Origin of the sequence: Marinomonas arctica (genome assembly GCF_003259225.1) — a bacterium.
Lineage (GTDB): Bacteria > Pseudomonadota > Gammaproteobacteria > Pseudomonadales > Marinomonadaceae > Marinomonas > Marinomonas arctica.
In genome coordinates, this window is record NZ_QHJF01000014.1 from 1 (window position 1) to 54,991 (window position 54,991).

The following is a 54,991-nucleotide window of genomic DNA, read 5'->3' on the forward strand; positions in this document are numbered from 1 at the left end:
CTAAAAATAAATGTGGGGATCCTTAAGGCTTTAGCCCGACAACGTCATTATTCCCCCCCTTATGTCTTCCAAGGGGGCGATGGGATTTTCCCAAAGGGTCGAACCCCTTTCCTCTAACCTAGTATCTGAAACAACAAGCTTTCCTGTAAAAGGGTTGTTTTTGTATGATGAGGTTATATTTTAGTGTGGGTGTCCTACTGTGTGCAAGGGCTCATTTGTTAGAGAACCAGGCTAAGGCGGAACACTTCGAGTATCACAATATTCGCATTGCGCGAGCATGTGCCATAGCAGAAGGGCCTCCATCCGATGAACAACTTGTATACGCGTACGAAACGTTGGCCAATGCAGATTCTGTAATTCATAAATCAAGCCAAGCTGGCGAGATTACGGATGCGCTTGAGTTTTTGATGACTGTTGCCGGAACAACAGGACTCATCGCATCAGGGAAAGAACAGGCTAGATGGTACTTAGATGAGCGACGTTACAGGGCTGAAAAACGACGGTCGCGGATGGACTGGTTGCTGACTGCGGTGTTTGGAATAGTGGGGGCGGCCGGGCTGGCCGACCTAGTATTTAAGCCGATGCTGCAAACAATGTATCCTGGCTGGGTTGATTGGTTTACTGGACTGGCTGCATTCACGACTGCCTCATTTATGTATATTAGGGTCAGATGAAAAATAGCAAGCGTTAGCACTTGGTGATATCTGTGTATAAAGCGGATCAGGTCATAAGGCCTGACGGAATTGCTTGCCTCGCGGATCAAACCGCGCTACAAAAGAATAAATAAAGAACCAACATAGCGGCGATCAAAGATGATCTGAAGAGGTTCCGCCCACACGGATGTTGGTATTGAACGAGTTATATAATAGGGAAGTCCTACCATGAAAAAAGCCAATCCCCTATATAGACAACGCAGCCGTTCAACAGTGGGTTATAACCGCAGCTACGCTGCTGTATAACTATTAATTGTTAAGTGGCTCAATTAGCATCGAGTTTATGAGGAAGTAATGCTCAATTATAAGGGTTCATGTAAAAGGATTGATCTAATTTTCCGGGCAAAATACCCGTATTATGTTACAGAGCTATACAAAATTAGTGACTTGGAATATCAAATTTTTTTAAATGAAGAGGTTGATGACTTTCACGCCTTAGAAAAAGAGTATGATACTTCTATAAGGTTCATTACATCACCAGTCCAGTTAGTAAATAAGAGACCTAGCAGTTTTGTTGAAAAGGTTGATCCAATTGATGATTCTATTCTTGGTGCAAATTACGAAGGATTGCCTTTTACCCGATTTCAATTAATAAATCACATTGAATGCCTACATCCAAATGTATTGGTATCAAAAATCGACACAGATCATGAGAAAAGAGTAATACACTATAGCGTTAATGATGAAATGTATAGCGGTTCCATTGATGAGCTAAGAGAAAATCTAATGGAAGCGAGTTATCCATATGATTATAAGTTGTCATTTAGCCAAGAAAAAAAAGAACCTGCTAAACCTATGAACATTTTTGAAGTCGTTGCGTCATCGACTCTCAAGAATTTTGATCCTGGATATCTAGAAAGAGATGAAAGGTTGTGGTTTGACAATGTCAGTAATATATATTCAGGAGGATTTTCAAAAAAAGATCTTTTTTTCTTTGATGAAAAAACAAGTAAGTGTCTGCTAGATTTTAGTGTATTTAGCAATGTCAATTTGAGAAATCACCTGCTGCTATATGATGAAGTTTTTTGCATACTGCCTTTAACAGAAAAAATGAATGATTTTCTGATGAAACAGAAACTGACAAAGGATGATCTTCTATATTTAATTGAGAAAGGACGATTGAAAATTGTAAACACTCAACCTGAATTCAGGTTGGATCATGCTTTTCTAAAAGAATGCTACCAGACTAAAAGTGATAGCGTCATTTCAAGAAGAGCTTTAGCTGCTTTGAGTGCCATAGACATAGTAGAAACTCAAAAGAACTACATTTTCAACGACATTGACTTTATCAGAGGTATTGACTCCATATTGTCTAAATTAAGTGTTGAATGTGGTCAAAAGCCTGATTTCTTGAAAAGAATACTAACATGGCCAACAAGCGCATTGAGAAGTAGCTTTGATGCATTAAATTCAACAGCAACAAAATCGATTCCATCTTTTGGTGTTAATCAAACCATTACAAGTCACATGACAGAGGAAGCAAAGAAAAGATGCGAATTAGAATTTTTGACAAGTTCTGAAGCTATACATATTTCTCATTCTCTTGACGCAACTTATTATCCTTTTTTTGAAGAGAGTAGTGGTTTCTCAGATCAAAAAATTGCCATTCTGATGGCAAATAGCCTCAATTTCTACAAACTATCAAATATACAGTATTTGGTTGAAGAGCAAGGTTTGTTCAACCCTGAACTTACGAGGAATATTACAGTTGAGTTGCTGTCTGTTTTTGATGTAAATGACTACATCCCTATTTCAGAATATCTTGATGAAATTGAAAACCCACTGTCTAGGAAATGCCTCAATAGGCTGTTTACTGAGTTATCAAATTTGCCGGTAGAAGAAAGAGACGGAAGAATAAGAGCATATAATGAGCAAGTAGAAAAAGCATTAAGAGGTAAGGCTGTTGCACGGAGCGTTGTAGATTTAAGTGTGGATGGAGCTGGACTCTTTATTCCTTTTATAAGCACTGGAATAAAGGCTGCTGGATGGCTAGGAGCAAAGGCTCAAAGAAAATATCCTCTTTTTCAAGAAATCACTAACTATATTAGTGATAAAGCACATTCTTCTAATGTGTTACAAAAAGAAGTGTCAGTTCTTACGCAGATTAATCGAGTAGCAAGACTGAAAAGGACAATTGAGTAACCGCCACTTAACAAGTCCATCCATGCGACCGCCTACGGCGGCGCATGATGCGGCGTTAGAAATATTAGGGAGTGCTAGTGCAAGATTTCATTTTAAAATCTTTTGCGGGTCAGTGGTTTGAATGGGAACGCATAAATCAATGCTTCTGGCCAGGAGCAGGAGGGCGCTCAGAGAAGGTAGATCCTGAGCTTGGACCTGTACGGCTTTGCTCTGGAATCTATGTCATTGCTTGGGGCGATTCTTTGGGGGAGCCAACCCCTACTGATGGTAACGTTCAATATATAGGGATGACGGATAACTTCAAAAATCGAATGTCTCAGTTCGCGTCATCTGCCGGAATTCATTACGACGGAAGGTATGATGGGCATTCCGCAGCTTGGCGTTGGCCTGAGGCGAAGATCGAAAAGATGAAGGTTGCGTTCTTTCCTCTGTATCAAGATTTGGCGCCGCATCTAAAATCTGGTTTTTTGTACTGGCAGGAGGCTCTTGCGATAGATGCTTATTTTAAAGAACATGGAAAGGTGCCTCCGTTAAATGCCGGCGGTGGAGAAATCACGCTCGACTAAAAATTGCTAACAATCGGCTGCACTGCGACCGATTTTCCGCCGCTTCTCAGCTCCAAATCAGCCGAAAATGCGGGCGTTAGAAGTCAACCCTGTTTAAAGAAACCGCAACCCTGCAACAAGGGCACCCGCACCATGCGCTCTTGTTCATTCCTCAAAAATCACTTCCAAACCAGTTTCGCGCTTCTTGATCCTTATGCCGAGGTCTTTCCGTTGTGTTTCGTTTAAACGGCTGTGTCGATTTCTCACGCGCCAGTTATCGAGGTGCTATGTTTTTTCTGTCACGGAGCGCAGTTTTAAATATTGAGTGAAAGGAATAAAGTCTTTATCCGCGTACAAGAGTGGGAGTCGATTTTCAATGCAGAAGGTGGCAATGATGACGTCTGCCGTTTTTCTTATTGTAATTCCTTGTTTTCTTAGCTTGCGGTAATTGTCCGCCGCTTTGACAGCTAGGTCAGGAGTAAGCATATTAAACTGATGCAGCGCTGTCAGGTGCTTCTTCGCTATCTTATAATCTTTGTCTGCTCTAAAGCCTTGTAGTATTTCTAGTAGTATAAGGTCACCTATGGCGACTTCTTCATCGCCCAAAGCGCTATCTAGGGCTAGTGTTTCTGGTGTGTCAAGACCTTTGAAGTAGTCTATCCAAACACTAGTATCGACTATAATCATTTAGTGGATCTCATTTCATCTAAATCACCGTCCCAGTTAAGTTTGCCTTTTAGACTGCGAATACTGGTTTGTTTTTGTAGCTTTATGAGCGCTTTTAAACCTTCTTCAACCGCTTCTTTTTTAGTCTGCAGACCTGTGGCTTGTAGTGCGTCAGCCATAAGCTTATCGTCTATAACAATGTTTGTTCTCATGTTGCACCTATGTGTATATATTGTTGGTGTTGTACACATTATGGCCTATCTATTTAAACCTAACAAGGCAGAGCTTACAAACTGTCGCTGTGCTTAACGTTACGTAGCCAAAACCATCAACCACTACGGAGAGGGTAAAAACGAAAAAGGGCACTCCCCAAAGCGCCCTTGCTTATCCTGCACTCAACCAAAGAACTCACTTCCACAGTGCTTTATTCACTTCGTGATCCACGTCCGCAGCGGTGAGGCCGATGTCTTTCAGTTGCGCTTCGTTTAGTTGGCTGAGTCGGTTTCGAGTGCGCCAGTTATGCGCGATTTTTTTGAAGATCGCTTTCCATGGCTTTTCTTTCAGATTATCTAATGTGGCTTTGCAGCATTGGCTTACGTTTAGCTGGCTGTTTTCTAGATTGTTTAATGCTTCTGAGGTACCGTTTTTCATGGTGCTATCCTTTTCTCTATTAATGAGTTTGTTTGTTTTATGTGCAAATAATCGTCTAATCATTGCACTGCGACAAACGAGAAAAAGTGTTTTATAGTTAAGAAATTCTTACTTATAAAAGGTGTGTTTCATGTCTTCTCATCGAGCTTTACCGCCGCTGAAATCTTTGCAGGCGTTTCGTTATGCGGCGCAGACGTTGAGTTTTAAGAAGGCGGCGGAGTCTTTGTTTGTGACGCAGGCGGCGGTGAGTCAGCAGATTAAGACCTTGGAGCAGACGCTGAGTGTTGAGTTGTTTGAGCGACATACTCGCCAAGTGGTGCTGACGTCGGAAGGGCAGTACTTGTTTGACTACGTTGAGAAGGCATTTGGTTTGTTGGAAGAAGGCGTGAAAGGCATTATGGAAGATCCGACGCCGAATACCTTGGTAATCAGTTCGGTGCCGTCGTTTTCGAGCCGTTGGTTGGTGTCGCGTTTGGGGCGCTTTCAGGCGCAGGAGCCGGAGATAAATCTGCGTTTAAGTCCGAGTATTGATTTATCGACCTTTGCGGACAGTGATTTGGATTTGTGCATTCGTTTAGGTCGTGGTCAGTATGCTGGGCTGACATCGCAATTGTTGTTCAAAGAGTATTTGGTGTTGGTGTGTCATCCGTCGATGATTCATGTGGATCAGCCAATCAAAGAGCAGTTGCTCAATATTCCTATTATTACCGATACTGGGCCGGATGTCCGACATGTGTGGCCTGTGTTGCAGCGTTTCTTAGACCTTTATGATATGCCGATGAAGTCGCATTTGCATGTGGCGGATTCGACGTCGTTGGTGGAAGCCTTGCTGTCTTGCCAAGGCTTGGCGATGATGCGTTATGGTTTGGTGTATGAGCTGATTGAGAAAGGGCAGTTGATTTGCCCGTTGCCTATTTACATGAAGTCTCAGTATGACTTTTATCTTGTTGCGCCCGCGCCGCATTTTAAGTACCAAAAAGTCATGACGTTTAAACGCTGGATTGAACAGGAAGTGAAGGCGATTGATTCGTCTTGGGCGACGTATTTAAAAATGCATCCCGAGATGGAGGAAGTTAGAGTGTAGATTTTTAGGCATTTTACTAAGCCACCATTTTATCAAGCCACCTATCTCTAGAACCCCGTCATATCAAGGAATTAACGGAATAGTTTTCGGCCGCCCATTTCGAGTTAGTCTTTTGAGAATGTTATTACCGCGTTGCCATGCCCCAATGCTCGTGGTAAGTCGGTGGCATTTTCTATACGTCCAATGCGAGTGTAGGAATAGGAGGTATCAAAGGTTTTATAGAAGACGACTAGAGTGCGTGAACCCCATAATACAATGTCTCCATTTTCGATGGTTTTCGGTTGATATTTATGTGTTGGCAGGTTTTTGGGTAAATCGGTGTGTTTTTCGTTACGGTTTAGATCTTCCATGTTTAGGGTTAATGGCAGCATTGAAGCGAATTCTTCTGCGGCTGCCGTAGCCGCTAACGTCGCGCTGAAACGACGTTCTCCAATGGTGATCCACATGCGTGATTTCTCCGATTTGATGGCTGTGGTTTGCGTTGTGCTCGATTCTGTTGTCGGTTGCGTTGCATAGGCATGATTCAGTGTCAGTAAAAACACGAATGATAGGGCAAATTGTTTTAGGTTCTGCAAGGGTAGATTGCTCACTATCCACGCGAAGCTGTGTAGATTCCCTTTGTCGATCTTTATTTTTTTATTCATAAGTGTGGTCTCTTAGTTAGTTATGCCGGAGGACTGTTATTGCGTTTGTATGCGATAAGCTTGAAGAGTCAAAACTGCACTGGTTAATAGTACGGCGGCACTGATAATAAAGGTGCTTTGGTAGCCGTTTGTGTCGAAGAATATGCCTCCGATTGTTGAGCCTAATGCAATGGATAATTGAACCACTGCCACCATCAGACCGCCACCGGCTTCGGCGTTATGTGGCATTGCTTTCGCTAACCAAGTCCACCAAGCGACAGGGGCTGCGGTTGCCACTAACCCCCACAATGCTAGTAGTAAAGCGACAGGCAAAACGTAGCTTCCTACTGAAATCAACGCCACAGCAATGATTGCCATGAAAATCGGGATGCCAACCAGTAGGCCATATAAAGTCCGTTTTAGTATGGCACTGATGATTAATGTTCCGATAAAGCCTGACAACCCAATGGCGAGTAATAGAAGAGACAATGTCGATACCGTGGTATGTGTGACGGTTTCAAGAAAAGGGCGCAGATAGGTAAATAGAGCAAATTGGCCCATAAAGAAAGTGCCGCACCCCGCCATTCCATAGGCAACAGAGCGGTTTGTGAGCGCCTTAAGAATATTGCGAGAACCTAAAGTCTTTGCTTTTACTCTCATGGAAGGTAATGCTAGCCATTGCCATATAAAGGTGGCGAGAGCGACGGGAAGGAGCGCAAAAAAAGCACCTCGCCAGCCGATTATATAGCCAAGATAGCTGCCTAAAGGAGCCGCAACGACGGTCGCTAGTGCATTGCCACCATTAAAAATAGCCAGAGCTTTTGGGACCTTGTTGGTGGGAACTAAGCGGATTGCCATCGCGGCTGACATCGACCAAAAACCACCTATTACGACACCGATAAGTGCACGGCCGATCATGTAGGTTGTGTAGTTTTGCGCTATGGCCACAATGACCCCTGACATTCCCATCATGACGGTTAAGGCAAGCATGAGTTTCTTGCGGTCCATGGAGCCAATGAGCATCGGCAGCAATAGGCTGGTGAGTACGGCGAAGGCACCTGAAATGGCAATGCCTTGACCTGCCATGCCTTCCGTCACTTTTAAGTCGTTGGCAATGGGCGTTAGCAGGCTAACGGGCATAAATTCAGACGCGATGAGCGTGAACACACACAGGGACATTGCGAATACGCCACTCCAATGTGCCGTATTATCCGCGTTGTCGGTTGACGCTTTATCGTCGGTATCGTATGTGGTGGTCGTCATGATTTTTTGTTACGCCTCGATTTTGCAAATAAAGCACCACGCGAGCTCAAAGAGCACGCATGGCGTAGATGTGACTTCAATAATGTCAGTACAGATTAAGCTAGGTGCTGCTTAAAGAAGCTTGTAAGCTTGTCAAACGGAATGACATCCATTCGGTCATATAAATCAATATGGCTTGCCCCAGGAATCACCATCATTTCTTTTGGCTCAGCGGCATTTTCATAGGCTGTTTTTCCCATATAAAGCGAGTGTGCATTTTCGCCATGAATGAACAAAACCGGGCGAGGTGAAATCTCAGCGATATAGGTGAGTAACGGCATGTTCATAAAGGATAGTGGTGTTGTCTGCGACCAAGCGTTACCAGAGTTGACAGCGCGTGGGTGATAACCACGAGGTGTCATGTAGTAGTCATGGTAGTCGACCATAAATTGTGGTTCACCACCTTTTAAGACGTTGTAAGGTGGCTGATAAGCTGGCGCTTCTTTACCGGCATCTTGCCAACGTTGCTGGTTGAGCTGTTGTAGGCCTTGTGTACGTTGCTCTAACGTGACGCTATCGTTGTAGCCTTTTGACATGACACGAGTCATATCATACATGGTGCTTGCGACGACCGCTTTGACGCGTTTATCGACAGCAACCGCGTTCAACGCCATACCGCCCCAGCCGCAAATACCAATCATTCCGATACGCTCACGATCTACATTAGATTGCAGGCCAATACAGTCTACTGCCGCACTAAAATCTTCCGTGTTGATATCTGGAGACGCGATGTTACGAGGTGTACCGCCGCTTTCTCCTGTATAAGATGGATCAAACGCCAGCGTCACGAAGCCACGCTCTGCCATGGTTTGTGCATACAGGCCAGAAGATTGCTCTTTCACCGCACCAAAAGGGCCACCAACGACAATGGCGGGTAACTTGCCAGATGTATTTTTAGGCTGATAAAGATCAGCCGCAAGGGTAATGTCATAGCGGTTTTTGAACGTTATTTTTTTGTGGTCAACCTTGTCACTTTTAGCAAATTTTTTGTCCCATTCGTTGCTTAATTTTATAGATGATTGTGCGAAAGCATTGCCACTGGTAAGCGAGGCAACGCCTAGCGCAACCATCCCTGCCCCCGTTAATTTCATTAAATTACGACGACCTTCGTCAGGCACATCTTGTTGGGTAGTGATATTGGTTGTTTTGGTCGGTTTATCCATGGTCGTTCTCCAGAGAAGTTAACATTAGGTAAAAAACAGTTGAGCTATGATTCATAAAGAGGGATTTAACATCGTCTTTCTGAAAGCATTTGTTGGAATCCAGTTTTACAGCTCTGGTGATTTTTGGTTAGCAGGATTCTGCTCGATTCTTGCCTAATACTCCTGAAGGGGAGAATTTCGCGTGACCTATGTTATGGCTCAACCTATGATTGAATGAGTATATATCGGGCGTCTTACGTGACGACTCAATCCTCGGTCACCATGAAAAGTAAGCATATGAATAGAGATATTGGCAGTATTCAAAGAGATTTGGCTAACACTATTGACGAAAAAACAGTTGGGCAGGAGGACTGTGCTACATTAATTGAAAACCTATCACTTTTTCGTCGAGAATCGATCACAGAGCCTTGTTCCTGCACGACAGAAGTAAGTGTTCTTTTTGTTGTTCAAGGCACGAAACAGTTGTTGGTCGCCGAGCAAAACTTCATTTACGATACTCAGCATTTTTTGTTGAACTCGCTTGAGTTGCCAGCCCGATCGCAAGTCCTTGAAGCCAGTTCAGATACACCTTGCTTGGGGTTAATGCTAAAGCTTGATACGCAACTCATGGCAGATATTATTGCTCAAAATGGCATGCCTCCACCTTATGAACATACTATTAGCGGTAGTTCAGCCATAGGTACTGTGACGCCATCTTTATTAGAGCCTTTTACTCGCTTATTGGCGTTACTTGATGAACCAACGGCCATTAAAACGTTATCACCACTCCTTATTAGAGAGATACATTTTCGCCTTTTGACGAGTGATTTAGCTGGTCGGCTTTGGCAAATTGCTTCGACTGGCAGCCAGGCTCATAAAATTTCAAGAGCCATTGGTTGGCTTAGAGCACATTATTCCGAGTCTTTTCATATTGAAGAGCTGGCTTCTTATGTGCAGATGAGTAGCACCACTTTGTATCATCACTTTCGTGAGCATACCGCGATGAGTCCTTTGCAATATCAGAAATGGCTACGCCTAAATGAAGCGCAACGTTTGATGCTTAATGATAACCTTGATGCGTCAAGTGCCGCATATCAAGTTGGTTATGAAAGTCCATCTCATTTCAGCCGTGAATACGCCCGTCTCTTTGGTCAATCCCCCAAGCGACACATTGAGGAGCTTAGAAAAGGAAGAGCCACCTGATCGCCCAACTTCTGTTGGTGAACCTCTATCGCCGCCTCGAAGGGCGTCATGAGCACAGTGTAATGTGCCGCGAAAGCGACGCTTTGTTTTTATATATTGAGTAGAAATAAGGCCTTCATGGAAAAGAGCTTTGACCCCGACCTCAGCACTTGATGTGCGACTCCCTGAACCGTTCCCGATATTGAAAACAGTGCTCTAAGCAACCTGCTAGCGCTAGAAAGAACAGCGGAAATAGCCTTAGTGAAAGGCTTATTTGAAAAAAGCGAAGGCTCTGCTGGTGCTCGAAATCTCTCAAATATGACGGCTAACAGAGAAACGCCATTAAGTCGCTATAGCTGTCAGGCGTGTGATGAAAAAGTTAGGTCTAGTGAGCTGTCAAATACCGAATCGCATCTACAAGCAAGCGGGGAATGACAATCTTGATCTACCGAACTATTTAGATCATCAGTTCAAGGTTGATGTGCCTAACAATGTGTGATGTGGCGATGTGACTTACATATGGGGTAGGGAAACGTTGTGCCTATCTTGCCATGGTGATCTTGTTGCTGTTTTGCTTTATGAAATAAACAAGTCATTACGGCTTTCTCTTTTCATTTTTATCAAATAATCAATTGGTTATATGTTTTGTCATTACTCAATTAAGGTTTTTTAATAGATAGAAAGACTTATAAATCAGCGTCATAGTTCTTATTTTTTACATATTTCGATGTTTTTCCTTTCTGCGGCACAGTCATTGCTATGACGTATTGACCATATTTGTTGGCTCACACAATAAAAATAAAAGGAAACAATTGTATGTCAAATAATAAGTTGATTAATCAATCTATCTCGCGTCGTCATTTTATTAAAGGTGCAAGCACCATTGCTGGGGGGAGTATTGTTTCTCTTGGTTTGATGGGCGTTCAGTCCGTTTTTGCCAATCCAGATAATATTATTCGTATTGGTTATGTTGTGCCTCGGTCCGGTCCGCTTGGTGTGTTTGGGCAGGGAGATGAGTTTTTGCTGACGCAGGTTAATAAGCAGTTTGCCAATGGCTTAAATATTGATGGTAAGCAGTATGCGGTTGAGATTTTGGTTGGGGATACGCAGTCGAGTTCGATCCGCGCCAGTCAGGTGGCGAAAGATCTGATTAACGGCAATAACGTGGATTTGATGTTGACGTCCTCTACGCCCGAGACAGTGAATCCCATAGCCGATGCCTGTGAGGCGGCTGGTGTGCCTTGTTTGTCGACCACGGCACCGTGGGAAAGCTTCTATTTTGGTCGAGGTGCGAAACCGGGTGAGCCTTCTCCATTTAAGTGGACGTATCATTTCTGTTTCGGTGTGGCCGATTTTGCCAAGTTGTATATCGATCAATGGAGCAAGGTCGAAACCAATAAGCGTGTCGGTGTGTTGTTGCCTAATGATGCCGACGGCAATGCCATTCGCGGTTTGCTGTTGCCTAGCTTGGAAAAAGCCGGTTTTACGGTTATTGACGCGGGGCCTTATGAAAATGGCACCAGTGATTTCTCTCAACAAATAAATTTGTTTAAAAAAGAGCAATGCGAGATTTTTAATACCTTTCCTTTCCCTCCTGATTTTCCTGTTTTCTGGCGTCAAGCTGCACAGAAAGGTTATGCACAACAGGTGAAAATTGCTCAGTTAGCCAAAGCGGGTTTGTTTCCTGCAGAGCTCGAATCGTTAGGGCGCTTGGGTTATGGCCTTCATGCTGGCGCTTATTGGCACAAAGATTTTCCATTCTTTTCTAAATCCACAGGGATGTCTTGTCCTGAAATTGCTGCGGGTTTTGAAAGCGCCTCTGGTAAGCAGTGGAATCAGCAAGTGGGCGCGAATGCGGCCTTGTTTGATGCGGCGTTAGAGTCGCTTATCTCATCGAAAACGCCGAAAGACAAAGTAGCATTGGCGATGGCGATTTCCCAATTAAATACGGAAACGGCCGTCGGTATGGTGGACTTTACGTCTGGCCCAGTACCGAACTGTGCGACGACGGGTTTGGTCGGCGTGCAGTGGGTGAAGTCTAAGTCGGGGCCATGGGAATTTGATCTTCCTATTGTGTCGAATGCGGATCATCCGTTTGTACAGCTTACTGGCAAGATGACTCCTTACAAAATTGGGGGTTAATGATGACGATTCTTTCGACGCCGGTGATAACCGGAAGCGGGATTGATAAGCACTACGGTGCTTTTCAAGTCCTGCATGGAGTGGATTTTTCTGCCAACAAAGGCGAAGCCGTCGGTATTGTCGGACCCAATGGCGCGGGTAAAACTACGTTGTTTGGTGTGCTGGCTGGGGCAACGGCACCTTCTGCTGGTTCGGTGATTTATCAAGGTGAAGACATTACAACTACTAATGCCGCTCAGCGTTGCCATGCTGGAATTGCTCGAACGCACCAGGTGCCGAGGCCATTTTTAGGCATGACAGTATTTGAGAACTTGCTGACGGCTGCACAAAATGGTGCCGGCCTGTCTGGTGACGACGCCGAAAAATACGCAGTGCATGCATTGCAGCAAGCGGATATTGCACATTTGGCAAATCGCCCCACGTCTGCGCTGGGATTATTAGATCGTAAACGTTTGGAGTTGGCTCGTGCTTTGGCAACAGCGCCTAAGGTGTTGTTGCTGGATGAAATTGGTGGTGGTTTGACGGAAGGCGAGTTGCATCAATTGATCGCATTGATCAGCGAGTTAAAAGCAGACGGTCTGACGATTATTTGGATCGAACATATTTTGCACGCTCTGCTGAAAGTCATTGACCGTTTGGTGTGCATGAGTGAGGGCCGAGTGATTGCTGAGGGCGCGCCCAGTGACGTGATGAATAATCCAGACGTGATGAAAGCCTACCTTGGTTCGGAATTGGAGAAGGTGTTATGAGTGCTTTGGTTGTCGGTCAGTTAGTGGCGAAACATGGCTTGTTGACAGCGGTGAGAGGTGTGTCTTTTTCTGTTAAGCAAGGCGAGGTCTTATCTGTTGTTGGGGCGAATGGTGCCGGTAAAACCACCTTGTTCCGTACTTTAAGCGGGGTTCATTCTATTGATTCGGGGGGGATTTTTCTCCATGACGAGGATATATCTCAATTACCAGCTCATCAACGAGTACGTAAAGGTTTGGCGATGGTGCCAGAAGGTCGTCGTTTGTTTGTTGATATGACGGTGCGAGAAAACTTACAGATTGCTGGCGAACATGGACGATCTGGTTCATGGGTATTAGACAAAGTTGTTGCCGCTTTGCCTGCTTTGGAGCCGATTCTTAATAAAGTCTCGGGTGGTTTGTCTGGTGGTCAGCGCCAAGCAGTGGCAATTGGTCGAGCGCTCATGTGTAACCCGTCGGTGTTGCTGTTGGATGAAGTGTCGCTTGGTTTATCTCCGATTGCGGTGGAAGGCTTGTATCAGTCGTTGGAGCAGCTGAAAAAAAGCAAGGAAACCACCATGATTATCGTTGAGCAAGATCTGAATAGAGCGATTCGCTTTTCAGATCATTTGCTGTGTTTATTAGAAGGTAAGGTGGCGTTATCTGGGCGGTCGGATGAGCTTTCGCATGTGGACATTACTAAGGCGTATTTTGGCTTGGAAGCGGAGGTGCTGAATGCTTGATTCTCTGATTCAAGGCCTTTTGTTAGGCGGTTATTACGCCATGTTGGCGGCTGGATTGTCGTTGATGTTTGGCGTAGCGAAGTTTATTAATTTGGCTCACGGTGACTTGGCGATTCTTGGCGCCTATTTGGTGTTATTTGGAGTGGATTGGTTAGGGCTTTCTCCTTGGCTGGCGGTACTCTTGTCTTTACCTGTGATGGCGTTAGTTGGTTGGCTCTTGCAGAAGTTTCTTTTTACACGGACACAAGCCGCCGGTTTTTTATTGCCGCTTCTGGTAACTTTTGGTTTAGGTGCGGTATTACAGAATGGTTTGTTCGGTGTGTTTGGTTCCGACACACGCTCTTTGGCAAATTACATTGGCGATTTATCTTGGGATAGTTGGCAAATCACCAATGAGTTAAGCGTTGGAAAGCTACCTGTGATGACCTTTGCTATGGCGATTGTTGTTTTATCTGGTCTGCAGTTAATGCTGAGCTTTACACGACTTGGACGCTCTATTAGAGCAACGGCAAGCGATCCTGAAGCGGCAGAACTGAATGGTATAAACTCCCATGCAGTGCATCGTGCTGTGGCTGTTATTGCGATGGTGTTAACTGGACTTGCTGGCTCGCTATTAGCTATGCGTGCTCAGGTCACGCCATACGATGGCCCGATGCAGTTAATTTTTGCATTTGAGGCGGTGGTTATCGGGGGTATTGGCTCGCTGTGGGGAACCTTGGTTGGCGGTATTGTCTTGGGTATTTCTCAAAGTTTGGGTGCCACGCTGATTTCCTCTCAATGGTTTCAACTGACGGGACATTTGGTGTTTCTTGCCGTTTTGAGTGTGCGTTTCTATGGAACGATTGTTCACCAACGAGGCGGCTGGTGGATCTTGATTAAACAATTAGCAGGGCCGATGACTCGTTGGTCATCACAAGCTTCTATTAAAGCAAAAGCCACCAAAACAAGAATAAAAAATAGGTGATCAAATATGAAACAATTTGTACAAGTGAATTCTGCTGCCTTTACGACTGAACGTTGGTATCAGGTAGGGCGACCTGCTTTGTTAATGGGTGCGCTTTTGTTAGTGGTGTTAGCAACAGTGCCATTTTGGAGCAGTGGTTTGGTGGTCGATAAGCTGACGACCTTGTTTGTTTATATCTTATTAGCTGTGATGTGGAATCTATTGGCGGGGTATGCAGGATTGGTGTCCGTTGGTCAGCAGGCGTTCTTTGGTTTGGGGGCTTATTTTGCGCTGCGTTTGGTGGAGATGGGTATGTCTCCTTATCCGGCTTTTTTTGTCGGTGCATTGGGCTGTGCTGTTATCGCGCTTTTTATCTCGGTGTTTGCGCTGAGATTTAAAGACGGTGAGTTTGCGATTGCCATGTGGGTGACGGCGGAAGTGATTCGTATCTTGGTGATGTTTGATCCCATTGTGCAGGGTGAAACAGGCACGTCTTTGTTGGTAATGAATCAATATGAACCAGAATTTCGCCGCAATAGTAATTTCTGGTTTGGCTTGGTTGCCATGGCTGGCATGTTGGGGCTGGTTTTGTGGTTAATCAATAGTCGTATTGGTGCCGCAGCGCAAGCTATTCGTGATGATGAAGAAGCTGCTAATTCGGTGGGTATTCGTGTGATGCGAGTGAAACAGATCATCTTTGTGGTGGCGGCGTTTGGTTGTGCTTTAGCGGGTGCTATTTGGCTTGCCAGTTCTGTGACCTTTCAACCAAGAACCTATTTTGGTGTGCAATGGACAGTTTTTATGTTGTTTATGGTGCTAGTCGGTGGGTTGAGAACTTTTGAAGGTCCGATTATTGGTGCGATTGCGTTCTTTTTGCTACAAGAGTTTTTAGGCGATTATGGTGTGTGGTACTTGTCTGGATTGGGTGTGGTGGCGATTCTTTTTGCTTTGTATGTGCCAAATGGGATCTGGGGAGAGTTACAACAGCGTCGCGGTTTACATCTTTTGCCAACGGGGGTGAGACTAAAACTAATGAAAAAAGATTGATTCTTTTATTTTTCATTAGTTTATCTGGTGTTTGAGTTGTTAAGGTGCTCTATATTTATTTTCTATCATTCTTTTTTAGGATAACAGCAGTGAATTTGTTACAGTCTGTCGTTAGTTAAAAAAATAAGGTAGCACCTCTGTATTATGCCCATTAGACATTTATTCGGTTCAACGCCTACATTTGCGATTGAACCTGACCAATTCCATGTTCTGCAATCTGCCCTTAGTTTTCGAGAATATTTGTTAGAAGCGATTCGTAACGCCACAACGAGAATTTATCTGGTGGCGCTGTATCTTGAAGATGATGAAGCGGGCAGGGAGGTATTGACAGCGGCTTATGAAGCCAAGCAGCGTAACCCTAAGTTAGACATTGCTATCTGTGTGGATTGGCATCGTGCGCAGCGTGGTTTGATTGGCGCGGAAAAAGCCGCGGGTAACGCGGCTATGTATCAAGAGTTTGCAGAGAAGTACGAATACGATATTCCGGTGTATGGTGTGCCAGTTCGTAATCGTGAAGTGTTTGGCGTATTGCATTTAAAAGGTTTTGTTGTCGATGATACGGTGATTTACAGTGGCGCGAGTTTGAATAATGTGTATCTGCATTATCAAGATCGTTATCGATTTGACCGTTATCATGTGATTCAGCATGCGGCATTGGCAGACTGTATGGTGGGATTTATTCGCAATGAGATGATACGCCATCCCGCGGTGAATAATCTTGCAGAAGCCGGACTGCCTTCGACGAAAGAGCTAAAGTCTGTGATTCGACAGTTTAGAATCTCGTTGGGCCGCTCGTCTTATGGTGGTGAGAAACAGTTAGTTGGCGATCAGCAGGTGGCGGTGACGCCTCTGGTGGGAGTAGGGAAACGCTTTAATGCGCTGAACCAAAAAATTACAACACTGTTGGCGGAGGCGAAACAAGAAATCGTTCTTTGTACACCGTATTTTAATTTACCGAAAGTCGTGTTGAGGGAAGTGAAGCGGGCGATTAAACGTGGTGTGAAGGTGCATGTTGTGGTGGGTGATAAAACCGCCAACGATTTTTATATTGCGCCCGATCAGCCTTTTAAAGCCATTGGTGGTTTGCCGTATTTGTACGAGATGAATTTACGTAAGTTTGCCCGTGCAAATGAAAGCCATATTGCCTCGGGTGAGTTGTCGATCCATTTATGGAAGCATGACAACCATAGTTATCATTTAAAGGGTCTTTGGGTTGATCGTCGGACTATGTTGTTAACTGGTAATAATGTTAACCCAAGAGCTTGGGCATTGGATTTGGAAAATGGTTTGTTGGTGGACGATCCGCAGCAGCATTTGTTGGCTAAGTTTACGGCGGAGTTTGATAATATTCATCAGCATACTCAACGGATTACGTCCTATAGTGAGTTGGAAACCATTCATGATTACCCTGATAAGATTCAAAGGCTGTTGAAGAAAGTCATTCGGACTCGGGCGGATCGATTGCTTAAGCGGATTTTGTAGACAAGATATTTCAGTGTTGTTATGTCATAAAAAAGCGAATCAAACGATTCGCTTTTTGCTTTTCTAGAGGGGCTAGAAAAAGATTTGGGCTATTTGGCTTTTAGATTTTTCTGCACGGTTGATGAATACCAGTCTAAAAAGTTGATCACGCCAAATTCGTAGGTTTCGGAATAAGGTCCTGGTTGATAGCCAATGGAGTTGATGCCGAGCTGGTTGCGTTCGCCGAGGACTTTGTCTTGTTCGTTGGTGGCATCCCACACTTTGCGTAGTGTGTCTGTGTCGTAATCGATACCTTCTACGGCGTCTTTGTGAACGAACCACTTGCTGGTGACTATGCTTTCTTGGGCGGAAATAGGCAGCACACGGAAGACGATGAAATGGTCGGATTGCATGTGGTTCCATGAGTTGGGTAAGTGCAATATGCGCATGGAGCCCAGTTCGCGGTTTTTAATGCGACCCAGCGGTAATGAGCAAGCGGAAGATCCGTCGATGGTCATGACTTTGGTGCCTTTTTTCAGTGGCATGCGTACGATACGGTTACGCTGAACTTCACCAAAGCTTTTATGCTTGTGTGGAATGCCTTCCGCATCCCATTGTGCGGCTTGAGCGTGGTAATGGTCGAGGAAGTCTTGCGGTGCGCGCGGGTCTTCGGTGTCGTCCCATTCTAATAAGGTATTGAGCAGTTCAGGGTGACTGCCTGCACAGTGGTAGCATTCGCGGTTGTTTTCCAATACCAGTTTCCAGTTAGCGCGTTCGTACATGGTCGATTCGACGGCCAATTTGGTATTTTCTACGTCGTAAGGTTCCATGTATTCGTCGAGTGTTGCTAGGAAGTCGTCAAAACCATCATCTGGGGCGGTTTTGCCGAGACAGACAAAGATAAAACCTCCGCCCGTTTTGCAAAACGCTGATTTTAGGCCATGTTGTTTCATGTCGAAGTTCTTATTCATTTCTGTGCCAGCAAACAGCAGATTGCCTTTTAGGTCGTATGTCCACTGGTGGTAGGGGCAAACCAAATTGGCGACTTTACCGCGGTGCTCTGTGCAAATAACCGAACCACGGTGACGACAGGTGTTATGAAAAGCATTCACCTTGCCTTCGGCGTCGCGCACAATCAAGACGGGGTTTTGCCCAATCTCCACCGTAAAGTAATCGCCTTTTTTGGGGATTTCACTGGTCATGCCGACAAAGAGCCATTCTTTTTGAAAGACTTCTTCCATGTCGATTCGAAACATGTGTGGGTCGTTATAAAGTGGCGCGTCTAAGGAGTAATTGCTCGCGCGTTTTTCTAGTAAATGTGTCATGGCAGTTTTTGCTTCTTCTAGGGAAGCATGGCGTACATTCAGCAGGTCGTGTTGTTGATTCATCTTTCTGGGCCTTACATGACAAAAAGAGTGATGGACTGTTTAACAGTGTCGTTTGTTGTAAGGCTATATTGGCGTAATCGAGTACGAAAGAAATGACTATTCACGACACGAGAAGATACCTAAATCGACTGGCAATCTCTTATGCCTTCTGGCATTGACTGCCATGAGCAACTAATTGTCGCAGAGAGTTAACTTGTACGGCTCAACAGGATCCAAAATGGCTCGAAAAGGTGCAGCTCAATTATTTTAGGTACGCTACATTCATTAAGAGATTTCCATATGACTAACTCTACAAAAACGGTGAACGCCGATTATTTGGCACCAGTACATACCCAGACTTGGGTCAATGGACGACATAATGTTCGTTGTGTGAAAGTGATTCATGAAACATGGGATGTGAAAACCTTTTGTTTTATGGCACAGCAGCCCGTTATGTTCTTTTTTAAGCCTGGGCAATTTGTCACGTTAGAGTTGGACATCGAAGGCAAGCAGGTGATGCGTTCTTATACCATTTCGAGCGCGCCATCTGTGCCTTATAGCTTTTCGATTACGGTTAAACGGGTGCCAGGCGGTGAAGTATCGAATTGGCTGCATGACAATATGACGGTGGGCTCTGAGTTGGCCGTTCATGGACCTGTTGGGCAGTTTAACTGTATCGATTTTCCGGCTGAGAAAGTATTACTGCTTTCTGGTGGCGTGGGTATTACGCCGGTTATGTCTATGGCGCGTTGGTGGTTTGATACCAATGCTGATGTCGATATTACCTTTATTCACAGCGCACGTTCACCTCGGGATGTGATTTATTCTCGTGAGTTGGACCACATGGCGGCTCGATTGGATAATTTTGGTTTGTATTTGATTGTTGAGCGCATGGAAAATGGTTTGCCGTGGCAAGGTTACCGAGGCTATTTGGACGCAGCGAAGCTGGATATGATTTCCCCCGATTTTATGGAGCGAGAGATTTATTGTTGTGGGCCTGCGCCTTATATGAAAGCAGTGCGTGCGCTGCTTCAAGAACGTGGTTTTGATATGTCGCATTACCATGAAGAATCTTTCGGTGCGACGCCAGCCGAGGTGGTGGAAGACGCTATCGAGCAGGCCGAAGTCGCGCAGGCAGAAGCCGAAGCGATGAATCAGGCGGATTTATTGCGTGTTGAGTTTTCAGGAAGTGGTAAAAGTATTCAAGTAATCGCGGGGGAAACTTTGCATAACGCTGCGGCAAGGCTGGATCTTATGATACCCAAAGCGTGTGGTATGGGGATTTGTGGAACCTGCAAGGTATTGGTCAAAGAGGGCGAGACCCAAATGGATCACAATGGTGGGATTACTGATGATGATGTGGAGGCCGGTTACGTGTTGTCTTGTTGTACTGTGCCTAAGTCGAATGTAGTCATCGAATACTGATTTTTATTAAATAAGCGTTCAATAAAAGCGCAATGCTGGTCTATATTAGTGCATGGTGCTATGTTTGGTTGGTTGGTCTGAATAGCAAAAGTGAGTGATTGGTTTTTCGTTAGACCGTCACTCTCTGCATAAACCTTGTGATACTTTGATTTTGTATCTCCTTAAAAATAATAAAAGCGCTTCTTGCCGTTATTTAGGAATGCTATCTAGAAAGTGGTCTGGATTTTGCCTAAGAGAGAAAGGAAGCACACATATGAGGACATTGATATGGCAAATAACTCGACCCTGGCTTTTAGCGAAAGGGGCACAACAAGAGTAGGATTTTTACTGCTTGATCATTTTACGATGATTGCGCTTGCTTCTTCGATTGAGCCTTTACGCATGGCCAATCAGTTGTCAGCGGAAGAGTTGTACAGTTGGAGTTTAATTTCTGAAAATGGTCAATCCGTGACGGCCAGTGACGGTCTGAGTTTGACGCCTGATCTGTCCATGGAGGACAGTGCTGAGTTTGATTTGATTATTGTGGCGGGTGGTATTGATATTACTCGCACTTTTACCGCTAAACAGGTGTCTTGGTTGGTAAAGCAATCTCGTAAAGGTGTTCGATTAGGCGGGATTTGTACTGGTGCCTATGTTCTTGCCTATGCCGGCTTGCTCAATGGTTATCAATGTAGCGTGCATTGGGAGTGTTTGACTGCCCTGCAAGAAACGTTTCCTAAAGTGAACTGCAATAATAAGTTGTTCTCCATCGATAAAGATCGTCTGACCTCTTCTGGTGGCAGTGCGCCGATGGACATGTTTTTAAACATGATGACCAAGCAGCATGGCCCTAAATTATCGAATGCCATTTCCGATATGTTTATTTGTGATCGCATTCGCAGTGAATCCGATCAACAGCGCATGCCAATGCGTCAATTTAATAGCGTAGGCATGTGCACACCTAAGTTGGTGGATGTGATTGAGTTGATGGAAAACAACTTAGAAGAACCCATTGAACTAGACGAATTAGCTACTTTTGTGGATGTGTCCCGCCGTCAAATTGAGCGAATGTTTCACCGTCATTTGGATTGCTCGCCCTCCCGTTACTACTTGCGTTTAAGGCTCGAAAGAGCGCGTAAACTGCTGAAGCAATCCAATATGTCGATTGTGGAAATTTCCATGGCCTGTGGTTTTATTTCGACGCCACATTTTAGTCGTTGCTATCGTAAACACATTGGTGTATCCCCTCGCGATGAGCGAAAAATTGCTTGGAAAGGTGAAGTGGCGGAGTCGCTACTTGAAGAAAAAGGGGCGGCTATCATGTACATTGCCCATGCACATGATGCGTTAAATCACTCACACAGTGAGCCCAGTTATGGCTCGGTTGCGGTGTAGGTTAGTGCTTAACTAAGTCCACGTGTCTTTCTCGGCAGGCATATTCCTATTTCTGATACTGATAAAACAGAGTCTTATAAGCTCTCGATTATAGGTATTGTTTGTGGGGATGCCATAACGCTCTGGCAGGTCGGTTTTCTTGTATTGGGCAATAAAATGATAGCTGCTATCAACGTCAGTATGAGCGCTGGGGAAGACCTCTTCATAAAAATTAGGCGATAATTTTTCTTTGGTTTTTAACGAGCTTAGTGGAAAGTTGATTCTGTATTCATGGTGAGCGCAAATCTGAAAGGCTCGGCCGACGTCTTTTGGGTTCAAGTGCTGTTTAAAAGGTCCATTGCGGTTATCACCGGGCAAGTAAAACGCCCCCACTGTGTCAAACAACCCAACAAAACGCACACTGGCAGAGCGTTGGTTGTACATGTGCTAGCTCGTAGAGCGCTCTAATTTTCATAGGGCGAATCTGGGAATGGGGTGGGTGACATCTCACCTTTTCCGTCGAAAAGTACGACAACATTGCGAACCGATCCTGGTGCTTTTTCAACCCAATGATTAGGATCTGAATTTTCCTTTGGTGTGCAGTCATCATAAGAAGGAGAACAGTAAAGCGTGTAAAAAATTCTAACTCTCTCTCTCTCTACCAACACTTGCATTGAGCCTGTTTTCCCTTTAAATACTTGATAGTAGTTCCTGAGTGTCCGAATCTTTTTCTCCGCCAAGTCGCTGTCGATGCCAGCTGAAATTTTATAATACGTTGTTTTATCATTCTCCTCATACTTAGCCCAAAACCCTTCAATGTGCTTGGGCACCCCCATACGACCAATATCGGCACTTTTTCCAGGGTAGCCATTCACTGCACCATAGCCAAAGCCAGCGCCACCACCTAATATATCGGCAACAGACATATCTCGAATGCCGTATTGCCCATCTAAACTGCCCGCATTGCCAATGTTAGCGACATAAAAAGGTTTTTCTTCACAAGCCGTCAATAAAAAAAGCGTTATTAACGTTAATAGCAGTTTATTCATTGTCGTACACTTCCCTATGTGGGGTTTTGAGTGGTGTATTGGGTTGGTAACGTTTAAATTCTTTCAGATTGGCGATGGCATCTACTAGTTCATCTTGTATCGCAGCGCAACCTGGGTTGATGACTTTATCGTGAGAACGGTGAATACATTTTTTAGGTAAATCTGCTTGCCACTGATCAGGCGTAATACTGCCTAATGGTGCTTCTTGTAATTTTTCCCATAACGCCGTCTGTTTGGTATTTTCCTCATAATCTTTCGGTAGTCGATATTCTTTGTCAAACCACTCAACCCCAAACCGCTCCGCCTGCTGTTTCATGCGCTCTTGAGCTAATCCGGCCAAACTGGCATCGATGGGTTGTAGGCGGTAAAAGTACAAAACTGCGTCTTCCTGCTCCACTTTGCCATGTTGTTCGTAGGTTGCTTTGCATTCTGCTTCCCACTCTGTTTGGTGGCGTTGCTGTTCTTGATAAAACAGCTTATCAAAGTCTACGAGCCTGCCTTTGTAGGCGTATTCCTCTTTCTGATCTTGATAAGACAGTGTCTTGATAAGCTCTCGATTATAGGTATTGTTCGTAGGAACTCCATAACGCTCTGGTAAATCGGTTTTCTTATATTGAGCAATAAAAGGGTAACCGCCGCCCACGTCGGTGTGGGCTCCGGGAAAGATTTCTTCATAAAAGTTAGGTGGTAACTTGCCTTTCGTTTTTAACGAAGACAGGGGGAAGTTGGTTCGGTATTCATGATGAGCACAAATTTGAAAGGCTCGGCCAACGTCTTTTGGGTTCAAATGCAGTTTAAAAGGTCTATTGCGGTTATCACCGGGCAAGTAAAACGAGCCCACTGTGTCAAGCAACCCAACAAAACGCACACTGCTAGAGCGTTGCTTATCTCGATAATAGCCATCATTGTTTTCATTATAGGTCGAGTAGTTGATCCCACCTAATAAATTAGGGTGATTGTGTCCTACGGCATTGAGGTGAGACCTTCCAACTGGCGCAGTACGTGGACTGAGGTAATCCGGTATACCTTCCTGAACGAGGATATTAATAAAATGTCGTGCTAAAGCGGCTCCACGACTAAAACCAAACACATCAAAGGCTATGTGAGTAATAGCTTGGTATTTACCACCATCCTCCAAATCAGAAATAATTCGCCTCAATTGAATTAGTAACGTCTGCCATTTCTGAAACGCTCCGTTGTCATCGTAGATGCCCATGGCGCTGGAAAGTTTACTTTCATCTTCACCGCGATCAATCACTTCTGGTGTTTGCCAAGCACCGTCTAAAGTGCCAACGCCGGAGACATAGATCGCATCCGATTCGCCTAGTTTTTGTGGGTAAGCCTCAAACAGTCTGGTGATATTAGAACGAGACTTGTCGCCATTGTCTTCTTTGTAGGCGTCATTTCTATTGTTTTGTCCTGTGCCATCAAAGAAAACGCCGATGCGTAAGATGCGTTCGGGTTTGACGTTGACCAGTGGTAACCCTTTTTTCACTTTGCGTTTTTCCAGTGTCAGAATGGGCGCGCTGTTGGTGACGGTGATGCTGGTTTCATCACTGACATAGTGGCTGTTGTGTGGGTTGTTGTATTGGCTGGGCGCTTCTGGTGGGCATTCAAAGCGATCAAAGATGACGGGCTTTTCCGTTTCACTAAGCTGAATAGTTAATGTATCGCCGATTTTGAGCGCCAGTGGATTATCGTGGTAACTGGGGTTTTGGTTCAGAAGTTCTTTTGCCGATAATCCGTATTGTTTGGCAATGTCTGCCCAGGTTTCCCGTTGTTGTGTGTTTGGGTCTTCTATGACGGTATGGGTCGTGGTGTCGGCTTTAATGTTTGCTTTTTCGTAGTTGTCTCTTTCCAGTAGCGGTGTATCGGTGACTTTTAATAAAGCGTCGATGTCTAAATGGACGCCATGTTGGTCTAGCCATTCTGGTGAGACTTGGTTTAATTCAGTATTGCTCAGAGACTCAGCACGATAGACTAGATATTGGTCTTTCACCACTTTGCCGGCGATTTTCCAATACACCAGCAATGACATACTGGCGTGATGGAAGGTGTAATCGGCCATGTTATCAGGCATGGGGCTAAAGGTTTCGTCCCCTTGCCATTGGTATTTTTGGACGAGGGTATTGCCTTTGAAATGGTAAAGGTAGCCTGTGGTGGCAAAACCTAAACGCTCACCAAATTGCACGGTGGGCATAATGGGGATAAAGGCATCATTCACCTTGCCAGACCCTAATGGCACCATGGTGACATTTTTTAGAGAAAGCCCCATGGTGTTTCGAGTGGCACGGAAGTTCAAGTTGTGCGGCTCATTGGAGTCGGTTTTTAGGGTGTATTTTGTGCCATGGGGGGTCGGGCTTGCGGTCCAATTGGCTTTCGCTATTTTATGCTTTGTGTCGAATAATTCGGTACTCAGATTCACGGGGAGGTTCGGTTTCTTGGCGGAAAAAGCGATTTCAATATTGTATTCGTAAGCAAGCGGCGCTTGATGTGGTCGGGAACTTCGATCAGGCACGACAGGTTCTGGTGTGTAATCTGGTTCTTTAGCGGGATGAAGATTGCCCCGGTTCTGATTGTCGAAGGCCGCTGAAGATGCACCTTGTCCCATCATATTAAGACGTTGTGTCAGGGCGGTTAACGCGGAGGGCTGAAAATCTGATTTGGCTTCGGGATTGATCTGCCATTCACTTTCCCCTAGCTTCTTGGTTGCCCCTAGTGTTTTGCTTGAACGAATGAGCAAGGGTGTTGCGGGGAAATCGGTAGAGAGAACGTATTCCCCATCGGTCACTTTTTCCAGTAACATCGCCGTGCTCATGCCTTTTGGTAATATGGAATGCAGGTCGCGTTCGTTTATTTGGCTCAAGCTTCCTTCAACGGAGGCGAACTCCATCTCCATTAAGCTCTCCAGCTTAATTAGACGATATGTCATGGACAAATCCTTGTCTTAGTTTGTTTTAAAATAAAAACTCATATTACTTGCATAAAATAATCGATGCAAATAGTGGGATGTTTTTGTTAAAACGGAATTTCTTTTTGGCAATACAGAATACTTTCTTTTCCTATCACGCTTCTTTCTTCACAGGACCAGTTTGCATAGACAGTGTGGTCTTTGTTTGATTGCACGATGAAGAACGCCTTGTGCTGTAATGGTAGCCAAGAATCTAAGTCTGTAGAGCGTTGTTTGGCTTTACCGGCTGAATAGTATTGCGCCGAGAAAGGGCGTTTGTGTAGGTAAAATAAATCGCTCTGGGCGGCTTCTGGTTGTTGTTTCCAGTTTGTCATTATTTTGTCTTCGGAACGTTTTTCTACCCAATCGAAATGCAGCGCACTGATGAGAATAATCAGTAAAATAGGGGTTATAAATCCTACTTTGTAAAGCCAGTTTGCGAGCGGCTTCTGGTGGTGCAAATGCACAACTAATAGCGCCGTTGCTGGCAGGGCTGGCATCACGTAGCTGGCTAAAATATTACCCGAGAAACTGAATAGAATCATCGGTGATAGCATCCACAACAGTAAGAAGCTACCAAAACCATCGGGGCTTTCTTCCACGTCTTTGGCGTCTTTGATCGAGCGAATCCACTGCCAAATAACCAAAGGGCTCCATGGCAGCATGGAAATGAAAGCGTATACCCAAATTGTACCGCGTGTTCTTTCGTGTGCGCTGCCATAAAGGTCGCCTTGCCAGCCGCTGACGATGAAACGTTTAACATGCTCGCCAATGATGAAATAGTCTAAAAAGCCCGGTGTTTTATATTCTGCAATAAGGTACCAAGGCACGGAAATGAGTAAAAAGAGCAGGGAGCCCACGCCCCAAGGTAGCGTGCGCCATAGTTTTTTCCAGCGTGCATTGGGAAACAACCATACGCTTAGGCTGATGCTAATTAATACCAGCGCCAATGGGCCTTTTGACAGCATGCCTAAGGCCAGACCGATAAAGAATAAATAGCCCCAGACCTTGCCTCTGTTGTTCCATGCTTGCCAGAAGCTGACCATGCTAAGGGCGATCGAAAAAGTCAGAGCGGTATCTGTCATGACCGCGCCACTTAAGACAATGAATGAGACAGTCGAGGCCAAGATACTCGCACTAAAAATACCCATGGCGGTGGATTGGAAATGGTCTTTGCCGAGTTTATAAATTAAGCCAATAACCCCCATTCCAACGAGCAGGTGTGGTACACGTGCCGCAAATTCATTTATACCAAATAGGCTGAACCCCAGGCTGCTGAGCCAAGTAAAAAGAGGCGGTTTTCCCCAAAAGGGCACATCGTAGTCAAACATGGGGGTGATCCAATTACCCGTTTCGAACATGATACGCGCCATTTCACCATAGCGTGCTTCGGTGGTGTCCATTAATGGATACAGGGCAAGCGACAGCAAGCGCAAGGTCAATGTGCTGATCAGCAAGGTAAGCAGCAGTTTGGCAGAGGGGAGAGAGAGCATTGGCTTTTGCATTATTCAGCGTCCACAGAGTGAAGAGTTGGTTTGGTTAGGGTGTTTTCCATCAGTACATACAAGGGACGTTGTTTGGATTCAATGAACAATCGGCCAACGTATTCGCCCAATACCCCAATAGACAAAAGTTGAATGCCACCCAAAAACAATACGACAAGAATGGTGGATGGATAACCTGCTACAGGGTCGCCCCAGACGAGGGTTTTGCTAAGAATAATCAGTGCCATGATAAATGCGATGGCCGACGTTGTTAGGCCTGCCATAGTGGCCCAGCGTAAGGGTTTGGTGCTAAAAGAGGTGATGCCTTCCAGCGCTAAATGGATGAGTTTTGGGTAATTCCATTTGGTATTGCCTGCTAAGCGAGGATCGCGGTCAAAGGTGAGTATTTTACGAGTAAAACCAGGCCAAGCCAGCAAGCCTTTCATAAAGCGCGTTCTTTCTGGCAAGGTATTGATGACTTGCACGATTTTTTGATCCATAAGGCGAAAATCACCGACGTTTTCGGTTATTGGGTGATCGCTTATTTTTGACATAAAACGATAGAAGCAATGAGCCGTAGTGCGTTTTATCCAGCTCTCACCATGACGCTCGCGGCGTTGCATCTCGACCACTTGAGCACCATCTTGCCACGCTTGTACCATGTCGGGAATGTATTCCGGTGGATCTTGTAAATCGGCATCTAATAAAATGACGGCACGGCCTTCCGCGATTTTCATGCCGGCACTCATCGCCGCTTCTTTGCCAAAATTTCGGCTGAGGCGTAAGCTGCGAACTTGATGTAAAGGATGCTTCAACTGGCTTACCAATGCCCAACTGCTGTCGGTGCTACCGTCGTCAACATAGACGATTTCACAAGGCTGCTTAAGCAAAGAAAGGGCATCACAGACGCGTTGGTGGCACACTGCCAAAACATCCGCTTCGTTTAGGAAGGGAATAATCACGGACACGAAAGGCTGGGCTGTAATTTTTGGTTCTTTTGCGGCCTGTTTAACGTTTGCATATTGTCTGTATTGGATGGCTTTCATGGCGGTTCTCCTGCTCAGGAAAAGGTTCTTGAGCTCATCCTACTTAGTGTCTTGTCGCAAAAAGGTGATTCACTTTTTTTTCATGCTTTTATGTGACAATGGGCTTTTATTAGGCCACTCTTTTTATATTGCATTCTGGGTTGTTGAGATTTGACTGTTGAGATAGTTATGAAATTACTGTTAGTGGAAGACCATAAAGACATTGCGGGCGTTATTTTTGATTATTTTGAAATCAAAAATTATGTGTTGGATTATGCGAGCAATGGCCTGCAAGGGTATGAGTTGGCAAAAACGGAACATTATGATGCGATTATTTTAGACGTTATGTTGCCCAAAATGGATGGTTTAACCGTCTGCAAATCGTTGCGCGAAGCGGGGATTGACACACCGATCCTGATGCTGACGGCGCGTGATACGAAAGACGATATTCTGTCTGGCTTTGAGCATTTAGCCGACGATTATTTGATTAAGCCTTTTGATTTGGAGATTCTTGATTCTCGATTGCAGGCTCTGGTTCGAAGGCGTAAAGGCAGTGTGGCAAATAAGATGCTGATCTTTGGTCATTTATCATTGGATATGAGTACAAGGATATTACAGCGAGAAGGCAGTCGTTATTCTTTAAATCCCTCTCAGTACACGATTTTAAAATGCTTGATTCAAAAAGCGCCCGATGTGGTATCTAAAGATGAAATTTGTGATGCTTTGTGGGGCGATGAAGAGCCAGACAGCAAGGTGTTGCGCAGCCATATTTATCAATTACGCAGCTTAATTGATCGACCATTTGAGCATGCCTATTTGCGTACGGTTTCTAAAGTGGGCTATCGCCTAGTTGCCGAAGGTGACGAATGAAACCCATTAAAACCGCGAAACAGTTAACCTTCACATATTTTTCGATTGTGGCGTTCGCTATTATTGCGTTTCACTTTTCCATGTTTACCTCGATGATTGAAAACATAGAGATGATTTATGCTGAAAATCGCATGCTCAAGGACAGAAACACCGCGGTGTCTTTGCTGAACGGTACTCAGCAGACGCATGTGACTGTTCCGCCTTTTTCTGACGTCTATGTGGGAAAAGAGAGTTTGCCCGTGTGGGTTAAGTTAAATCCAAGTATGACAAACGATAAACCTTATGAGTTAGATGAAGGGTCAGACACGACGCTGGAAGTGTTTTCAATGCGCTCTGAAGTGACATTAAATGGCGAGTTAAAAGATATTTATGTCATTCACCATGATGAAATTTATGAAATTTCCGAAGAGCAAATGTTTGAAACGCAAAGTACTCAGTTGATTTTATCTTTATTGTTGCTGGTGGTGAGTTTGTGGGTGGTGATGCGGATCTCAGATCGTTTAACGAAACCTCTTGCTCAGTTGTCTAAAAGTTTGGGTGAAAAAACGCCAGCAAATTTATCGCCCATAGAATTACCTGAAGGGGCAGCGACGAGAGAGATTCGTCATTTGGTGGATCGATTAAACAGTTATCAAGATCAAATCAAAGATCTGATCGAGCGCGAGCGAGCATTTAATCGTTATGCGAGTCATGAATTACGTACGCCTCTAATGGTGATGAAGGGCGCTACCACTTTGTTGGGTAAATCCGATTCTAAAGTGTTTCTAGAGCGGCAAAGAGTGCGCATGGTGCAAGCGTGTCAAGAGATGGAAGATTATATCACCACGCTGTTGTCCCTGACCCGAGATGAAGATTTAGACGCGATTGCGTCGCGCGTCGTGCAATCCAGTGAATACGAGAGCATTCGGCAAACGCATTTAGGCTATCTTTCGGACAAATCGGTAGCGGTTGATATTATTGAAACGGGAAAGGTGGTGACCAAGTTGCCGATTCCAACCTTACATATTTTAGTCGGGAATTTGTTAAAAAATGCCATGGCTTGTACCGAAGAAGGCCATGTGAATATGCTGGTCGCCGATAATGAAATTGCAATCGTGGATACGGGTTGTGGCTTAAGCGGTAAGCCGGGTGGTGAAAGTTACGGTTTGGGGTTAATGATAGTGCGGGATATATGTGCTAAGTATTATTGCTCGTTTTCACTGGTGGACAATGTTGGGCAAGTAGGCTGTACGGCGAAAGTGGCTTTTCCAACGTCATCATAATCTGAGCGGCTTTGCTGTGTTTTTATCTAAAATATCGATCTTTTGAAACCAATATCAGCATAAAACAATCGACTTGGTAGATGATACTATAGATGTATTCGTTACATTATTGCTTGATGGAGAAACAACATGAGCTCATCCATTTTAAAACGTATACCGCTGCAAATGTTTTGGCCAACATTTGATCCCTTTTTGTTTTGTGCATTTCATAATGATACTTACCCCAAAGCCAACGCGGCTATGGGGCCTGATGCGCCATTGAATAATCGTCCAATAGGGCAAGACTTTGGCGGCATTGATGGCTGGCGTATGTACCACGGTAAAACTATTCCAGGCTTTCCGGCGCATCCGCATCGTGGTTTTGAAACGGTGACTATCGTCAACAAAGGTTTTGTGGATCATGCCGACTCTATGGGGGCGGCGGGTCGTTATGGTGAAGGGGATACGCAATGGATGACGGCAGGCGAAGGTGTGCAACATTCTGAAATGTTTCCTTTGCTGAATCAAGATGATGTGAATCCTTTGGAGCTGTTTCAAATCTGGCTGAATTTACCCAGTAAAAATAAAATGGTGCCACCGCATTTCACCATGCTTTGGAATGAAGACACGCCTGTGGTTAATGTGCCAGACAGTAATGGTTTAGAAACACAAGTTAAGGTGGTAGCTGGGACTTTCCAGCAGGTCGAGCCTTCGCCTTGCCCACCAAACTCTTGGGCGGCGGACAGTAAAAATGATGTCGCTATCTGGTTGATTGATTTACCAGAAAATGGTGAGTGGGTATTACCAGCGGCAGGAGCGAATTTGAGTCGAGCTTTATACTTTTTTGAAGGTGAAAAGGTCTCATTGGATGATGCGAATGCGTCTATTAATGAGGCGTTTGTTTTAAAAAGTGAGGCGGCTGTGATGGTGCGCAATAAGGGCAAAAAAGCCAGATTTTTATTGTTGCAAGGCCGCCCAATCGGTGAGCATGTGGAACAACATGGTCCTTTTGTGATGAATACACGTGCAGAGCTACAGCAAGCGTTTCAAGATTATCAGCGCACGCAATTTGGTGGTTGGCCTTGGCCTCGTCACGATCAAGTGCACGATAAATCGAAAGAGCGTTTTGCTGAGTATAGCGCGGAACAAGCCAAGGCTTGATTGAATTGACTGACAAGCACGGTTGACTAAAGCTTAGCGGGAGAAAATACCCAAAAGCGAGAGAAAACATAATTGAGCATCATGCCAATGAATATGCCGGGTATCATGGCTAAATACGGCCATAAAAGAATGAGTGTCGCGTTGGATGTTGCTGGTGGTTGAGACATTACTATCAGATAGCAACCCCAATTAGGCACAAAGGCAATAACAGAGCCGCCGAGAAATTGCAGCCATTGTAATACGGCGGCTTTATTGTTTTTGTTGTCTTGCTCTGCTTTTTTAAAGGTGATGACGCGGTTCCACCACCAATTTGAGCTGGCAGCGACCCAAAATGCCATGGCGCGTGCCGGTAGAGGGGGAATCCAAATCGACAGCAGCAGCATGCTGCTCAAGTCGACCAGAAAGCCAACACCACCGACGAAGGCAAAGCGGACAAATGTGTGTTTCAAAATTGAGTTCATGGTGGCATTCTAAGTGAGGAAACATCAAAAAAAGATGAAACCGTTTTAATATCTAGGCTATCTATCAACAAACGAAAAAGGATCGAACATGAAAATACTTGCATTTGGTGCCAGTTCAAGTCGTCAGTCAATTAATAAGGCTTTGGCAGGTTACACGGCTAACTTGGTGGATGGCGCTGACGTGACCTTGCTGGATCTTAATGATTTTGAGATGCCATTGTTTAGTGAAGACATTGAAAAAGCGTCAGGGGTGCCAGCACAAGCGCACGCTTTCGTGGACGCTATCGCACAGGCCGATGCCATTGTGGCGTCATTTGCAGAGCATAATGGTTCGTATTCCGCCGCGTATAAAAATATCTTTGACTGGGCGTCTCGTGTCGAAAAAGCCGTTTATCAAAACAAACCGGTTGTTGTACTGTCGACTTCACCAGGACCGGGTGGGGCAAGCAGTGTGCTTGCGCAAACGGTGAACAGTATGCCGTATTTCAAAGGGAATGTGGTTGGCAGCTTGAGCGTGCCGAACTTCTACGATGTGATGAAAGATGGCAACATCGTGGATGAATCGGTAAAGCAGTCTTTGGCAGCGTTGGTCGCAAAACTATAAGGAGTTCCTGATGCCCTATGTCAATATCCGGATTACCGATGAAGGGGTCACCAAAGAGCAAAAACAAGCGCTGATTAAAGGCGCAACGGATTTGCTGGTTAATGTGTTAGGTAAAAATCCAGCCACCACCGTCGTCGTGATCGATGAAGTCAATACGGATAATTGGGGTGTTGCTGGGGAGCAGGTAACCGAATTAAGAAAGAAATAAAAACCACTCGTTAGATTCCTGATGGGAATCCAACAGATAAGTTTTATTCCTTTTACAAATACCTCTCTTGACCGCATGCTAGCGCTTTCTTGTATTTTTTAGGAAGCGTTAAAGCATGTGGATCCTCATTACTCTGTTCGCTGCAGGGTGTCAGTCAGTTCGAACGGCGTATCAAAATACCTTGGCTCGTCAAACCGGTTTCTTGCATGCCACTATGGCTCGCTCTTTGTACGGTATGCCCTTAGTCACTCTGTATCTGATACTTTGCTGGTGGCTATTCGGTTGGGTGTCGGTCGAAAATAAGTCTGTTTTTATTGTGGCGGCGACTCTTTGTGCCGTTGCGCAGATTATGGCGACCTATTTTATGCTGCGTGTTTTTCAGTCTGGTAGTTTTGCGCTAGGAACCTTGTTAGCCAAAACAGAGGCCGTGTTAGCGGCGTTAATTGGCTTGCCTTTACTGCATTATACTTTGACGTTCGGGTCTTGGTTGGGCATTGCGTTTGGTGTGTTGGGCGCCATTGTGATGAGTGTTCAATGGAAAAATATCAAGCAGGCTCACAAAGATATTTCCTTGTTGTTGGGCTTGGCAAGCGGATTGTGTTTTGCCATCACCTCAGTGACAGCATCCATGGCGAGTCACGCCTTGTCTGGCTCTATTATTACCCGCGCAGGTGTCACTCTATGGTATGTTTTGGCCTTGCAGTCGGTTATTTTATGCAGTATTCAGATCTATAAAAGCAAAGATATCTTGGCGCCATTTAGGCAGGAATTTGCGCTTAGTTGTAAGGTGGGTGTACTAAGCTCGTTAGGCTCCATTGGTTGGTTTACAGGATTCGCTTTAGTCAATCCTGCCTTGGTAAAAACGCTGGGGCAAATTGAGATTCTAGGTACTCTGTATTATTCAAAAATGCGTTTTGCAGAAAAAATGACGAAGCAGCAATGGGTTGGTGGCGCTATGATATTGATTAGCGTTATCTTGGTAGTGACGTCGACCATTAAGTGAGGGCAGTATGGAATCCAATAAAATCAATTATGTTGAATTACCCGCGCGGGATTTAGCGTTAAATAAAGCGTTTTTTAGCCAAGTATTTGGTTGGGGCTTCAAAGATTATGGCCCGGAGTATTCGGCTTTTGAAAACGCCGGTTTAGATGGCGGCTTTTTTCAAGCTAACTTTTGTTCGAGACCGCAAAATGGCGCGGCGTTGATTATCTTGTACAGTAATGAACTGGACGTGGTGTTTGAAAAAGTGCAGGCGGCGGGAGGCACAATTGAGCAGGTGATTTTTGATTTCCCCGGTGGCCGTCGTTTTCACTTTTTAGACCCGTGTGGTAATGAATGGGCAGTATGGAGTGAGCCTAACGAGTAAAAATATGGCCTTTGCACGGCGTCGTGTAAAGGCCATTTATAAGCATGCTTAGTATGATTGAGGCGTAAACTCACCGCAATAATTAGTATGCCACTTCTCTAAAACACCGTAATAGCTTTCGCCTGTGGCAATCAGCCAATGAAGTTTGCAGAAGGCCGCTTCTAAAGTCATGTCTTTGCCACTTAATACGTTCATTGACGATAGTATAGATCCCGTGGCATAGGCACCTTGAGAGACGCCACCGTGCAAGCATTGCGTTAAATTTACGATGTTTTTCTTGCGCAACATGGCTTCCGTTAAGAAGGATAAAAAGGCTGGATTCTGATCCGGTACATTACCAGCGCCATAGGTCAAGAGCACGATGGCTTTGCAGTTATCGTCGTCTAAAAGGCTTTGATAGATAGTGGTTGGTTGGCTAGGATGCAGTGTGATAACACCAACGGCGCCTTCTCTAAAGCTGACAAGCTTATTTTCAAACCTTGTGTCGGACGTATCTTGGTTGCTGTCAATCATGCGAGCTGGGTACAACTGCATGTCGATGGCGAGTTCCCCTAATAAATCATCGTTTGGCGTATGGAAAGCCTCAAACCGACCGCTGCTGATTTTTTGGATGCGATTGCCGCGCATCAGTTTGCCATCAAAAACAAGACTGACATCGGCTATTCTGTGCGAAATCGCCAGTGATAACGCGGCTTGTAAATTAGAGGTGGCGTCACTGCGATTCATGCCTAATGGAATTTGCGAGCCAGTCAGAATGATATTTTTCGCGCACGCGCCGAGCATGAACGACAAGGCTGAAGCCGTATACGCCATGGTGTCCGTACCATGTAGAATGACAAAACCATCGTAATCTCGCCAGTGAGTGGCCAGAATGGACATGAGTTTTGTCCAATGTTTTGGCGTGATATTGGCACTGTCAATCAATGGCGATATTTCCAGCACTTCAAAAGAGGGAAGGGTATTTAGGCTCATTGCCAATGCCATTTCTATGCGTTCTTGTAAGCCAGAAGCAGGGGCCAAGCCCTGCTCTGTCTGAACCATACCTATGGTGCCGCCCGTGTATAAAACCAGTACCTGCGCGCTCATATCACCACCTTACTAGGAGACAGCATGGATTGTGGGCTGAGCAAAATATTCACCTGTTCTTCCGTGAGTAGGTTTTCTTCAATGACCAGAGACTTGACGGTGCTGCCCGTATGCAGCGCCGTGTTAGCAATGCGAGAGGCATTGGCGTAACCAATATAGGGAACCAATGCGGTGATGATGCCGATACTGTTTTCTACGTGGCCTGCGCAGACGGCTTCATTGGCGGTGATACCACGTATGCATCGAGTTTCCAACATCTGGCAGGCTTCTTTGAGCATTTTTAACGAATTTAATACGTTGTAAATGATCATGGGTTCCATGGCGTTTAATTGTAGCTGACCGGCTTCGGCCGCCAATGTTACGGCAAGATCTGAGGCAATGACCTGATACGCGGTTTGGTTCATTGCTTCCGGAATCACTGGGTTTACCTTACCCGGCATAATGGAAGAGCCTGGTTGCATGGGCGGTAAGTTAATCTCGCCTAAGCCTGTGCGAGGACCACTTGAGAGTAGGCGCAAATCATTGCTCATCTTGCTGAGTTTGATAGCAAGGCGTTTCAATATGCCGGAGAAAAACACAAACGCGCCCATGTCAGAGGTGGCTTCTACTAGGTTGCTGGCAGGTACCAGTGGCTTAGTCGAAATGGTGGCTAATTTTTCGACCACCAATTTGGCATAACCTTCTGGCGTATTGATACCCGTACCGATGGCGGTGCCGCCAAGGTTTACTTCACAAAGCAATGCGCATGCTTCACTGATGCGGTCAATGTCTTCACCCAGTGTAACGGCAAAAGCGTCGAATTCTTGGCCCAGTGTCATGGGAACGGCATCTTGCAGTTGGGTACGGCCCATTTTGACAATGTGTGCGAATTCACGAGCCTTTGCTTCTAAGGCTTCTTTTAGAGACGCAAGGCTTGGCACAAAGTTATCCGCGGCAAATTGAATACCCAAACAAGCTGCTGTTGGGTAGGCGTCGTTGGTGGATTGCGAGCGGTTGACGTCGTCGTTTGGGTGTAGGTATTTGTATTCGCCTTTCTCATGCCCCAATTTCATAAGGGCAATGTTGGCAATGACTTCGTTGGCGTTCATGTTGGTGGAGGTTCCTGCGCCACCTTGAATGACATCGACAATGAATTGATCGTGATATTGGCCTTGGATCAAATCTTGGCAGGCATAGACAATCGCGTCGGCTTTTTCTGGCGTGAGCAGTTTCATTTCTTGGTTGGTTCTAGCAGCGGCCGCTTTTACCATCGCCAACGCTTTGATTAATTCAGGGAAATGTGAAATGGGAACGCCGGTAATGGAAAAGTTCTGGGCGGCACGCAATGTCTGTATACCGTACAATGCGTCAGCAGGAACGTCCATATTGCCAAGTAAATCGTATTCAGAGCGAGTATTCATGATGTGCTTCCTGACGCCCCACTGTTGGTCAGTGAGGCGTAATCTAAGTTGGGTTATTGATGGTTTTTGTCGTTTATTGACGGATCACTATTGGGCCAAGATGCTTGGTCGAGTTCCAAATCGCTAAAGCGGTTGGCTTCAAACGTTGGCGTTTTATTGCCCTGTTTGCGTTGATCGTCAAAGTCCTTCAAAATGCGTTTTGCCACTTTGAACAGTAAAGCGAGCGCAAATAAGTTAACCAATGCCAGTAAGCCCATGCTTAAATCGGCAAAAGCGAATACTGTGCCGAGATCAAGAATGGCACCGGTACAGCAAAGGCAAATGATGACGACGCGGAAGGCATTCATGTAGAAGCCATGATTGTCGGATTTCGTTAAGTAACTAACGCTGTTTTCGCCCAAATAATAGTTGTACAAGATGGTGCTGAAACCAAATAGTAGTAAGGCAATACTGACGAACATGCGGCCATAGTCGCCCATATGTGTGGCTAACGACGCCTGTGTTAAGGCGACACCTTGTACTGTGTCTGTGCTACTTGGGTCATACGCACTGCCAAGTAAAATGATCAGCGCCGTGCAAGTACATAAAATAATGGTATCAATGAATACGGAAAAGGCTTGCACAATCCCTTGGTTTGCCGGATGCGGAATGTGTGCCACCGCCGCCACGTTTGGTGCGCTACCAAGACCTGCTTCGTTGGAAAATAGACCACGTTTTACCCCCATCATAATGGCGGCACCCATGCCTCCACCAATTGCCGGTTCTAGACCAAATGCACTTTTAACGATCATGATAAGCATGTCCGGAATGGCGCTTAAATTCATTGCAAGCACAATAAGGGCGATGAGCAAATAGCCGCCAGCCATAATAGGCACTAAAATTTCAGCGACCTGTGCAATACGTTTAACACCGCCAAAAATGATTAGGCCAACAATAAGCGCCATGCCGATGCCGCTGTAATAAGGCTGGATACCAAAGGCATCTTCTAGGGAAGTCGCAACGGAATAGGATTGTAAGGTGGTAAAAGCGATACCAAATGTCGCCAATAGAAGGATGGAATACAATACCGATAACCATCTCCAGTTTTTACCAAGACCGCGTTCGATGTAAAAGGCTGGGCCTCCACGGTAGGTGCCATCGGCTTCCGCTGTTTTATAGGTTTGCGCCAGCATGCATTCGATAAAGCTGGTGGCCATGCCCATCAGGCCAACGACCCACATCCAGAAGATAGCGCCCGGGCCACCAATGGTAATGGCGACAGCGACCCCTGCAATATTACCGCCACCGACACGACCGGCGACGGATAAGATTAAGGCTTGAAAAGAGCTTAAATGTTTACCGTCTGGCTCATGATGTTTGGCGGTAAGAATACCGAACATATTGCCAAAATAACGAAATTGCACAAAGCTGGTGGCAAAGGTGAACCAGATGCCAATGCCGATTAGTACGGCAATGAGCACTTTACTCCAAAGCAAGTCGGTGAGAAGGGATAGCATGAATGATGACTCCTAGTTTTTTTAGATTTATTAAGGGGGAATTCAGACGCTCATTGGAGCGAAAAATGTGTAGAAAAGGGAGTTCGTAAAAAGATGCTTTTTGGTGCTGGTTGATGCTATAAGAGTATCAACTAGCATCATTTTTTGGGTGTTTTTAACGGAGATCTTCATTACACTGCTGGTGTGTCATGTTGGTTGATTTTGCGGGGGAAAAACTGTGGTGGAAGACTTTGCCGATAACTTGCAGTTGTTATGCAGTTTCTACAAATCTGTAGCGGACGTGTGTCGTCGGTTAAACATTAATCGTGCGCAATTTAATCGCTATTTAAATGGGACAACGGTTCCTAGCCACAGTACTCAGCGACGTATTGGTGAGTTTTTTGGTGTCGAACCCAGTGAAATGCTTTTGCCTCATGCGCAATTCGTTAAGCTGGTGCAATCGCGCCCCATTCGTCAGAGTGATGAAGTGAAAAGTCTGACACCTGAGCAGCAACAATTTAACCAGCTTAATCAGTCTGGTCAGCACGGTTTGGCGAAATACGGCGGCTATTACTTTGAGTACTATCTTTCCATGGCGTGTCCTGGAAAAATTCTGCGTACCTTGGTGCATATCGAGTCGCAAGGTGACAAAACCTACTATCATCGCACCGAGCGACTTAATCCTAGAAACCTAAAGAAGTCTTTTCATGGTGTGTACAGTGGGGTAGTGCAATTGCTGTCAGATCGGTTGTTTTTGATCGATTATGAAAGACAAACCCATGTAGAAATGACCCAGACGATTCTTTATCCTTCTTTTCAAAATCGTGTTGAACGATTAACGGGATTGCGATTAGGTGTGTCGGGAAGTGGTGAAAGAGCGCCATGCTGCGCACGTGTCGTGTATGAGTATTTAGGCTTGAATATCAATAATAAGCGCGCTATGGCGCAATGCGGTCTATATGATATTGACAGTGATCAGATAGATAAAGATATTTGCCAGTCAATCAAAAATGATATGAAAGAGGGTGACTGGCATTTTAGGGCGCGATTTTAAGCGTCTTTTGTGTCGTTTGTTTCGGTGGTTATCTCTACTAGGTCAGGATTTGACGTCGCTTCTTCTTCCATTTTAGCGCGCTCAGCTTTAGAAATGTATTTGGGTTTTGCTTTCTTTGGGTTAGCTTTTAAATTCGCTTGTTTAATGCGTTTGGTAAGTATGTCTTTGATCTTTTTGCGGCGGTTCATGTTTTGTTCCTATAAATGACGCGGTTGTCTGATGTAATAACCCTAGAATGACATTCAAGGAACGAAAAAAAAGCCCTGATCAGTGATCAGGGCTTTTTATGTTGGTACCAGTAGGCGGACTCGAACCGCCACACCCGAAGGCAACGGATTTTGAATCCGTCGTGTCTACCAATTCCACCATACTGGCCTTGAAAAAGGTGAGGCGTATTCTAGGGTATTTAAAAGATAAGTCAACGCCTCTTGGTGTTATTTTTTATCTTTTTAACATCTGTTCGCTTGGAAGTACCCTTTTGAGTGGATTTTCGCTAGAATACTGGGTCGTTTTTCCTAGGTAGCTTTCTTTTCATGCTCGTTTCCGATTATCACTTTGATTTACCCGATTCTTTAATCGCTCATTATCCGACGCCAGACAGAACGGCTAGCCGCTTGTTGCATCTTGATGGGCCAAGTGGTGCTGTAGTGCATCGTCAGTTTCCTGCTGTGTTGGATTTGGTTCAGCCTGGCGATTTGATGGTGTTTAACAACACCCGAGTGATCCCTGCGCGGATGTTTGGGCAAAAGGAATCTGGCGGTAAAATTGAGATATTGGTTGAGCGTATTATTAATACCAATGAAGCACTGGCTCATGTGCGCGCTAGTAAGTCGCCGAAAGAAAACAGTAAGTTGCTCTTAGGGCAAGACAAAGGCGAGCAAATTGAAGCGACTATGATAGGGCGTTCGGGGGCTTTGTTTCATCTTGTTTTTAATGAGCCTGTTTTAGATGTGCTAACGCGCGTCGGGCATATGCCATTGCCGCCTTACATCGAACGTCCTGATGAAGACAGTGATCAAGAACGCTATCAAACTGTTTATAATCAAAAGCCTGGGGCGGTTGCTGCGCCAACGGCAGGTCTGCACTTCGATGAGATTTTGTTGGAAAAGCTCAAAGCAAAGGGCGTTGACATTGCGTTTGTGACCTTACATGTGGGTGCAGGAACGTTTCAGCCGATGAAGGTTGAGAATGTGAAAGATCACATCATGCACGCCGAATATGTGGAAGTTGAACCGAGTGTGGTTGAGCAAGTTAAGGCCACGAAAGCGCGTGGTGGACGAGTGATTGCGGTTGGTACGACCAGTGTGCGCAGTCTTGAGTCGGCAAGCCAAGGTGGTGAAATTGCCCCAATGCAAGACGATACCAGTATTTTTATTTATCCAGGTTACGAATTTAAAACTGTAGATGCGTTGGTGACGAATTTTCATTTGCCAGAATCTACGTTAATTATGCTGATCAGTGCCTTTGCAGGGTATGATCATGTGATGGCTGCTTACAAAGTGGCAGTAGAGCAAAAGTATCGATTTTTTAGTTATGGTGATGCCATGTTTATTACACGAAATACGCAGGCTAAAGGCCCGCAAGGTGAGGAATAAGACGAATGTCTGATAAACGTCCAGAATGTTTTATGGATTTTGAACTCCACACGACGTCAGGAAAAGCACGTCGTGCGACCTTGACGTTTCCGCGTGGGAAGGTTGAAACGCCAGCTTTTATGCCTGTTGGTACCTACGGTACGGTAAAAGGCATGTTGACCAAAGATATCGAGGAAATTGGTGCGGATATTATTTTGGGCAATACTTTCCATCTTTGGTTGCGTCCAGGAACAGATGTGGTGAAGGCCCATGGCGATTTGCATGATTTCACCCAATGGAAAAAGCCGATCTTAACCGATTCCGGTGGTTTTCAAGTGTTTTCTCTTGGGGAGATGCGCAAAATTACCGAAGAGGGCGTGAGTTTTCGTTCTCCTATTAATGGCTCGAAAGTGTTTTTAAGTCCCGAGATTTCCATGCAGGTTCAGCGTGATCTTGGTTCTGATATTGTGATGATTTTTGATGAGTGTACGCCGTATCCTGCGACGCCAGAAGTGGCCGGTAAGTCTATGCGCATGAGTTTGCGTTGGGCTCAGCGCTCAAAGGATGAGCACGGTGACAGTCCATCCGCTTTGTTTGGTATTATTCAAGGCAGTATGTATGAAAACCTTCGCGACGAGTCACTAGAAGGGTTGGTGAATATCGGTTTTGACGGATATGCCATTGGCGGTTTGTCAGTGGGTGAGCCGAAAGACGAAATGATGAAAGTCTTAGACCACATTACCCCTAAAATGCCAGCGGACAAACCACGCTATTTGATGGGCGTGGGTAAGCCAGAGGATTTGGTGGAAGGTGTTCGTCGCGGTGTCGATATGTTTGACTGTGTGATGCCGACACGCAATGCGCGTAATGGTCATTTGTTTACTTCCGATGGCGTCGTGCGTATTCGAAACTCGCAATATCGTCATGATGTGGCGCCACTTGATAAAGAATGTGATTGTTACACTTGTAAAAACTTTTCTCGGTCTTATTTACATCATCTAGATAAGTGTCAAGAAATGGTAGGGGCGCAATTAAATACGATTCATAACCTACGATATTACCAAACACTCATGGCGGGATTGCGTCAAGCGCTCGATGAAGGTAGATTTGACGCCTTTGTTGATGAGTTTTATGCAAAGCGTGGCTTAGCAACGCCAGCTTTGAGTGAATAATAAACAAAATTATGTCAATTGCTTTACGCAAGAAATGACAACAGTTTCATAAACCATTGGAGAGTTAACACCATGATCGCATTGATCTCACCAGCTTACGCTGAAGGCGGCGCACCAGCAGATGCAGGTATTTTTAACCTAGTACTTCTTGCTGGCTTCGTTGTCATTTTTTACTTCCTTATGTGGCGCCCACAAGCGAAACGTGCAAAAGAGCATAAAAACTTGATTGCATCGCTAGCGAAAGGCACCGAGGTAGTCACTGGCGGTGGTGTGCTAGGTAAAGTGTCTAAAGTAGACGATAACTATGTAGTACTTGAAGTATCTGAAGGCATTGAAATGAAGTTTCAAAAATCTTCTGTTGCTGCAGTACTGCCTAAAGGAACGTTGAAGTCTATTTAACCTTCCTGGAAAAGCGCCTAACGTAGGCGCTTTTCTTTTTCCGATTTATTAAATTTTGAGATGTTTGCACTGTGTTGCGAATAACAGTCTCATTTTAGGTGTAAAGGATTTTTCATGCTTAACAAGTACCCCTTGTGGAAGTATTTGCTAATTCTTCTTGTTTTGGCTTTGGGGCTACTCTATGCCTTCCCAAACCTTTATCCGGATGATCCAGCGCTACAACTATCTACCCAAAAAGCAACGGCGGTTGTTGATGAGCAAGCTTTGCTAAGAGCAAAAAATGCGCTTGCCACTGCGAATATAGAATTAAAAGAAGCAGAGCTGACCTCTGCTGGCGGTACCTTGCGCTTTAATAGCGGCGAGGACCAACTGGCTGCTAAGCCTATTGTGGCGGCAGCATTGGGTGATGACTTTGTAACCGCGCTTAACCTAGTTCCTACGACACCAGAGTGGTTGTCTTCATTGGGTGCTGGGCCTGCTAAGTTGGGGCTTGATTTGCGTGGCGGTGTGCACTTTCTCTTAGAAGTGGATACTCCAGCGGCACTTAAGCAACGACTTGAAGTAAGCGCTAGTGAAATGAAGGCAGTGCTGCGTAAAGATCGTGTGCGTTACCGCAGTGTTGATATTGAAGATGGTATTTTGTCTGTGCGTTTCTTGCAGTCTGGCGATTTAGCATCAGCGGAAGTGTTGTTAAAAAAAGAATTTCCTGAATACCGTTATGTCACTCGCCAACAGGCTGATGAGTTTTATCTGGACGTAAGTTTTACCGAAGCCGCTAAGAAAGAAATTGAAGTGTATGCTTTGCAGCAAAACTTAACCACACTGCGAAACCGTGTAAACGAGCTTGGTGTAGCGGAGCCGCTTGTTCAGCGCCAAGGCAGTAATCGTATTGTGGTTGAGTTGCCGGGGGTGCAAGACACCGCAGCAGCAAAACGTATCATCGGTGCGACGGCTAACTTAGAATTTCATCTAGAAGCTGGCTTAGAAGACAATGGCGCAGATATAGAAACCTTAACCTTCCGTGATGGTAGTGGTCGTACGGCGCGCTTAGAGCGTGACATCATTATTACGGGTGACAGTGTTTCTGACGCGAGTTCTTCCTTTGACGAAAATGGCCGACCACAAGTAAATATTAGCTTGGATGGCAAAGGCGGCAGACAAATGAGTAAAGTGACTCGTTCTGCTGTTGGCCGAAACATGGCAGTTGTATTTATCGAGCATAAATCCCGTAGTCGTTTTGTTGAGACAGACGGCAAGATGGAGGAAGTGCGAAGAAGTTATAGCGAGAAGGGCATTATTTCTTTAGCCACGATTCAAACTACCTTGGGCAATTCATTCCGTATTACTGGATTAGATAGTCCTCGTGAATCGTCTGAGCTGGCTTTGTTGCTTCGTGCTGGTGCCTTGGCTGCGCCCATCTACTTTGTAGAAGAGCGTACCATTGGTCCGAGTTTAGGTGCTGAGAACATTGAGCTAGGCATTAACTCTGCGCAAATCGGTTTGCTGGTTGTTATGTTGTTCATGCTGGTTTACTACAAAGTATTTGGTATTTTTGCCAATGTGTCTTTGGCGTTGAACATTATTCTTTTGATGGCTTGTATGTCGATCTTAGGGGCCACCCTCACTCTGCCAGGTATTGCTGGTATTGTTTTGACGATGGGGATGGCAGTGGATGCAAACGTGTTGATTTTCTCAAGGATTAGAGAGGAGTTGGCGAGTGGTATGCCAAGCCAACAGGCCATACATTCTGGTTTTAACCGTGCATTTACGACGATTCTTGATGCGAATATCACAACCTTACTTGTGGCCGTTATTTTGTTTGCGGTAGGGACGGGGCCTGTTAAAGGTTTTGCGGTAACTTTGTCGTTGGGTATTATAACTTCGATGTTTACGGCAATTGTGGTGACTCGTGCACAAGTTAACCTTGTGTATGGTGGTCGTAAAAACAAGAAACTGTATATTTAGGAGAGCGCCATGAAAGTGACAAATATTCCATTTATGGCAATGCGTAAAATCGTAGCTGCTTTTTCGATTACGCTGATCCTGGTTTCTCTTGGTTCTTTGGCGACTAAAGGTCTGCAGTTTGGCTTAGATTTTACCGGTGGAACCCTGATTGAAGTGGCTTATCAAGAGGCGCCGGTATTAGACGACGTTCGTGATTTGCTTGGTCAGAATGGTTACAGCGATGTGGTGGTGCAGAATTTTGGTTCTCCCACTGATGTTGTTGTGCGAATGGCAAATGCATATACGGCGACCTTGGGTGATGAGGTGTTGTCGACGCTGCAGAATAATGGCTCGAATCAGGTGACACTGCAGCGCTCTGAGTTTGTTGGTGCACAGGTGGGTGAAGAGTTGCGTGAGCAGGGTGGTTTGGGTATGTTGCTTGCCCTAGCTATCGTGATGATCTACGTGGCTGTGCGTTTCCAATTTAAGTTTTCTGTTGCCTCTGTCGCAGCGTTAATTCACGACGTTATTATCACTTTGGGCTTCTTTTCTCTGTTCGAGGTGGAGTTTGATCTGACAGTACTGGCCGCTTTGTTGGCGGTTGTCGGTTATTCGCTCAACGATACCATTGTTGTGTGTGATAGGATTCGTGAAAACTTTCGTATTATGCGCGATACCACGCCATATGATCTGGTGAATGATTCGATCAATCAGACTTTAGATCGTACCTTAATTACTTCGATGACCACGTTGTTTGTTTTGGTGGTGTTGTTCTTCTTGGGTGGTGAACCGATTCATAACTTCTCTATGGCGTTGTTGGTCGGTATTATTATCGGTACGTATTCCTCTATTTTCGTCGCGGCAAATTTATTGTTGGCAATGGATGTGAAGAAAGAAGATTTGATTCCAGCCCCGAAAGAAGAGTTAGAAGACGATCTACCTTAGTTTTTTGTTTTCTAATGACGCTAAAAGAGCCTGCTTTATGCAGGCTTTTTTATAGACTTTTGCTATGGCTGTATTTGTCGGTATTATGGTTATTATTTGTTCATATGACATAAGGTGAATGGTTCAATATGCGCTTTCTTATGCTTGGTTCATTGCTCATGTTTATTAGTGTTCACGCTAAGGCTTTGGATTTTGAGGCGATGGATAAAACCGCTCAGAGCTTTTCGAACATTAAGACCGTTCATATTGCGCATAAGGGGCAAGTGGTTTGGGCAAAGGCCTACAATAAGGCTAATATTAACGCGGTGACGAATATTAAATCGGCGTCAAAATCGCTGATGTCAGCTATTGTTGGTATGGCGATTGATCGTGGCGTGATAGAGGGTGTGGATCAGCCTATTGCGTCTTTGCTGGCGGAGCAATTTCCCAAGAATCCAGACTCTCGTTTAAAGGATATTACGATTGGGCATTTGCTTTCCATGCAGGCAGGACTGGAGCGTACCTCCGGGCGTAATTATGGCCGTTGGGTGCTCAGTGATGATTGGGTTAAAACGGCTTTGTCATGGCCCTTTGTTGATGAAGTTGGGGGGGATATGCAGTATTCAACGGGCAACACGCATCTATTGTCCGCTATTGTGATGCAGCAAACTGGTCAGCATACTTATCTTATAGCCAATCAGTGGCTGCAGGGTTCAGGGGTTCGGGTGCAGAGTTGGGAGACCAGCCCAACGGGGATTCCAATGGGGGGAAATCAGGTGGGGATGACGCCTTCTTCTTTGTTGGCCTTTGGCGAATTGTACCGGCGTGGTGGTGTGACAGAAAAGGGTCAGCGTTTGCTTTCTGAAGAATGGATTGCGCAGAGCTGGACACCTAGAACGCAATCTCGTTTTCATGAGGGTGAATATGGCTACGGTTGGTTTATTCAAGCTTTTGCTGGTGTGCAAGGGTATTACGGTTGGGGGTATGGTGGGCAAATGATCTATGTGTTGCCTGATTTGGCGCTAACCATTGCGATTACTTCAGAAGAAACGTTGCCTTCTGGTCGAACGGGTTATCGGGATAGTTTGCATCAGATGGTGAGCAGAGATATCGTGCCAGTGATCACTGCCGCTCAATGATGAGAATAGAAAAAGCCTGCTAAGAGCAGGCTTTCGCTTGTTTAGATTCGCATTATTTTGTGACGACATTGCCAAAATGCATACCCATTTTTGTGGGGGTGTCTGCTTGCAATGACTCTTCCCAGTTAACTGCATTTTTCCCAAATAGTACGATGGCGGTGGAGCCGAGCTTGAATCGGCCCATTTCTTCGCCCTTTTTGATTTCAATATTGTTAAGTTCTTTATAGTCCCAAGTGACAACATGTTTATTAAATGGTGTCACTTGTCCTGCCCAAACAGTTTCAATACTGGCAACAATCATGGCGCCAACTAATATCACTGCCATTGGGCCTGCCTCTGTATCGAATAAACATACGGTGCGTTCATTGCGAGCAAAGACGTTAGGGATTTGTTCCGCTGTTACCTTATTGACCGAAAATAGCTTCCCAGGTATGTGAATCATTTTTGTTAATTTGCCAGAAAGTGGCATGTGTACGCGATGGTAATCTTTAGGGGATAAATAAACTGTGGCGAAAGAGCCGCCTAAAAACTGATTGGACAGTGATGCATCGCCTCCTAGTAAGCTAGTGAGGCTGTAATAATGACCTTTGGCCTGAAACAGTGTGCCATGCTCAATGTTGCCAAGTTGGCTAACGGCGCCATCGGCTGGGCAGGCAATGCTGTTTTCTTCATTACAAATAGGGCGTAGTTCGGGGCGAATGGCGCGGGTAAAAAAGTCATTGAAGTTACGGTACGACAGTGGATCGCTGTTGACGGCTTCGGTCATGTCCACTTGGTATTTTTTTACAAACTGACTGATAAAGGTGTTTTTTACCCAAGTGTTTTCACATTCGGCTATTTTGCCGATAGCGCGTGATAGGGTTTTTTGTGGTGTGATGTGTTGTGCAAATGCAAACAGTTGATCTTTAGTCACGTTGTTTATCCTGATAGATGAATTTATAGGGTGGTGTGGCTGATTAAAGAAACGATTTTCTTGAGCGTATTGTAATCATTCTCACTGAATTTTGTTCGTGTTTCCAGCCAAAATATGACCATTTCGTTTGCTGATGACTGTGTTGAGGCAAGCATAAGATGGCTGTTTTTATCAATGATTTGGTCTGATTTGTGGGGTAATTCATTGACTATTTTGTTAAGTTTTGCTCCAGCCAAATGGCTGGCTGATTTTTTCTGAGACAGTTTTTTAAAAACGCCTGAAGGGGCATTCCATTTAATGGCTTTAATGATTTCTATGTTGTAGCCAGACTGATACAGCGGAGACACTTTATTGTCAGAGTGTCTAAACAAAATGCTGTGTTGGGCGTTGGGGATTGCTTTTAAAATAGTCTTTAGTGCTAGGTTTGCTTTTTGTTTTGTCCCCTGACTGTTTGGTTTCATTAGCGCTATTTTGAGTTCAGCGAGTGGTGATAGAGGGAGGCTAGGTTTTGTCGGTGGTTTAGCCTTCCGGTTGTAAAGATTGGGGTCAAGGAGTTGTTGGGCGAGCGATACTTTCCCTCCTTTGTTAAACAGTGTCGCCGCTTCAGTACTTGCTAAATGAGCCATTTGAATGATTTCGCCGATGCGGCGATGCATGATGGTGGCAACAATACGGTAGAAGAAAGGTAGGTTTTTCGAATCCCACTTCATTCGGTTGGCTTCATGAGCCACTTTATTGGCGCAGTAGGAGAAAATGAGGGGATTATTAATTAAAATAGTCAGCCTTTTATCTTCGGCAAAGCCCGGTAGTTCATCGGGATGGTGCGCTAAGTGAGCAAGTGTTTGCAGTTCTTTTGCGTTCGGTATGTGTTTGGTTAAAAACGATTCAATGACTTTATTGGGGGTGTGCCAATGAGTGCAAAGGTGTACGGTAAGTTCATCAATGCGGCAGCCTAAGGTGTTGAGCTCGGCTTGACTGGCCTTTTCCCCTTGTTGAATTTTTTGTTCTATTACGGTCATGGTTGGATAGGCATAAAACCACAATAACCATCTGGCGGAATCACGGAATAAGGTGATCCAGAAAATATCATCTTCGTGGCTGGTCAGTTTTTCTATTGCCCAATGCTTAGCGATGGTTGCGGCTTCATAGCTGATTTGTATTTCGCTTAAAAAAGCGATCAACGGCGCTGGCTTTTCTTTCGTATTAAGATTGTAAGGGGCAAATTGTGGTAGTAGTTTTTCGATGCCTTTCATCCCGACCATGGCAGCGGCATGAAAGGGGGTTTTTATTTCGCTGTTTTTATTTGGTACGATGCGATTTGCTTCATTCAGGATAGCAAAAGCCAGCAGCGGGTCTGATGCTATGTTGGCTTGCATTCCGTCCAGTGTGTCATCTGTTCGTTTGATTTGAGTTTTAAGGCGAGCGAGGCTAACTGCTTGAACAGGAAATTTTTTATTTTTCAGAAAATGTAGCCATTCATTTAGGCCAGAAGGTGACTTGTCTATCATAGCTGGTTACATTAGTGGCTCTGTTTTAGTTGAGTTTAAACGCTCTTATGTTTTTGATCTCATTAATCATACTGTATATTGAGGTGAGAGAATACTTTGTCGGTATTAAGGAATAAAATATGTTTGCATTAGCTGGCGTGTTGGTCGTCATTATCAGTGTGGTGTCTGGCTATTTGGCATCTCATGGAAAGATGCTGGCTTTGTGGCAGCCCTTTGAGGTGATTATTATTTGTGGTGCTGCGTTGGGTGCTTTTATGGTGGCCAACCCATTTATTGTGCAGAAAAAAGTACTGACTATGCTGCCTCAGGTGTTTTCAGGAAGTCGGCATAATAAGCGGTTTTATACGCAATTGTTGGGGCTGATGTATTGTCTGTTTCAAAAGAGTCGTCAGAACGGCTTTTTGGCGATTGAAGAGGACATTGAGTCGCCTTTTACGAGTGAATTATTTAATCGTTTTCCGGACGTTATTCGCGACCATGAAGTGGTGAATTTTTTAACGGATAACTACCGTATTTTTACATTAACCGGCTTGCCTGCTTATGAGATCGAGGTAATTATGGATAATGAGATCGAGCAGATTCAGGAAGAGTTGGTTGCCCCGAGTCATGCGTTAACGAGAGTTGCAGAAGCGCTGCCTGGATTTGGTATTGTGGCGGCTGTGTTGGGTATTGTGATCACAATGGGGTCGATTGGTGGGCCGATTGAAGAGATTGGTGGGCATGTTGCGGCGGCTTTAGTTGGAACGTTTTTAGGTATCTTCTTTGGTTATGGCTTTGTCGGGCCGGCTGCATCTCACCTAGAAAGTTTGGGCACTCACGAATTAAAGGCGTATTTGTGTATCAAGGCGTGTTTGAATTCGATTGTGTCCGGTTATGCGCCGCCTGTTGCTGTGGAAACGGGGCGTAAGTTGCTTCCCCCAGAAATGCGCCCTAGCTTTATTGAGTTGGCAGATGATCTTAAACAGTACCGTTAATATGAGCTTGATGGTAGGTAAGGAGAATATCGCATGGCCTTAGGCTCTAACGGGTTGGTGATTCGTCGCGTTAAGAAAATCAAAAAGGGCGGGCATCACAGTGGTGCTTGGAAAATCGCTTTGGCCGATTTTGCTTTGGCGATGATGGCGCTTTTTTTGGTGTTGTGGATATTGAGTGTGGCTTCACCGGAGGAGTTAGCAAGTATAGAGGGGTATTTCCAAGATCCTACAGGGGCTTCTACAGCGGGTTTTAGTGCTAATCCAATTGATCTGGGGGGCAGCCCTGCAAAGAGTCCCGAGAAGAAGTTAGATCTGCAACTGCCTGAATCGGGTAGTACGGACGTGACAACGAGAGATACGCAGATGGGGAATGGTCCTGATACAGCGGAGTCCAATAGCCTTAATAATATGGTGCAAGAAGAGTTGGGGAAGATGAATGTCTTGCTTTCTCAGCAGCAAAATATGCGCATTGAAATTACGCCGCTTGGCGTTCGAATTACGTTGTTAGATGACCCGAATAAGCCGATGTTTGAACGTGGCAGTGCTCGTATGATGCCTGATATTGAAAATACGCTTTTAACAATGGCGCCGATTTTTAATAAAATCACCAATCCTATCGTGATTACTGGGCACACAGACTCTTCTAGATTTAATGATGCCGGTAGTTTGGATAACTGGGATTTGTCTGCCATGAGGGCGAACGCAGCGCGTCATATTTTGGAAGAAGGTGGGGTTGAGGATAAGCGTATTGCTCAGGTAATCGGTCTATCTGATACCATACCATACAATCGATTTGATACGGATAGTGCTGAAAATCGACGCATTAGTATTACCTTGTTAACGGATGATGCGTACAAAAAATTGCTGGATCAGAATCGCCGCAATTTTGGCAACCCTGTCCAGCAAGCAGATTTGAATATCACGCCTGAAACGGTGTTTTAGAAGGCTTGGTTTTCTCGAATAGACTGTTTAATCCGTAAAAAGCTTTGGAAGCGGTGTTCTGTGATTTTGCCTTCTTCTAAGGCTCCCAGAATGGCGCATCCAGGTTCTTTTTCGTGGGCGCAATCGCGAAAACGACAGTAACCAATGTGTGGCCGAAACTCTATAAAGCCATTTAGCAGCTCTTCTTCAGAAATATGCCATAAGCCAAATTCACGTATGCCTGGGGAGTCGATAAGGTCTCCGCCTTTTGGCATATGGAAGAGTCGGGCTGTGGTGGTGGTGTGCACGCCTTTTTTGCGTTTTTGAGACAACTCGCCCACGCTAATGTCAATGCCTGGCAATAAGGTGCCGATAAGAGAGGATTTCCCTACACCGGATTGGCCAACGAAGACGCTGGTTTTATCTTGCAGGAAGTTGTATAGCGCTTCCATGCCGGCTTGGTTCTTAATAGAGGTTCTGATGATCGTGTAATTAAGATCTTCATAGGTTTTTATCAGGGCGTCTAATTCTTCTTTGTTGCTTTCGTCAATCAAGTCGCACTTATTGAGTAAAATGACCGGTGGTATGCCAACGGTCTCAGCGGCCACTAGATAACGGTCAATTAAGTTGGCGTGTGCAACAGGCTCCGCAGCAATAACGACGATGATATGGTCTATGTTGGCGGCAACGGGTTTTATTCTGCCGTGCATGTCTGGGCGAGATAGTGATGTATTTCTTGGTGTCGTTGCGACCACCACGCCACCTTCATTTTGTTTAGGGCGCCAGATGACTTTGTCACCAGTCACCAGTTGGCCTAAGTTGGCGCGTAAATTACAGCGCGTAGAGATGCCAACAAAAGGCTCTTGAGTGCCTTCAACCTCCACTTGTGTGCCAAAGTGGGAAATGATGATGCCTTCTGTCTCGGGGCCGAGATCAGAGGATTGTAAAAGTTCTTCGGCGATATCCCCTCGTTTCTGAGTGCGTTCAACGCGCTCTTTATGGATTCTTTCGATTCGCCAAGTTTGTTGTTTAGTAAGTTTTCGCTTCGACATTAGATTCGTCTGGTCATAAAGTAAGGCGCATAGAGTATAATGCTTGGCATTGATAATAAAGGACTTGGAAGATTATGAGCTTAAATGAAGAGAATTTAGTGTGGATCGATCTTGAAATGACAGGATTAGACCCAGAAACCGATACTATTATTGAAATTGCGACGGTGGTAACTGACAAGCATTTGAATGTGTTGGCTAAAGGGCCGAATCTTGCGGTTCATCAAGAGAAGGACGTGATGGATGCGATGGATGAGTGGTGTACGCAACATCATGGAAATTCAGGGTTAACGGCAAGAGTGTTGGCATCAACAATTAGTATGGCTCAGGCGGAAGAAGAGACGATTAAGTTTTTGGCGCAATATGTTCCGGCAGGAAAATCGCCTATTTGTGGAAATAGTGTAGGTCAAGATCGTCGTTTTTTATACCGCTACATGCCTAAGTTGGAAGCGTTTTTCCATTATCGTTATTTGGATGTCAGTACGGTTAAAGAGTTGGCGAAGCGCTGGAAGCCAGAGGCGCTGGATGGTTTTAGTAAATCCGGTTCGCATTTGGCTTTGGATGATATTTTAGAGTCTATCGGTGAATTGAAACACTACCGTAAAACCATGTTTGGCTTGGATGATTAAGGCGGACGTCCTTTAGTCAACGGTGAATTAACCTCTATAAAATTAGCGGGCTTGTTGTTCGCTAATTTAGTCCGCTAATTTAGTCCGGAGATGCCATCCCATATCAGTTTTAACCCAGTTAAAAAAAGACAGCCATACATGACTTTAAAGAACAGTGCTGTGGATATTTTATAGTGCAGCCATGCGCCAAGTTGTACGCCTAAAAAGGCGATAGGGGTGAAGCTAAGCGACAGCAGTATGTTTGATGTGTTGAGCTGTCCTAACATGCCATAGGGTATTAGTTTTACGTAATTGATGGCGGTAAAAATAACCGCAGCGGTGGCAACGTATTGGGTTTTATCTAGATTGGCTCTAAGCAAATATACGCTCATTGGTGGTCCGCCAGCATGGGCGATAAAGCTGGTGAATCCACCCAGGGCACACCACAGTTTTCCCGTTATGGCTCTAAGTGGTTTGCGTGTTGTGTTGGTGTTTTTTCTTGGCCATGAGTTCAATGTAAAGCCTACGGCAATGACTCCGACCATGATTTTTAACCACTCTGTCGAGAACCAAGATGCGGTTAAGCCACCAATAATAACGCCAATAATTGCTGCTGGAATGCATTTCAAGAGTTGTTCTGCGTTCCATTTTTTCCAGAACTTTTGCACGGTAAATATGTCCATGATGCAGAGAATGGGTAGCATGATGGCGGCGGCAAGTGTCGGTGACGTTTGTAATGATATAAGTGGTACGGCGAGGATGCCAAATGCACCAGAAAATCCCCCTTTCGAAACACCAGTGATAAACACGGCAATACCAATCAGTGAAATGAGCAACCAATCCATAGGTATCCTTGTTAGTGGGGATGTGTGTGAGTGATAACGTCTTGTTTACTAATTATGCGCCATTGATGCTTGTTTCAAAAGACTTGTGTATTAGAATTGCCGTTATTGTTTTAGTTTGCCTGTATGTTGAAGTGAGAAGGGCTAGTTGGTGATGCGAATAGAAAAAGAGATTTATGGTGAAGAGGCGATGGAGGGCTTGGGAGCGATTATTTCTTCCGCGCTAAAAGAAGGGGGTGTCGTCTATCTAGAAGGTGATTTAGGTATGGGCAAAACGACGCTAGTAAGGGGGATATTACGCGGTTTGGGGTATCAAGGGCCTGTAAAGAGTCCAACCTATACCATCGTTGAACCGTATGAGTTTATGGGTCTGGAGGCTTATCATTTTGACCTTTATCGGGTTGGAAATGCCGAAGAGCTTGAGTTTATGGGGATTCGTGATTATTTCGCTGTTGGCAGCTTATGCTTAATAGAGTGGGCTGAAATGGGACGAGGAGTGCTTCCTGAGGCTGATCTGGTTATTTCTTTGCAATTGATCCGACAGGGGCGTCATGTTTCTTTTATTGCGCAATCAGAAAAGGGGAATGTGGCGTTAAACGCTCTACGGGAGGTCATAACTTCTTGATGTATAGATGTCTTTACTATAAGTAAGATTGAGATCCACTTAATCAGCGGTTATAGTGTGACAGATATACTAGCTAGCTGTCTGATATGCATACTAAATTTCAAACTTGTCTTTTTGTTTTTATTAATTTAATCCTGTCTGTCGCATGCTTAGATGTGTTTGCGGCAGAGGTTCGAGATATTCGTGTTGCCCAACAAGAAGGGGTGACTCGTTTGGTTTTTGAGCTTTCTGAGCTTTCTGAGCATCGGATTTTTCCCCTTTCAAATCCAGAGAGGGTGGTCTTGGATGTGAGTGGCGTTAATCTAGAGGCGTCTGTGGTTGATGGGTTGTCAGCCTTGTCCTCGGATGTGTTGATGCGCGTTCGCTACGCTAAGCGTGATAATGGTGTGCGATTTGTGCTTGATTTGGCACAAGCCGCTAAGGCTAAAAGTACCGTGCTGGCCGCCAATGGCACCTATGGTCCTCGTATATTAGTCGAGCTTGAGTACGGTGTTCGAAAGCCTGCCACTGTTGTCAAAAGCTTGGCGAATTTGTCGAAAGAGAAGCGTGACATTGTGATTGCGATTGATCCGGGGCACGGTGGAAAGGATCCTGGTGCTTTGGGGCAGCACAATGTTCGTGAAAAAGATATTGTGTTGTCTATTGGTAAAGAGTTGGCAAGCCGAATTAACGCCGTAGAAGGCTTTAAAGCTGTTTTGACTCGGTCTACCGACACTTATCTTCAGTTGCGTGATCGTTCTCGAGTGGCGCGTGAAGCCAATGCGGATTTATTAATTTCAATACACGCTGATGCGTTTACCAAGGCAAGTGCTCGTGGTGCTTCGGTGTGGGCGCTCTCGTTAAGTGGTAAAACGTCTGAAATGGGTCGATGGCTAGCTCAACAAGAAAACTCTGCTGACTTAGTTGGTGGTATTTCGCTTGATGACAAGGATCAGTTGTTGGCAGAGGTGTTGCTTGATATGTCTATGAACTCCACCATTCAAATGAGTTTGAATGTGGGTGACAGTGTTTTGGGAGAAATGAAGAATGTGGCTGTCTTGCATAAGGACAGTGTTCAGCAAGCAGGCTTTGTGGTTTTAAAGTCACCTGATATTCCATCTATCTTGATTGAAACAGGTTTTGTTTCCAATAGTACTGAAGCGAAAAACTTATCAAGTAAGACTTATCGTGTAAAGCTCGCGGCTTCAATAGCCAAAGGCGTGATTGGGTATTTCACTAAGAACGCCCCGGATGGTTCTCTGGTTGCATGGAAGCAAAATAAGCATACAGACCGTGTTTATACGGTTGGTAAAGGGGATACCTTGTCTGAAATTGCACGTCGTAATCAGGTTTCCTTGCCTGTTTTGCGTCAAGCCAATAATCTTAATAATGATGTTATTTGGATTGGTCAGAAACTTGTTATTCCTGCCGGATAACGCCATATTTAAACCCCTTGCATCGGAAGGGGTGTCATTTTTGAAGGTCGTTCATGCAAAGAATTAATCTTTTATCGCCACGTCTAGCCAACCAAATTGCTGCGGGAGAGGTGGTTGAACGCCCCGCTTCCGTCGTAAAAGAGTTGCTTGAAAACAGTCTTGATGCTGGCGCCTCTCAGCTTGATATTGATGTGGAGCAGGGGGGCGTTAGGTGTATAAAAATACGAGATAATGGCACCGGCATTATGAAAGAAGATCTTTCGTTGGCCTTGAGTCGTCATGCGACAAGCAAA

The 54,991-nt window shown here is 45.0% G+C and carries 55 protein-coding genes and 1 tRNA gene; 34 read left to right on the plus strand and 22 right to left on the minus strand.

Translation table 11 applies throughout. The annotated features are described in order from the left end of the window. The first annotated feature begins 215 nt into the window (after nucleotides 1-215). The 3 genes from DK187_RS09900 to DK187_RS09910 all read left to right on the plus strand — a co-directional run bounded on the left by DK187_RS09900 (nucleotide 216) and on the right by DK187_RS09910 (nucleotide 3,421). The gene (locus tag DK187_RS09900) at nucleotides 216-674 is read left to right on the plus strand and encodes a hypothetical protein (RefSeq protein WP_162623489.1); all 459 of its coding nucleotides are present in this window, start codon (nucleotides 216-218) and stop codon (nucleotides 672-674) included. Between the two features lie 333 nt (nucleotides 675-1,007). Beyond that, nucleotides 1,008-2,855: a hypothetical protein gene (locus tag DK187_RS09905; RefSeq protein WP_111607199.1), complete on the plus strand. Its 1,848-nt coding sequence runs from the start codon at nucleotides 1,008-1,010 to the stop codon at nucleotides 2,853-2,855. A gap of 77 nt (nucleotides 2,856-2,932) precedes the next feature. Beyond that, the gene (locus DK187_RS09910) at nucleotides 2,933-3,421 is read left to right on the plus strand and encodes a hypothetical protein (RefSeq protein ID WP_111607200.1); all 489 of its coding nucleotides are present in this window, start codon (nucleotides 2,933-2,935) and stop codon (nucleotides 3,419-3,421) included. A 264-nt stretch (nucleotides 3,422-3,685) separates the two neighbouring features. Here the strand turns inward: DK187_RS09910 and vapC are convergent, their stop codons facing one another. The 3 genes from vapC to DK187_RS09925 form a co-directional block, all read right to left on the minus strand. Continuing rightward, on the minus strand, nucleotides 3,686-4,087 hold the full coding sequence (vapC, locus tag DK187_RS09915) for a type II toxin-antitoxin system VapC family toxin (protein WP_111607201.1): 402 nt from the start codon (nucleotides 4,085-4,087) through the stop codon (nucleotides 3,686-3,688). Beyond that, nucleotides 4,084-4,317 carry a type II toxin-antitoxin system VapB family antitoxin gene (locus tag DK187_RS09920; protein WP_336275285.1) on the minus strand — a complete coding sequence of 78 codons (234 nt, stop codon included), beginning with the start codon at nucleotides 4,315-4,317 and terminating at the stop codon, nucleotides 4,084-4,086. Before DK187_RS09920 ends, vapC begins: the two co-directional genes overlap by 4 nt. Before the next feature lie 157 nt (nucleotides 4,318-4,474). Next, nucleotides 4,475-4,717: a DUF1127 domain-containing protein gene (locus DK187_RS09925; RefSeq protein ID WP_111607203.1), complete on the minus strand. Its 243-nt coding sequence runs from the start codon at nucleotides 4,715-4,717 to the stop codon at nucleotides 4,475-4,477. A gap of 130 nt (nucleotides 4,718-4,847) precedes the next feature. On the opposite strand from DK187_RS09925, the gene DK187_RS09930 reads away from it, so the two are divergent. Further along, a complete protein-coding gene (locus DK187_RS09930; protein WP_111607204.1) occupies nucleotides 4,848-5,801 on the plus strand; it encodes a LysR substrate-binding domain-containing protein in 954 nt (317 codons plus the stop codon). 104 nt (nucleotides 5,802-5,905) lie between these two features. On the opposite strand, the gene DK187_RS21230 is transcribed toward DK187_RS09930, so the two are convergent. The 3 genes from DK187_RS21230 to DK187_RS09945 all read right to left on the minus strand — a co-directional run bounded on the left by DK187_RS21230 (nucleotide 5,906) and on the right by DK187_RS09945 (nucleotide 8,889). Further along, the gene (locus DK187_RS21230; RefSeq protein ID WP_204355612.1) at nucleotides 5,906-6,445 is read right to left on the minus strand and encodes a cyclophilin-like fold protein; all 540 of its coding nucleotides are present in this window, start codon (nucleotides 6,443-6,445) and stop codon (nucleotides 5,906-5,908) included. A gap of 36 nt (nucleotides 6,446-6,481) precedes the next feature. Then, a complete protein-coding gene (locus tag DK187_RS09940) occupies nucleotides 6,482-7,687 on the minus strand; it encodes an MFS transporter (RefSeq protein WP_111607205.1) in 1,206 nt (401 codons plus the stop codon). Between the two features lie 95 nt (nucleotides 7,688-7,782). Continuing rightward, nucleotides 7,783-8,889, minus strand: coding sequence for an alpha/beta hydrolase (locus DK187_RS09945; protein ID WP_111607206.1), 1,107 nt, complete (start codon nucleotides 8,887-8,889; stop codon nucleotides 7,783-7,785). A gap of 276 nt (nucleotides 8,890-9,165) precedes the next feature. On the opposite strand from DK187_RS09945, the gene DK187_RS09950 reads away from it, so the two are divergent. The 8 genes from DK187_RS09950 to pssA all read left to right on the plus strand — a co-directional run bounded on the left by DK187_RS09950 (nucleotide 9,166) and on the right by pssA (nucleotide 17,132). Beyond that, on the plus strand, nucleotides 9,166-10,071 hold the full coding sequence (locus tag DK187_RS09950) for an AraC family transcriptional regulator (RefSeq protein WP_111607207.1): 906 nt from the start codon (nucleotides 9,166-9,168) through the stop codon (nucleotides 10,069-10,071). A 349-nt stretch (nucleotides 10,072-10,420) separates the two neighbouring features. Beyond that, nucleotides 10,421-10,549: a hypothetical protein gene (locus DK187_RS21490; RefSeq protein ID WP_261599290.1), complete on the plus strand. Its 129-nt coding sequence runs from the start codon at nucleotides 10,421-10,423 to the stop codon at nucleotides 10,547-10,549. Between the two features lie 317 nt (nucleotides 10,550-10,866). Continuing rightward, nucleotides 10,867-12,192: an ABC transporter substrate-binding protein gene (locus DK187_RS09955; protein WP_111607208.1), complete on the plus strand. Its 1,326-nt coding sequence runs from the start codon at nucleotides 10,867-10,869 to the stop codon at nucleotides 12,190-12,192. Further along, nucleotides 12,192-12,941 carry an ABC transporter ATP-binding protein gene (locus tag DK187_RS09960; protein WP_111607209.1) on the plus strand — a complete coding sequence of 250 codons (750 nt, stop codon included), beginning with the start codon at nucleotides 12,192-12,194 and terminating at the stop codon, nucleotides 12,939-12,941. Before DK187_RS09955 ends, DK187_RS09960 begins: the two co-directional genes overlap by 1 nt. Continuing rightward, nucleotides 12,938-13,660, plus strand: a complete 723-nt coding sequence (locus DK187_RS09965) for an ABC transporter ATP-binding protein (RefSeq protein ID WP_111607210.1) — start codon at nucleotides 12,938-12,940, stop codon at nucleotides 13,658-13,660. The genes DK187_RS09960 and DK187_RS09965 overlap by 4 nt, the downstream gene beginning before the upstream one ends. After that, nucleotides 13,653-14,624 (plus strand): branched-chain amino acid ABC transporter permease, encoded by a 972-nt coding sequence (locus DK187_RS09970; RefSeq protein WP_111607211.1) that lies wholly within the window; start codon nucleotides 13,653-13,655, stop codon nucleotides 14,622-14,624. Before DK187_RS09965 ends, DK187_RS09970 begins: the two co-directional genes overlap by 8 nt. Nucleotides 14,625-14,630: 6 nt before the next feature. Next, on the plus strand, nucleotides 14,631-15,650 hold the full coding sequence (locus tag DK187_RS09975; RefSeq protein ID WP_111607212.1) for a branched-chain amino acid ABC transporter permease: 1,020 nt from the start codon (nucleotides 14,631-14,633) through the stop codon (nucleotides 15,648-15,650). A gap of 144 nt (nucleotides 15,651-15,794) precedes the next feature. Next, on the plus strand, nucleotides 15,795-17,132 hold the full coding sequence (pssA, locus tag DK187_RS09980; protein ID WP_111607213.1) for a CDP-diacylglycerol--serine O-phosphatidyltransferase: 1,338 nt from the start codon (nucleotides 15,795-15,797) through the stop codon (nucleotides 17,130-17,132). Nucleotides 17,133-17,221: 89 nt separating this feature from the next. Here the strand turns inward: pssA and DK187_RS09985 are convergent, their stop codons facing one another. Then, nucleotides 17,222-18,499, minus strand: a complete 1,278-nt coding sequence (locus DK187_RS09985) for an aromatic ring-hydroxylating oxygenase subunit alpha (RefSeq protein ID WP_111607214.1) — start codon at nucleotides 18,497-18,499, stop codon at nucleotides 17,222-17,224. Nucleotides 18,500-18,778: 279 nt separating this feature from the next. Here DK187_RS09985 and DK187_RS09990 point away from each other — a divergent pair, with 279 nt between their 5' ends. Beyond that, entirely contained in the window at nucleotides 18,779-19,903 is a 1,125-nt protein-coding gene (locus tag DK187_RS09990; RefSeq protein WP_269808145.1) for an FAD-binding oxidoreductase, read from the plus strand. Nucleotides 19,904-20,170: 267 nt separating this feature from the next. Further along, nucleotides 20,171-21,277, plus strand: a complete 1,107-nt coding sequence (gene gbdR / locus DK187_RS09995; protein ID WP_111607215.1) for a choline metabolism transcriptional regulator GbdR — start codon at nucleotides 20,171-20,173, stop codon at nucleotides 21,275-21,277. Nucleotides 21,278-21,289: 12 nt separating this feature from the next. Here the strand turns inward: gbdR and DK187_RS10000 are convergent, their stop codons facing one another. The 5 genes from DK187_RS10000 to DK187_RS10020 all read right to left on the minus strand — a co-directional run bounded on the left by DK187_RS10000 (nucleotide 21,290) and on the right by DK187_RS10020 (nucleotide 27,785). Then, nucleotides 21,290-21,700, minus strand: a complete 411-nt coding sequence (locus DK187_RS10000) for a phospholipase effector Tle1 domain-containing protein (RefSeq protein ID WP_111607216.1) — start codon at nucleotides 21,698-21,700, stop codon at nucleotides 21,290-21,292. 20 nt (nucleotides 21,701-21,720) lie between these two features. Then, on the minus strand, nucleotides 21,721-22,305 hold the full coding sequence (locus DK187_RS10005) for a hypothetical protein (RefSeq protein ID WP_111607217.1): 585 nt from the start codon (nucleotides 22,303-22,305) through the stop codon (nucleotides 21,721-21,723). Further along, nucleotides 22,298-25,237 (minus strand): phospholipase effector Tle1 domain-containing protein, encoded by a 2,940-nt coding sequence (locus tag DK187_RS10010; RefSeq protein WP_111607218.1) that lies wholly within the window; start codon nucleotides 25,235-25,237, stop codon nucleotides 22,298-22,300. The genes DK187_RS10005 and DK187_RS10010 overlap by 8 nt, the downstream gene beginning before the upstream one ends. A gap of 86 nt (nucleotides 25,238-25,323) precedes the next feature. Next, nucleotides 25,324-26,760 carry an ArnT family glycosyltransferase gene (locus DK187_RS10015; RefSeq protein WP_111607219.1) on the minus strand — a complete coding sequence of 479 codons (1,437 nt, stop codon included), beginning with the start codon at nucleotides 26,758-26,760 and terminating at the stop codon, nucleotides 25,324-25,326. After that, nucleotides 26,760-27,785 (minus strand): glycosyltransferase family 2 protein, encoded by a 1,026-nt coding sequence (locus tag DK187_RS10020; RefSeq protein WP_111607220.1) that lies wholly within the window; start codon nucleotides 27,783-27,785, stop codon nucleotides 26,760-26,762. Before DK187_RS10020 ends, DK187_RS10015 begins: the two co-directional genes overlap by 1 nt. A gap of 168 nt (nucleotides 27,786-27,953) precedes the next feature. On the opposite strand from DK187_RS10020, the gene DK187_RS10025 reads away from it, so the two are divergent. The 3 genes from DK187_RS10025 (at nucleotide 27,954) to DK187_RS10035 (ending at nucleotide 31,036) form a co-directional block, all read left to right on the plus strand. Next, on the plus strand, nucleotides 27,954-28,634 hold the full coding sequence (locus DK187_RS10025; RefSeq protein ID WP_111607221.1) for a response regulator transcription factor: 681 nt from the start codon (nucleotides 27,954-27,956) through the stop codon (nucleotides 28,632-28,634). Beyond that, nucleotides 28,631-29,896, plus strand: a complete 1,266-nt coding sequence (locus DK187_RS10030) for a sensor histidine kinase (RefSeq protein WP_111607222.1) — start codon at nucleotides 28,631-28,633, stop codon at nucleotides 29,894-29,896. Before DK187_RS10025 ends, DK187_RS10030 begins: the two co-directional genes overlap by 4 nt. A gap of 129 nt (nucleotides 29,897-30,025) precedes the next feature. After that, complete coding sequence (locus tag DK187_RS10035; RefSeq protein ID WP_111607223.1) at nucleotides 30,026-31,036, plus strand: pirin family protein; 1,011 nt, start codon at nucleotides 30,026-30,028, stop codon at nucleotides 31,034-31,036. Nucleotides 31,037-31,062: 26 nt separating this feature from the next. On the opposite strand, the gene DK187_RS10040 is transcribed toward DK187_RS10035, so the two are convergent. Continuing rightward, nucleotides 31,063-31,497 (minus strand): GtrA family protein, encoded by a 435-nt coding sequence (locus tag DK187_RS10040; RefSeq protein ID WP_111607224.1) that lies wholly within the window; start codon nucleotides 31,495-31,497, stop codon nucleotides 31,063-31,065. A gap of 88 nt (nucleotides 31,498-31,585) precedes the next feature. Between DK187_RS10040 and DK187_RS10045 the strand changes: the two genes are divergently transcribed. The 4 genes from DK187_RS10045 to DK187_RS10060 all read left to right on the plus strand — a co-directional run bounded on the left by DK187_RS10045 (nucleotide 31,586) and on the right by DK187_RS10060 (nucleotide 33,676). Beyond that, a complete protein-coding gene (locus DK187_RS10045; protein WP_111607225.1) occupies nucleotides 31,586-32,101 on the plus strand; it encodes an NADPH-dependent FMN reductase in 516 nt (171 codons plus the stop codon). 10 nt (nucleotides 32,102-32,111) lie between these two features. Next, a complete protein-coding gene (locus tag DK187_RS10050; RefSeq protein ID WP_111607226.1) occupies nucleotides 32,112-32,309 on the plus strand; it encodes a 2-hydroxymuconate tautomerase family protein in 198 nt (65 codons plus the stop codon). Between the two features lie 115 nt (nucleotides 32,310-32,424). After that, entirely contained in the window at nucleotides 32,425-33,312 is an 888-nt protein-coding gene (locus DK187_RS10055) for an EamA family transporter (RefSeq protein ID WP_111607227.1), read from the plus strand. 7 nt (nucleotides 33,313-33,319) lie between these two features. After that, complete coding sequence (locus DK187_RS10060; protein WP_111607228.1) at nucleotides 33,320-33,676, plus strand: VOC family protein; 357 nt, start codon at nucleotides 33,320-33,322, stop codon at nucleotides 33,674-33,676. Between the two features lie 48 nt (nucleotides 33,677-33,724). Here the strand turns inward: DK187_RS10060 and DK187_RS10065 are convergent, their stop codons facing one another. Genes DK187_RS10065 through DK187_RS10075 form a run of 3 tightly spaced genes read right to left on the minus strand, consistent with a single transcriptional unit; the run spans nucleotide 33,725 to nucleotide 37,658 of the window. Beyond that, nucleotides 33,725-34,762: an asparaginase gene (locus DK187_RS10065; RefSeq protein WP_111607229.1), complete on the minus strand. Its 1,038-nt coding sequence runs from the start codon at nucleotides 34,760-34,762 to the stop codon at nucleotides 33,725-33,727. Continuing rightward, nucleotides 34,759-36,162: an aspartate ammonia-lyase gene (locus DK187_RS10070; RefSeq protein WP_111607230.1), complete on the minus strand. Its 1,404-nt coding sequence runs from the start codon at nucleotides 36,160-36,162 to the stop codon at nucleotides 34,759-34,761. The genes DK187_RS10065 and DK187_RS10070 overlap by 4 nt, the downstream gene beginning before the upstream one ends. A 53-nt stretch (nucleotides 36,163-36,215) precedes the next feature. Further along, complete coding sequence (locus DK187_RS10075) at nucleotides 36,216-37,658, minus strand: alanine/glycine:cation symporter family protein (RefSeq protein ID WP_111607231.1); 1,443 nt, start codon at nucleotides 37,656-37,658, stop codon at nucleotides 36,216-36,218. 217 nt (nucleotides 37,659-37,875) lie between these two features. Here DK187_RS10075 and DK187_RS10080 point away from each other — a divergent pair, with 217 nt between their 5' ends. After that, nucleotides 37,876-38,691: a helix-turn-helix domain-containing protein gene (locus tag DK187_RS10080; protein ID WP_111607232.1), complete on the plus strand. Its 816-nt coding sequence runs from the start codon at nucleotides 37,876-37,878 to the stop codon at nucleotides 38,689-38,691. Here DK187_RS10080 and DK187_RS10085 read toward each other — a convergent pair. Together DK187_RS10085 and DK187_RS10090 are read right to left on the minus strand one after the other, a co-directional pair. Continuing rightward, nucleotides 38,688-38,879 (minus strand): DUF2986 domain-containing protein, encoded by a 192-nt coding sequence (locus DK187_RS10085; RefSeq protein WP_111607233.1) that lies wholly within the window; start codon nucleotides 38,877-38,879, stop codon nucleotides 38,688-38,690. The two genes, DK187_RS10080 and DK187_RS10085, sit on opposite strands and share 4 nt — an antisense overlap. A 102-nt stretch (nucleotides 38,880-38,981) precedes the next feature. Beyond that, nucleotides 38,982-39,066, minus strand: a tRNA-Leu gene (locus tag DK187_RS10090). 158 nt (nucleotides 39,067-39,224) lie between these two features. On the opposite strand from DK187_RS10090, the gene queA reads away from it, so the two are divergent. The 6 genes from queA (at nucleotide 39,225) to DK187_RS10120 (ending at nucleotide 45,843) form a co-directional block, all read left to right on the plus strand. Continuing rightward, a complete protein-coding gene (queA, locus tag DK187_RS10095; RefSeq protein ID WP_111607234.1) occupies nucleotides 39,225-40,286 on the plus strand; it encodes a tRNA preQ1(34) S-adenosylmethionine ribosyltransferase-isomerase QueA in 1,062 nt (353 codons plus the stop codon). A 32-nt stretch (nucleotides 40,287-40,318) separates the two neighbouring features. After that, nucleotides 40,319-41,437, plus strand: coding sequence for a tRNA guanosine(34) transglycosylase Tgt (gene tgt, locus DK187_RS10100; RefSeq protein ID WP_188323008.1), 1,119 nt, complete (start codon nucleotides 40,319-40,321; stop codon nucleotides 41,435-41,437). Between the two features lie 72 nt (nucleotides 41,438-41,509). Beyond that, nucleotides 41,510-41,836 carry a preprotein translocase subunit YajC gene (yajC, locus tag DK187_RS10105; protein WP_012070335.1) on the plus strand — a complete coding sequence of 109 codons (327 nt, stop codon included), beginning with the start codon at nucleotides 41,510-41,512 and terminating at the stop codon, nucleotides 41,834-41,836. Nucleotides 41,837-41,950: 114 nt separating this feature from the next. Further along, nucleotides 41,951-43,801 (plus strand): protein translocase subunit SecD, encoded by a 1,851-nt coding sequence (gene secD, locus DK187_RS10110; protein WP_111607236.1) that lies wholly within the window; start codon nucleotides 41,951-41,953, stop codon nucleotides 43,799-43,801. Nucleotides 43,802-43,810: 9 nt separating this feature from the next. After that, nucleotides 43,811-44,725, plus strand: coding sequence for a protein translocase subunit SecF (gene secF, locus DK187_RS10115; protein ID WP_111607237.1), 915 nt, complete (start codon nucleotides 43,811-43,813; stop codon nucleotides 44,723-44,725). 128 nt (nucleotides 44,726-44,853) lie between these two features. After that, the gene (locus DK187_RS10120) at nucleotides 44,854-45,843 is read left to right on the plus strand and encodes a serine hydrolase domain-containing protein (RefSeq protein ID WP_111607238.1); all 990 of its coding nucleotides are present in this window, start codon (nucleotides 44,854-44,856) and stop codon (nucleotides 45,841-45,843) included. A 52-nt stretch (nucleotides 45,844-45,895) separates the two neighbouring features. Here DK187_RS10120 and asd read toward each other — a convergent pair whose 3' ends face one another. Together asd and DK187_RS10130 are read right to left on the minus strand one after the other, a co-directional pair. Beyond that, nucleotides 45,896-46,756: an archaetidylserine decarboxylase gene (gene asd / locus DK187_RS10125; RefSeq protein WP_111607239.1), complete on the minus strand. Its 861-nt coding sequence runs from the start codon at nucleotides 46,754-46,756 to the stop codon at nucleotides 45,896-45,898. Between the two features lie 23 nt (nucleotides 46,757-46,779). After that, nucleotides 46,780-48,264, minus strand: coding sequence for an HDOD domain-containing protein (locus tag DK187_RS10130; protein ID WP_111607240.1), 1,485 nt, complete (start codon nucleotides 48,262-48,264; stop codon nucleotides 46,780-46,782). A gap of 119 nt (nucleotides 48,265-48,383) precedes the next feature. On the opposite strand from DK187_RS10130, the gene motA reads away from it, so the two are divergent. Together motA and DK187_RS10140 are read left to right on the plus strand one after the other, a co-directional pair. Then, nucleotides 48,384-49,238, plus strand: coding sequence for a flagellar motor stator protein MotA (gene motA / locus DK187_RS10135; RefSeq protein ID WP_111607241.1), 855 nt, complete (start codon nucleotides 48,384-48,386; stop codon nucleotides 49,236-49,238). Between the two features lie 33 nt (nucleotides 49,239-49,271). After that, a complete protein-coding gene (locus DK187_RS10140; protein ID WP_111607242.1) occupies nucleotides 49,272-50,180 on the plus strand; it encodes a flagellar motor protein MotB in 909 nt (302 codons plus the stop codon). On the opposite strand, the gene rsgA is transcribed toward DK187_RS10140, so the two are convergent. Beyond that, entirely contained in the window at nucleotides 50,177-51,211 is a 1,035-nt protein-coding gene (gene rsgA, locus DK187_RS10145; protein ID WP_111607243.1) for a small ribosomal subunit biogenesis GTPase RsgA, read from the minus strand. The genes DK187_RS10140 and rsgA overlap by 4 nt on opposite strands. Nucleotides 51,212-51,285: 74 nt before the next feature. Between rsgA and orn the strand changes: the two genes are divergently transcribed. After that, complete coding sequence (gene orn / locus DK187_RS10150; RefSeq protein ID WP_111607244.1) at nucleotides 51,286-51,837, plus strand: oligoribonuclease; 552 nt, start codon at nucleotides 51,286-51,288, stop codon at nucleotides 51,835-51,837. 74 nt (nucleotides 51,838-51,911) lie between these two features. Here the strand turns inward: orn and DK187_RS10155 are convergent, their stop codons facing one another. Further along, a complete protein-coding gene (locus DK187_RS10155) occupies nucleotides 51,912-52,661 on the minus strand; it encodes a sulfite exporter TauE/SafE family protein (protein ID WP_111607245.1) in 750 nt (249 codons plus the stop codon). Nucleotides 52,662-52,812: 151 nt separating this feature from the next. Here DK187_RS10155 and tsaE point away from each other — a divergent pair, with 151 nt between their 5' ends. The 3 genes from tsaE to DK187_RS10170 form a co-directional block, all read left to right on the plus strand. Further along, nucleotides 52,813-53,283, plus strand: coding sequence for a tRNA (adenosine(37)-N6)-threonylcarbamoyltransferase complex ATPase subunit type 1 TsaE (tsaE, locus tag DK187_RS10160; protein WP_111607246.1), 471 nt, complete (start codon nucleotides 52,813-52,815; stop codon nucleotides 53,281-53,283). A gap of 86 nt (nucleotides 53,284-53,369) precedes the next feature. Then, on the plus strand, nucleotides 53,370-54,698 hold the full coding sequence (locus DK187_RS10165) for an N-acetylmuramoyl-L-alanine amidase (protein WP_111607247.1): 1,329 nt from the start codon (nucleotides 53,370-53,372) through the stop codon (nucleotides 54,696-54,698). 53 nt (nucleotides 54,699-54,751) lie between these two features. Next, on the plus strand, nucleotides 54,752-54,991 hold a 240-nt coding region (locus DK187_RS10170; RefSeq protein WP_204355613.1), incomplete at its 3' end, for an ATP-binding protein.

Coding starts and splice junctions, on each gene's coding strand:
- DK187_RS09945 (WP_111607206.1), bottom strand. CDS start 8,889: ATGGATAAACCGACCAAAACAACCAATATCACTACCCAACAAGATGTG.
- DK187_RS09960 (WP_111607209.1), top strand. CDS start 12,192: ATGATGACGATTCTTTCGACGCCGGTGATAACCGGAAGCGGGATTGAT.
- DK187_RS09975 (WP_111607212.1), top strand. CDS start 14,631: ATGAAACAATTTGTACAAGTGAATTCTGCTGCCTTTACGACTGAACGT.
- DK187_RS10055 (WP_111607227.1), top strand. CDS start 32,425: ATGTGGATCCTCATTACTCTGTTCGCTGCAGGGTGTCAGTCAGTTCGA.
- DK187_RS10040 (WP_111607224.1), bottom strand. CDS start 31,497: ATGAACTCAATTTTGAAACACACATTTGTCCGCTTTGCCTTCGTCGGT.
- yajC (WP_012070335.1), top strand. CDS start 41,510: ATGATCGCATTGATCTCACCAGCTTACGCTGAAGGCGGCGCACCAGCA.
- secD (WP_111607236.1), top strand. CDS start 41,951: ATGCTTAACAAGTACCCCTTGTGGAAGTATTTGCTAATTCTTCTTGTT.
- DK187_RS10035 (WP_111607223.1), top strand. CDS start 30,026: ATGAGCTCATCCATTTTAAAACGTATACCGCTGCAAATGTTTTGGCCA.
- DK187_RS10000 (WP_111607216.1), bottom strand. CDS start 21,700: ATGTACAACCAACGCTCTGCCAGTGTGCGTTTTGTTGGGTTGTTTGAC.
- DK187_RS10030 (WP_111607222.1), top strand. CDS start 28,631: ATGAAACCCATTAAAACCGCGAAACAGTTAACCTTCACATATTTTTCG.
- DK187_RS09930 (WP_111607204.1), top strand. CDS start 4,848: ATGTCTTCTCATCGAGCTTTACCGCCGCTGAAATCTTTGCAGGCGTTT.
- DK187_RS10025 (WP_111607221.1), top strand. CDS start 27,954: ATGAAATTACTGTTAGTGGAAGACCATAAAGACATTGCGGGCGTTATT.
- DK187_RS10070 (WP_111607230.1), bottom strand. CDS start 36,162: ATGAATACTCGCTCTGAATACGATTTACTTGGCAATATGGACGTTCCT.
- queA (WP_111607234.1), top strand. CDS start 39,225: ATGCTCGTTTCCGATTATCACTTTGATTTACCCGATTCTTTAATCGCT.
- DK187_RS09940 (WP_111607205.1), bottom strand. CDS start 7,687: ATGACGACCACCACATACGATACCGACGATAAAGCGTCAACCGACAAC.
- DK187_RS10120 (WP_111607238.1), top strand. CDS start 44,854: ATGCGCTTTCTTATGCTTGGTTCATTGCTCATGTTTATTAGTGTTCAC.
- DK187_RS10065 (WP_111607229.1), bottom strand. CDS start 34,762: ATGAGCGCGCAGGTACTGGTTTTATACACGGGCGGCACCATAGGTATG.
- DK187_RS10060 (WP_111607228.1), top strand. CDS start 33,320: ATGGAATCCAATAAAATCAATTATGTTGAATTACCCGCGCGGGATTTA.
- rsgA (WP_111607243.1), bottom strand. CDS start 51,211: ATGTCGAAGCGAAAACTTACTAAACAACAAACTTGGCGAATCGAAAGA.
- secF (WP_111607237.1), top strand. CDS start 43,811: ATGAAAGTGACAAATATTCCATTTATGGCAATGCGTAAAATCGTAGCT.
- gbdR (WP_111607215.1), top strand. CDS start 20,171: ATGGCAAATAACTCGACCCTGGCTTTTAGCGAAAGGGGCACAACAAGA.
- DK187_RS10140 (WP_111607242.1), top strand. CDS start 49,272: ATGGCCTTAGGCTCTAACGGGTTGGTGATTCGTCGCGTTAAGAAAATC.
- DK187_RS09925 (WP_111607203.1), bottom strand. CDS start 4,717: ATGAAAAACGGTACCTCAGAAGCATTAAACAATCTAGAAAACAGCCAG.
- motA (WP_111607241.1), top strand. CDS start 48,384: ATGTTTGCATTAGCTGGCGTGTTGGTCGTCATTATCAGTGTGGTGTCT.
- DK187_RS09985 (WP_111607214.1), bottom strand. CDS start 18,499: ATGAATCAACAACACGACCTGCTGAATGTACGCCATGCTTCCCTAGAA.
- DK187_RS09905 (WP_111607199.1), top strand. CDS start 1,008: ATGCTCAATTATAAGGGTTCATGTAAAAGGATTGATCTAATTTTCCGG.
- DK187_RS21230 (WP_204355612.1), bottom strand. CDS start 6,445: ATGAATAAAAAAATAAAGATCGACAAAGGGAATCTACACAGCTTCGCG.
- DK187_RS10010 (WP_111607218.1), bottom strand. CDS start 25,237: ATGACATATCGTCTAATTAAGCTGGAGAGCTTAATGGAGATGGAGTTC.
- vapC (WP_111607201.1), bottom strand. CDS start 4,087: ATGATTATAGTCGATACTAGTGTTTGGATAGACTACTTCAAAGGTCTT.
- DK187_RS10075 (WP_111607231.1), bottom strand. CDS start 37,658: ATGCTATCCCTTCTCACCGACTTGCTTTGGAGTAAAGTGCTCATTGCC.
- DK187_RS09965 (WP_111607210.1), top strand. CDS start 12,938: ATGAGTGCTTTGGTTGTCGGTCAGTTAGTGGCGAAACATGGCTTGTTG.
- DK187_RS10155 (WP_111607245.1), bottom strand. CDS start 52,661: ATGGATTGGTTGCTCATTTCACTGATTGGTATTGCCGTGTTTATCACT.
- DK187_RS10020 (WP_111607220.1), bottom strand. CDS start 27,785: ATGAAAGCCATCCAATACAGACAATATGCAAACGTTAAACAGGCCGCA.
- DK187_RS10015 (WP_111607219.1), bottom strand. CDS start 26,760: ATGCAAAAGCCAATGCTCTCTCTCCCCTCTGCCAAACTGCTGCTTACC.
- DK187_RS10050 (WP_111607226.1), top strand. CDS start 32,112: ATGCCCTATGTCAATATCCGGATTACCGATGAAGGGGTCACCAAAGAG.
- DK187_RS10005 (WP_111607217.1), bottom strand. CDS start 22,305: ATGAATAAACTGCTATTAACGTTAATAACGCTTTTTTTATTGACGGCT.
- DK187_RS09990 (WP_269808145.1), top strand. CDS start 18,779: ATGACTAACTCTACAAAAACGGTGAACGCCGATTATTTGGCACCAGTA.
- DK187_RS10085 (WP_111607233.1), bottom strand. CDS start 38,879: ATGAACCGCCGCAAAAAGATCAAAGACATACTTACCAAACGCATTAAA.
- DK187_RS09970 (WP_111607211.1), top strand. CDS start 13,653: ATGCTTGATTCTCTGATTCAAGGCCTTTTGTTAGGCGGTTATTACGCC.
- DK187_RS09950 (WP_111607207.1), top strand. CDS start 9,166: ATGAATAGAGATATTGGCAGTATTCAAAGAGATTTGGCTAACACTATT.
- DK187_RS09920 (WP_336275285.1), bottom strand. CDS start 4,317: ATGTGTACAACACCAACAATATATACACATAGGTGCAACATGAGAACA.
- pssA (WP_111607213.1), top strand. CDS start 15,795: ATGCCCATTAGACATTTATTCGGTTCAACGCCTACATTTGCGATTGAA.
- DK187_RS09955 (WP_111607208.1), top strand. CDS start 10,867: ATGTCAAATAATAAGTTGATTAATCAATCTATCTCGCGTCGTCATTTT.
- DK187_RS10165 (WP_111607247.1), top strand. CDS start 53,370: ATGCATACTAAATTTCAAACTTGTCTTTTTGTTTTTATTAATTTAATC.
- DK187_RS21490 (WP_261599290.1), top strand. CDS start 10,421: ATGAAAAAGTTAGGTCTAGTGAGCTGTCAAATACCGAATCGCATCTAC.
- DK187_RS10130 (WP_111607240.1), bottom strand. CDS start 48,264: ATGATAGACAAGTCACCTTCTGGCCTAAATGAATGGCTACATTTTCTG.
- orn (WP_111607244.1), top strand. CDS start 51,286: ATGAGCTTAAATGAAGAGAATTTAGTGTGGATCGATCTTGAAATGACA.
- tgt (WP_188323008.1), top strand. CDS start 40,319: ATGGATTTTGAACTCCACACGACGTCAGGAAAAGCACGTCGTGCGACC.
- tsaE (WP_111607246.1), top strand. CDS start 52,813: ATGCGAATAGAAAAAGAGATTTATGGTGAAGAGGCGATGGAGGGCTTG.
- DK187_RS10045 (WP_111607225.1), top strand. CDS start 31,586: ATGAAAATACTTGCATTTGGTGCCAGTTCAAGTCGTCAGTCAATTAAT.